General features: G+C 62.7%; 58 protein-coding genes (1 of these 58 cut by a window edge). 20 read left to right on the top strand and 38 right to left on the bottom strand.

The window, feature by feature from the left end; translation table 11 throughout:
• Positions 1–9: 9 nt before the first annotated feature.
• The 4 genes from J3P97_RS25910 to J3P97_RS25895 form a co-directional block, all read right to left on the bottom strand.
• Entirely contained in the window at positions 10–939 is a 930-nt protein-coding gene (locus J3P97_RS25910) for a type III secretion protein (RefSeq protein WP_434673055.1), read from the bottom strand.
• Between the two features lie 59 nt (positions 940–998).
• The gene (locus J3P97_RS25905; protein WP_003206573.1) at positions 999–1,208 is read right to left on the bottom strand and encodes a hypothetical protein; all 210 of its coding nucleotides are present in this window, start codon (positions 1,206–1,208) and stop codon (positions 999–1,001) included.
• A 92-nt stretch (positions 1,209–1,300) separates the two neighbouring features.
• Complete coding sequence (locus tag J3P97_RS25900; protein ID WP_434602147.1) at positions 1,301–2,224, bottom strand: sigma 54-interacting transcriptional regulator; 924 nt, start codon at positions 2,222–2,224, stop codon at positions 1,301–1,303.
• A gap of 406 nt (positions 2,225–2,630) precedes the next feature.
• Positions 2,631–3,206 (bottom strand): DUF6436 domain-containing protein, encoded by a 576-nt coding sequence (locus J3P97_RS25895; RefSeq protein WP_434673054.1) that lies wholly within the window; start codon positions 3,204–3,206, stop codon positions 2,631–2,633.
• 108 nt (positions 3,207–3,314) lie between these two features.
• Between J3P97_RS25895 and J3P97_RS25890 the strand changes: the two genes are divergently transcribed.
• A complete protein-coding gene (locus J3P97_RS25890; RefSeq protein WP_434673053.1) occupies positions 3,315–4,262 on the top strand; it encodes an alpha/beta hydrolase in 948 nt (315 codons plus the stop codon).
• Between the two features lie 110 nt (positions 4,263–4,372).
• Here the strand turns inward: J3P97_RS25890 and J3P97_RS25885 are convergent, their stop codons facing one another.
• Positions 4,373–5,116 (bottom strand): DUF2059 domain-containing protein, encoded by a 744-nt coding sequence (locus J3P97_RS25885; RefSeq protein WP_305498122.1) that lies wholly within the window; start codon positions 5,114–5,116, stop codon positions 4,373–4,375.
• A gap of 140 nt (positions 5,117–5,256) precedes the next feature.
• On the opposite strand from J3P97_RS25885, the gene J3P97_RS25880 reads away from it, so the two are divergent.
• Positions 5,257–5,889, top strand: a complete 633-nt coding sequence (locus tag J3P97_RS25880; protein WP_305498123.1) for a 2OG-Fe(II) oxygenase — start codon at positions 5,257–5,259, stop codon at positions 5,887–5,889.
• A 2-nt stretch (positions 5,890–5,891) separates the two neighbouring features.
• Positions 5,892–6,383, top strand: a complete 492-nt coding sequence (locus J3P97_RS25875; RefSeq protein WP_434673052.1) for a DUF523 domain-containing protein — start codon at positions 5,892–5,894, stop codon at positions 6,381–6,383.
• 171 nt (positions 6,384–6,554) lie between these two features.
• On the opposite strand, the gene J3P97_RS25870 is transcribed toward J3P97_RS25875, so the two are convergent.
• Together J3P97_RS25870 and J3P97_RS25865 are read right to left on the bottom strand one after the other, a co-directional pair.
• The gene (locus J3P97_RS25870) at positions 6,555–7,928 is read right to left on the bottom strand and encodes a GTPase/DUF3482 domain-containing protein (protein ID WP_434602143.1); all 1,374 of its coding nucleotides are present in this window, start codon (positions 7,926–7,928) and stop codon (positions 6,555–6,557) included.
• Positions 7,921–9,288, bottom strand: coding sequence for a DUF2868 domain-containing protein (locus J3P97_RS25865; protein ID WP_434673051.1), 1,368 nt, complete (start codon positions 9,286–9,288; stop codon positions 7,921–7,923). Before J3P97_RS25865 ends, J3P97_RS25870 begins: the two co-directional genes overlap by 8 nt.
• A 77-nt stretch (positions 9,289–9,365) precedes the next feature.
• On the opposite strand from J3P97_RS25865, the gene J3P97_RS25860 reads away from it, so the two are divergent.
• The gene (locus J3P97_RS25860; RefSeq protein ID WP_434673050.1) at positions 9,366–9,878 is read left to right on the top strand and encodes a dihydrofolate reductase; all 513 of its coding nucleotides are present in this window, start codon (positions 9,366–9,368) and stop codon (positions 9,876–9,878) included.
• Positions 9,879–9,986: 108 nt separating this feature from the next.
• On the opposite strand, the gene J3P97_RS25855 is transcribed toward J3P97_RS25860, so the two are convergent.
• A complete protein-coding gene (locus J3P97_RS25855; RefSeq protein ID WP_434673049.1) occupies positions 9,987–11,378 on the bottom strand; it encodes an L-cystine transporter in 1,392 nt (463 codons plus the stop codon).
• A 241-nt stretch (positions 11,379–11,619) separates the two neighbouring features.
• Between J3P97_RS25855 and J3P97_RS25850 the strand changes: the two genes are divergently transcribed.
• Positions 11,620–12,675, top strand: a complete 1,056-nt coding sequence (locus J3P97_RS25850; RefSeq protein WP_434673048.1) for a haloacid dehalogenase-like hydrolase — start codon at positions 11,620–11,622, stop codon at positions 12,673–12,675.
• A 220-nt stretch (positions 12,676–12,895) separates the two neighbouring features.
• On the opposite strand, the gene ilvD is transcribed toward J3P97_RS25850, so the two are convergent.
• The 3 genes from ilvD to J3P97_RS25835 form a co-directional block, all read right to left on the bottom strand.
• Positions 12,896–14,737, bottom strand: a complete 1,842-nt coding sequence (gene ilvD / locus J3P97_RS25845) for a dihydroxy-acid dehydratase (protein WP_434673047.1) — start codon at positions 14,735–14,737, stop codon at positions 12,896–12,898.
• Positions 14,738–15,093: 356 nt separating this feature from the next.
• Positions 15,094–16,290 carry a class I SAM-dependent rRNA methyltransferase gene (locus tag J3P97_RS25840; protein ID WP_434571144.1) on the bottom strand — a complete coding sequence of 399 codons (1,197 nt, stop codon included), beginning with the start codon at positions 16,288–16,290 and terminating at the stop codon, positions 15,094–15,096.
• A gap of 110 nt (positions 16,291–16,400) precedes the next feature.
• Entirely contained in the window at positions 16,401–16,940 is a 540-nt protein-coding gene (locus tag J3P97_RS25835; RefSeq protein ID WP_434673046.1) for a type 1 glutamine amidotransferase domain-containing protein, read from the bottom strand.
• Between the two features lie 231 nt (positions 16,941–17,171).
• On the opposite strand from J3P97_RS25835, the gene J3P97_RS25830 reads away from it, so the two are divergent.
• From J3P97_RS25830 to J3P97_RS25820, 3 genes are read left to right on the top strand one after another with little or no spacing between them, the layout of a single operon-like run.
• Positions 17,172–17,987, top strand: a complete 816-nt coding sequence (locus J3P97_RS25830) for an HDOD domain-containing protein (protein WP_434574069.1) — start codon at positions 17,172–17,174, stop codon at positions 17,985–17,987.
• Positions 17,988–18,017: 30 nt separating this feature from the next.
• Entirely contained in the window at positions 18,018–18,830 is an 813-nt protein-coding gene (gene mutM / locus J3P97_RS25825) for a bifunctional DNA-formamidopyrimidine glycosylase/DNA-(apurinic or apyrimidinic site) lyase (protein WP_434673045.1), read from the top strand.
• Between the two features lie 55 nt (positions 18,831–18,885).
• Positions 18,886–19,206, top strand: a complete 321-nt coding sequence (locus J3P97_RS25820; RefSeq protein WP_305498139.1) for a multidrug transporter — start codon at positions 18,886–18,888, stop codon at positions 19,204–19,206.
• A 149-nt stretch (positions 19,207–19,355) separates the two neighbouring features.
• On the opposite strand, the gene J3P97_RS25815 is transcribed toward J3P97_RS25820, so the two are convergent.
• The 5 genes from J3P97_RS25815 to J3P97_RS25795 all read right to left on the bottom strand — a co-directional run bounded on the left by J3P97_RS25815 (position 19,356) and on the right by J3P97_RS25795 (position 24,084).
• On the bottom strand, positions 19,356–19,607 hold the full coding sequence (locus J3P97_RS25815) for a YfhL family 4Fe-4S dicluster ferredoxin (protein WP_434571149.1): 252 nt from the start codon (positions 19,605–19,607) through the stop codon (positions 19,356–19,358).
• 133 nt (positions 19,608–19,740) lie between these two features.
• Positions 19,741–20,220: a pantetheine-phosphate adenylyltransferase gene (gene coaD / locus J3P97_RS25810; RefSeq protein WP_007897855.1), complete on the bottom strand. Its 480-nt coding sequence runs from the start codon at positions 20,218–20,220 to the stop codon at positions 19,741–19,743.
• Between the two features lie 115 nt (positions 20,221–20,335).
• On the bottom strand, positions 20,336–21,931 hold the full coding sequence (locus J3P97_RS25805; protein ID WP_434673044.1) for a GMC family oxidoreductase N-terminal domain-containing protein: 1,596 nt from the start codon (positions 21,929–21,931) through the stop codon (positions 20,336–20,338).
• A gap of 150 nt (positions 21,932–22,081) precedes the next feature.
• A complete protein-coding gene (locus J3P97_RS25800; RefSeq protein ID WP_434673043.1) occupies positions 22,082–22,627 on the bottom strand; it encodes a twin-arginine translocation pathway signal protein in 546 nt (181 codons plus the stop codon).
• Between the two features lie 26 nt (positions 22,628–22,653).
• Positions 22,654–24,084 (bottom strand): coniferyl aldehyde dehydrogenase, encoded by a 1,431-nt coding sequence (locus tag J3P97_RS25795; protein WP_434673042.1) that lies wholly within the window; start codon positions 24,082–24,084, stop codon positions 22,654–22,656.
• A gap of 149 nt (positions 24,085–24,233) precedes the next feature.
• Here J3P97_RS25795 and J3P97_RS25790 point away from each other — a divergent pair, with 149 nt between their 5' ends.
• Both J3P97_RS25790 and J3P97_RS25785 read left to right on the top strand, forming a co-directional pair.
• Positions 24,234–24,905 carry a TetR/AcrR family transcriptional regulator gene (locus J3P97_RS25790; RefSeq protein ID WP_305498144.1) on the top strand — a complete coding sequence of 224 codons (672 nt, stop codon included), beginning with the start codon at positions 24,234–24,236 and terminating at the stop codon, positions 24,903–24,905.
• A 34-nt stretch (positions 24,906–24,939) separates the two neighbouring features.
• Positions 24,940–25,794 (top strand): sulfurtransferase, encoded by an 855-nt coding sequence (locus J3P97_RS25785; RefSeq protein WP_434673041.1) that lies wholly within the window; start codon positions 24,940–24,942, stop codon positions 25,792–25,794.
• A gap of 139 nt (positions 25,795–25,933) precedes the next feature.
• Here J3P97_RS25785 and J3P97_RS25780 read toward each other — a convergent pair whose 3' ends face one another.
• From J3P97_RS25780 to J3P97_RS25765, 4 genes are read right to left on the bottom strand one after another with little or no spacing between them, the layout of a single operon-like run.
• A complete protein-coding gene (locus tag J3P97_RS25780; RefSeq protein WP_434673040.1) occupies positions 25,934–26,938 on the bottom strand; it encodes a hydrolase in 1,005 nt (334 codons plus the stop codon).
• Positions 26,939–26,959: 21 nt separating this feature from the next.
• The gene (gene rsmD, locus J3P97_RS25775; RefSeq protein WP_434602129.1) at positions 26,960–27,571 is read right to left on the bottom strand and encodes a 16S rRNA (guanine(966)-N(2))-methyltransferase RsmD; all 612 of its coding nucleotides are present in this window, start codon (positions 27,569–27,571) and stop codon (positions 26,960–26,962) included.
• Positions 27,571–29,061, bottom strand: coding sequence for a M16 family metallopeptidase (locus tag J3P97_RS25770; protein ID WP_434673039.1), 1,491 nt, complete (start codon positions 29,059–29,061; stop codon positions 27,571–27,573). Before J3P97_RS25770 ends, rsmD begins: the two co-directional genes overlap by 1 nt.
• Positions 29,054–30,409 (bottom strand): M16 family metallopeptidase, encoded by a 1,356-nt coding sequence (locus tag J3P97_RS25765; RefSeq protein WP_434673038.1) that lies wholly within the window; start codon positions 30,407–30,409, stop codon positions 29,054–29,056. Before J3P97_RS25765 ends, J3P97_RS25770 begins: the two co-directional genes overlap by 8 nt.
• Positions 30,410–30,752: 343 nt before the next feature.
• Here J3P97_RS25765 and ftsY point away from each other — a divergent pair, with 343 nt between their 5' ends.
• The 4 genes from ftsY to rpoH all read left to right on the top strand — a co-directional run bounded on the left by ftsY (position 30,753) and on the right by rpoH (position 34,840).
• Positions 30,753–32,186, top strand: a complete 1,434-nt coding sequence (gene ftsY / locus J3P97_RS25760; RefSeq protein ID WP_434673037.1) for a signal recognition particle-docking protein FtsY — start codon at positions 30,753–30,755, stop codon at positions 32,184–32,186.
• Positions 32,183–32,854: a cell division ATP-binding protein FtsE gene (gene ftsE, locus J3P97_RS25755; protein WP_024778908.1), complete on the top strand. Its 672-nt coding sequence runs from the start codon at positions 32,183–32,185 to the stop codon at positions 32,852–32,854. The genes ftsY and ftsE overlap by 4 nt, the downstream gene beginning before the upstream one ends.
• Positions 32,851–33,873, top strand: a complete 1,023-nt coding sequence (gene ftsX / locus J3P97_RS25750; protein WP_434673036.1) for a permease-like cell division protein FtsX — start codon at positions 32,851–32,853, stop codon at positions 33,871–33,873. Before ftsE ends, ftsX begins: the two co-directional genes overlap by 4 nt.
• 112 nt (positions 33,874–33,985) lie before the next feature.
• Positions 33,986–34,840, top strand: coding sequence for an RNA polymerase sigma factor RpoH (gene rpoH / locus J3P97_RS25745; RefSeq protein WP_305498153.1), 855 nt, complete (start codon positions 33,986–33,988; stop codon positions 34,838–34,840).
• Between the two features lie 195 nt (positions 34,841–35,035).
• Here rpoH and mtgA read toward each other — a convergent pair whose 3' ends face one another.
• Positions 35,036–35,758, bottom strand: coding sequence for a monofunctional biosynthetic peptidoglycan transglycosylase (gene mtgA, locus J3P97_RS25740; RefSeq protein WP_434673035.1), 723 nt, complete (start codon positions 35,756–35,758; stop codon positions 35,036–35,038).
• Positions 35,759–35,831: 73 nt separating this feature from the next.
• Here mtgA and J3P97_RS25735 point away from each other — a divergent pair, with 73 nt between their 5' ends.
• The 4 genes from J3P97_RS25735 (at position 35,832) to trmB (ending at position 38,087) form a co-directional block, all read left to right on the top strand.
• The gene (locus J3P97_RS25735; protein ID WP_434602124.1) at positions 35,832–36,212 is read left to right on the top strand and encodes a DUF423 domain-containing protein; all 381 of its coding nucleotides are present in this window, start codon (positions 35,832–35,834) and stop codon (positions 36,210–36,212) included.
• 91 nt (positions 36,213–36,303) lie between these two features.
• Complete coding sequence (gene thiS, locus J3P97_RS25730; RefSeq protein ID WP_434673034.1) at positions 36,304–36,504, top strand: sulfur carrier protein ThiS; 201 nt, start codon at positions 36,304–36,306, stop codon at positions 36,502–36,504.
• Between the two features lie 53 nt (positions 36,505–36,557).
• Positions 36,558–37,352, top strand: coding sequence for a thiazole synthase (locus J3P97_RS25725; protein ID WP_305498159.1), 795 nt, complete (start codon positions 36,558–36,560; stop codon positions 37,350–37,352).
• A 9-nt stretch (positions 37,353–37,361) separates the two neighbouring features.
• Positions 37,362–38,087 carry a tRNA (guanosine(46)-N7)-methyltransferase TrmB gene (trmB, locus tag J3P97_RS25720; RefSeq protein WP_434673033.1) on the top strand — a complete coding sequence of 242 codons (726 nt, stop codon included), beginning with the start codon at positions 37,362–37,364 and terminating at the stop codon, positions 38,085–38,087.
• Positions 38,088–38,209: 122 nt separating this feature from the next.
• On the opposite strand, the gene J3P97_RS25715 is transcribed toward trmB, so the two are convergent.
• The 9 genes from J3P97_RS25715 to J3P97_RS25675 all read right to left on the bottom strand — a co-directional run bounded on the left by J3P97_RS25715 (position 38,210) and on the right by J3P97_RS25675 (position 44,965).
• Positions 38,210–38,533 (bottom strand): DUF3392 domain-containing protein, encoded by a 324-nt coding sequence (locus tag J3P97_RS25715; RefSeq protein WP_014340681.1) that lies wholly within the window; start codon positions 38,531–38,533, stop codon positions 38,210–38,212.
• Between the two features lie 18 nt (positions 38,534–38,551).
• A complete protein-coding gene (gene hemW / locus J3P97_RS25710) occupies positions 38,552–39,751 on the bottom strand; it encodes a radical SAM family heme chaperone HemW (RefSeq protein ID WP_434673032.1) in 1,200 nt (399 codons plus the stop codon).
• Complete coding sequence (gene rdgB / locus J3P97_RS25705) at positions 39,748–40,344, bottom strand: RdgB/HAM1 family non-canonical purine NTP pyrophosphatase (RefSeq protein ID WP_186612071.1); 597 nt, start codon at positions 40,342–40,344, stop codon at positions 39,748–39,750. The genes hemW and rdgB overlap by 4 nt, the downstream gene beginning before the upstream one ends.
• Positions 40,341–40,775: a DUF4426 domain-containing protein gene (locus J3P97_RS25700; protein ID WP_434673031.1), complete on the bottom strand. Its 435-nt coding sequence runs from the start codon at positions 40,773–40,775 to the stop codon at positions 40,341–40,343. The genes rdgB and J3P97_RS25700 overlap by 4 nt, the downstream gene beginning before the upstream one ends.
• Positions 40,776–40,801: 26 nt before the next feature.
• Positions 40,802–41,422 carry a methionine biosynthesis protein MetW gene (gene metW / locus J3P97_RS25695; RefSeq protein WP_434602118.1) on the bottom strand — a complete coding sequence of 207 codons (621 nt, stop codon included), beginning with the start codon at positions 41,420–41,422 and terminating at the stop codon, positions 40,802–40,804.
• A gap of 7 nt (positions 41,423–41,429) precedes the next feature.
• A complete protein-coding gene (metX, locus tag J3P97_RS25690; protein WP_434673030.1) occupies positions 41,430–42,569 on the bottom strand; it encodes a homoserine O-succinyltransferase MetX in 1,140 nt (379 codons plus the stop codon).
• A gap of 255 nt (positions 42,570–42,824) precedes the next feature.
• Positions 42,825–43,415, bottom strand: coding sequence for a YggT family protein (locus tag J3P97_RS25685; protein WP_434571181.1), 591 nt, complete (start codon positions 43,413–43,415; stop codon positions 42,825–42,827).
• 10 nt (positions 43,416–43,425) lie between these two features.
• Positions 43,426–44,244 carry a pyrroline-5-carboxylate reductase gene (gene proC, locus J3P97_RS25680; protein WP_434673029.1) on the bottom strand — a complete coding sequence of 273 codons (819 nt, stop codon included), beginning with the start codon at positions 44,242–44,244 and terminating at the stop codon, positions 43,426–43,428.
• Positions 44,245–44,272: 28 nt separating this feature from the next.
• Positions 44,273–44,965 (bottom strand): YggS family pyridoxal phosphate-dependent enzyme, encoded by a 693-nt coding sequence (locus J3P97_RS25675; protein WP_434673028.1) that lies wholly within the window; start codon positions 44,963–44,965, stop codon positions 44,273–44,275.
• Positions 44,966–45,020: 55 nt separating this feature from the next.
• Here J3P97_RS25675 and J3P97_RS25670 point away from each other — a divergent pair, with 55 nt between their 5' ends.
• Positions 45,021–46,055 (top strand): type IV pilus twitching motility protein PilT, encoded by a 1,035-nt coding sequence (locus J3P97_RS25670; RefSeq protein ID WP_434571187.1) that lies wholly within the window; start codon positions 45,021–45,023, stop codon positions 46,053–46,055.
• 151 nt (positions 46,056–46,206) lie between these two features.
• On the opposite strand, the gene J3P97_RS25665 is transcribed toward J3P97_RS25670, so the two are convergent.
• Positions 46,207–46,818 (bottom strand): C40 family peptidase, encoded by a 612-nt coding sequence (locus tag J3P97_RS25665; RefSeq protein WP_434571189.1) that lies wholly within the window; start codon positions 46,816–46,818, stop codon positions 46,207–46,209.
• A 249-nt stretch (positions 46,819–47,067) separates the two neighbouring features.
• On the opposite strand from J3P97_RS25665, the gene J3P97_RS25660 reads away from it, so the two are divergent.
• The gene (locus tag J3P97_RS25660) at positions 47,068–47,496 is read left to right on the top strand and encodes an NINE protein (protein ID WP_434602115.1); all 429 of its coding nucleotides are present in this window, start codon (positions 47,068–47,070) and stop codon (positions 47,494–47,496) included.
• Positions 47,497–47,619: 123 nt separating this feature from the next.
• On the opposite strand, the gene J3P97_RS25655 is transcribed toward J3P97_RS25660, so the two are convergent.
• From J3P97_RS25655 to gshB, 7 genes are all read right to left on the bottom strand, one after another.
• Positions 47,620–48,891, bottom strand: coding sequence for a dihydroorotase (locus J3P97_RS25655; protein ID WP_434673027.1), 1,272 nt, complete (start codon positions 48,889–48,891; stop codon positions 47,620–47,622).
• Entirely contained in the window at positions 48,888–49,892 is a 1,005-nt protein-coding gene (locus J3P97_RS25650; protein WP_003177495.1) for an aspartate carbamoyltransferase catalytic subunit, read from the bottom strand. Before J3P97_RS25650 ends, J3P97_RS25655 begins: the two co-directional genes overlap by 4 nt.
• Before the next feature lie 24 nt (positions 49,893–49,916).
• Entirely contained in the window at positions 49,917–50,423 is a 507-nt protein-coding gene (gene pyrR, locus J3P97_RS25645) for a bifunctional pyr operon transcriptional regulator/uracil phosphoribosyltransferase PyrR (RefSeq protein WP_434673026.1), read from the bottom strand.
• A gap of 81 nt (positions 50,424–50,504) precedes the next feature.
• Positions 50,505–50,942 carry a Holliday junction resolvase RuvX gene (gene ruvX, locus J3P97_RS25640; RefSeq protein ID WP_305498182.1) on the bottom strand — a complete coding sequence of 146 codons (438 nt, stop codon included), beginning with the start codon at positions 50,940–50,942 and terminating at the stop codon, positions 50,505–50,507.
• Positions 50,942–51,511 (bottom strand): YqgE/AlgH family protein, encoded by a 570-nt coding sequence (locus J3P97_RS25635; protein WP_305498183.1) that lies wholly within the window; start codon positions 51,509–51,511, stop codon positions 50,942–50,944. Before J3P97_RS25635 ends, ruvX begins: the two co-directional genes overlap by 1 nt.
• 190 nt (positions 51,512–51,701) lie before the next feature.
• The gene (locus tag J3P97_RS25630) at positions 51,702–52,598 is read right to left on the bottom strand and encodes a TonB family protein (RefSeq protein WP_434571196.1); all 897 of its coding nucleotides are present in this window, start codon (positions 52,596–52,598) and stop codon (positions 51,702–51,704) included.
• Positions 52,599–52,694: 96 nt separating this feature from the next.
• Positions 52,695–53,422: the 3' portion of a glutathione synthase gene (gshB, locus tag J3P97_RS25625; RefSeq protein ID WP_434673025.1), read on the bottom strand. The gene runs 244 nt beyond the window's last position; 728 of the gene's 972 nt are visible here — the last part of the coding sequence; its start codon lies beyond the right edge, outside the window — the gene reads right to left on this strand; it ends in the stop codon at positions 52,695–52,697.

Genomic DNA, 53,422 nt, shown 5'->3' with positions numbered 1-53,422 from the left:
GGTGGGCCTTCAGGCGTACATCAGCCTCAAGACGTTGCGAGCGCTACCCGTCACGCTCAGATGAAACTCGATTTCTTCCCGGCTGCGTCGACCGCGCCGTTGCATAGGCGGCTGCTGGCCGGACAGGCGGGCGAGAGCGAGGTCCAGTTCTTCCAGGGCGAGCTGGAACAGCCGTGTCTCTTGAGCCTCCAGCCATGCGCCACAGGCAATCCGTTCGGTCCATGTCCAGTTTTGCCCGTCGAAGCTCGCCGGTGGCGGGTATCGCGACGGGTGCTGGTCCATGAATGCCGCGACCTCGAACAGCAGGTCCAGGTCGTCCTGTTCATAACGCGCCTGGCCTTGCTCTTCGTCGATGTCCAGCAGGGTCAGCAGTTTCCTTCGGCCCAGCACCGCGATGATCTTGAGCAACAACGACAGGCTGGTGTCGTAGCGGTCGCGCCGCGTGGCGCGGTCGCCTTCCAGCTCCCAGGCGCCGAACAGCGCACCGCAGAACGGGTTGTTGGCGTTGCCGAAATCGCTCTGGCTGTCGACGTCGTTATCGCCGATGGGCTGCCGGCGGTGGGCGAGCATCTGCGCCAGGTCGTTGAACAGATCTTCGTTGGAATAGGCATCGTCGCTGTCGACATCGAGGGTGGATCCGGTACCTCCGTTGATCTCCTCGAGAATATCTTCGAGCACCAGATGCAGAGGGGCCTGGGTCTCGGCGGCCAATCTGTCCTGCGGGGTGGATAAACCTGACCGGGGCTGCCCGCCAGTCGAGCCGTGTTCGCTGCTCCATTGGACGAGCGACTCGCGCAGCCGATCGCTCGCACCGTGCAGCGCCAGGTGCTCGACGACCCGATCCGCCAGGCCGTTCGCAGGCGAGGCTTGGCGCAGTGTCGGGTCGTCACCGAGCAAATCTCTGGTGCTACGAAGGTTGTCTGGCGAATGGATCTGCATCGGGTTTCTCCCTCGACGCGCATGGGATTCCCCGCCGGAGCGGGGCTGGAGCGAGAGGGTCAGAAGCGTATGTTCTTGGATGCCTCCCCCATGGCGGTGATGGCCTTGGTCGCGGTGTCCATCGACCCTGCCGCGATTGCGTTCATGGTGTCGGCAACCAGTTTTTTCTGGTCGAATTGGGATTTCATGGTCGTCATCGCCGCCGACGTGGCGTCCATCTGTTGCATGGCTGCCGTGGAGGCGGCGAGAGAAGCTCCACCAAAACTCATAGTCGTATCTCCGGATTGTGGAATGGCGAGACGATCGTGAACGTCTCGACGAATAAGTGGCGACCGCTGCGAAAACGGTTCCACCAATCCACTCAGCTCGTCGATATTTGCAGGCATTTCATCCGGTAATAGAGCGTGCGGCGGGCGATGCCCAACTCGGCGATGACTTTATCGATGCAGTGATGGTGGCGACGCATGCAGTCCTCGATGAGGATCTTTTCGAACTGCTGCAGATGCTCTTTGAGTTTGAGGGTCGAGCTGTTGTGCTCCAGCTGCTCGGCGCGGGGCAGTGCCGGCAAGCCGAGCACGTAGCGCTTGGCGGCCGATTGCAACTCGCGGATGTTCCCAGGCCAGGCGTAGCCGAGCAACTGGCGCAACAGCGCTGGCGAAGGCGCGACGTAGGGCTGGTCGAGTGCCTGGGCTTCCCGGCGTACCAGGGATTGGAACAGCGGCACGATGCGTTCCTTGCGGCTGCGCAACGGTGGCAGCTTGAGGCTGATGATGTTCAAGCGGAAATAGAGATCCCGACGAAACTCGCCACGCTCGACCATTTCCGCCAACGGGCTTTGGGCCGAGGCGATCACCCGCATGTCCACCTGGATGTTCTGGGTCGAGCCCAGCCGCTGCACAGTCCTCGACTCCAGGACACGCAGCAGCTTGGCTTGCAGCCCTAACGGCATGCTGTCGATCTCATCCAGATACAGCGTGCCGTTGTGCGCGGCTTCGACGAAGCCCGCGCGATTCTGGCTGGCACCGGTAAACGCGCCGGTATTGGCTCCGAAGAGTTGGCTCTCCGCAAGGGACTCGGGAATGGCGGCGCAATTGATGGCGACGAACTTGCCGGAGCGGCCGGACATGCGGTGGATTTTTTCCGCCAGCGTGTCCTTGCCAGTGCCGGTCTCGCCGCGCAACAGCACATCGACCCCTAGCGGGGCGACGCACTGGGCAAACGCCTCAAGATTGAGAGCATCCTCTTTCGTGGGAGTGGAAAGTGCAGCGCATAACAACTTTTGCATCACTGACGATTCCATTTTTTGTTTGGTTTAGGAGGGTCGACAAGTAAAACGATGAAAAGGCGTATCCAACTTCCTCGATATATAGCGCCGCCGCGCAATCGCAGAGAAAATCAACATCTTCTGTACGAGGGTTAGAGAAGCGATTAAAGAAAAGTTCACGTAGCGCCGACGGTTGTTAAACGATTCAGCTCGGCAGCCAGAACGCCCCGAAACCCCCTGCGCGACCGGCCTGGTTGGCGTCTGGAGCGAAAATCGGGGGATGTCGGAGGCTTTTCGAAAAATTGGATCCGACAAACGGTTCAGCGCCAGCTCGCTGTTTGAGCAAGTACTCTAGAAAAGAGCAATAGCTCTGATTTTGTAAGGCGCCTACAGACGTTTAAACAATACGCATCGTAGTTGGGTTGGATTAGTTTGAGTTCGACCATGGGCAATAACAGCCGACCGCCAACGTATGAGTCGCATTAACTTCCCGGTCAATATTGAGTGCTTCGAGTATTGGCTCGATAAAGCTGTTGCTCGAGTTGCAAGTCAAGCCTTCGCTGTAAGGCCCGAAGTACGCCAGCTTGCCGCTGCGGTCCCAGATCGCCACGGCGGGGCTGGCGGGAATCTGTGCCGAGCCTGGTAACGTCGTCAGGGGTTTGAGATTGCTCAAAGTGCTGGGCAAGTGGCCTTGGCTGCCAGTCTTTTGTACGGCGTAGAACTCGACGCCTTGCGGCGCATATTTGTCGATCAGTTCGGAGAGGTGCTGCTGATTGCCGACGTTGCATGGGCAGGTCGGATCCCAGAAGTGCACCAGGCGGATTGCGCCCGGACCGGCGAGGTCGGCGGGCAGGCGCAACGGGTCGCCGGAAAACACCGCCGTGTGTTGACTGAACGCCCGGAGGAAACGCCCCTGGAACCAGTCGTAGGCGAACCACAGGATGACGGCGCACGTCAGGGCGAGGAGGCTGGCAAGCAAGGTTGTGCGGTGGGACGGGCGCATGGAGTCGATCCTCTGAAGCCGCGTAGCTTGCCATGGCTGGCGCGACAGATGAATATCGCAGGCGTATAACGCCTGTTTTCGCGCGATGCGCATTTGCCTGGAATATTGATGCCCGCCTCCTTCGACCCCGATCACCTGCGCGCCAGCCTGCAACCCCTGGCGCAGTGGCAACCGCTGTCTGCGCAAGCGCAGGCCTACCAGCAGTTCTATGGGCTGGACTTTCCGGCGCGCACCTTGCGCAGGGGCCTGGGACGTTTCGACATTGCCGGGTATGAACTGGTCGGCCAGGTCTGGTGGCCGGAAAAAGCCGTGGCGACGCTGTTCCTCTTTCATGGCTATTACGACCATATGGGGCTGTACCGGCATTTGGTCGAGTGGGCGCTGGATCAGCAATGGGTGGTGATCAGCTGCGACTTGCCGGGCCACGGCCTGTCCAGTGGCGAGCGCGCCAGCATCGGCGATTTCGCCGAATACCAGGCGACCTTGCGCGGCTTGCTGGCCGAAGCCGAGACCCTGGACCTGCCGCAACCCTGGCACCTGTGCGGCCAGAGTACCGGCGGCGCGATCGTGGTGGACCATGTGCTGCACCACGGCGCGGACAGCCCGGCCCAGGGCCAGGTCATCCTGTTGTCGCCCTTGGTTCGGCCACGGGCCTGGGGCTGGTCGCGCCTCAGTTATTACTTGCTCAAACCTTTTGTGAGCGGCATCGCCCGGCGCTTCAGCGAGAACTCCAGCGACCCGGGTTTCCTGCCGTTCCTGCAGGCCGATCCGTTGCAACCGCTGCGCCTGCCCACTGCTTGGGTCGGGGCGCTGGCGCAGTGGATCCGGCGTATCGAGGCGGCGCCGAGCAGCTCGCGGCAACCTCTGATCGTGCAGGGGCAGGCGGACATGACCGTGGATTGGCGGCATAACCTGCAAGTGTTGCGCGGCAAGTTCGATCGGCCGCAGGTCTTGATGTTGCCCGAGGGGCGGCATCACCTGGCGAACGAGACGTTGGCGATACGGCAGGAGATGTTTGGGTTTTTGAGCAAGCGGATGGGCCGGATTCGGCGGTGACCGGGCTATTGCATTCGCGAGCAGGCTCGCTCCCACAGGGTATTGGGTGTGCTGGGGGACCAGTGTGGGAGCGAGCCTGCTCGCGAAGACGATGCAACAGGCGCTGAAGATTACTGCCCCAGATTCTGCCCCACCGCCAACCCCGCCCGGATCGCCGCCAATGCCGCCTGATAATAAGCCTGGCCCTCGGCCGACTCGGCAAACGTGGCGAATTCTTCCAGTTCGGTATCCGTCAGGTCGCGGTAGACGTACAGCAACGTGTTGTTCAGGTCCGCGCCGATCTGATCCATCAGGCGCTGGCGCTGGCCGTTCAGCATGCCCTGGGCCTGGCCGCCGCCGAGCAGGCCGGGAATCATCGAGCTCAAGCTGTCGGCCGCCACGCCGGCAATCGCCAGGCTGACTTCGGCGCCGGCTTCGCGGGCAGGCAGGGCCTGGGCCAGGTGGCCGATGATCAGCAGGCGATTGTCGCTGGCTTGCATCTTCGGCAGGCCCTTGGCGTTCTTCGCCAATTGGTCGCGGCGGGTGGCGAGCAGTTCGGCGGCGACGACTTTGCGGCCCAGTGGCGACTGGAAAAAAGCCAGGGCCGGGTTCGGGTCGGCAAGATTGCTGCGCAGTTGCGCCTCGGCCCGCTGGTCCATGGCCTGGGGCGCGAAACGCTGGTTGCTGTTGTTCACCAGCGCCTGGAAGACCGCCGGCGGCAAGCTGCTCTGGTAGCGCTGCTGCGCGGCGCTCAAGGCGTCATTGAAATGCGCCCGCTGTTCCGGCCAGCCGGCGACCTTGTACAACTGGTCATAGCTGTCTGCCCAGGCGGGCAATACGCAGAACATCAACAGTGAGAAAAGCAAACGGCGCATAGGGACTCCTGTCAGCAGCCGACTATTCTCCGTGGGGGGCGGGGTCTTGTCGAGAATTCGTATCAAGTTCGTACGACGGTGCTGACAGGCGCAGCCAACCCGCTGCGCGGCGCTGTCGGTTTTGCAGGCACAGGAATACTATGCGCGCCATGCGAATACCTTCTGATCATCCGTTGCTGTTACGTATCGTCGATGACCTGGCCGAGCGCGGCTGGTCGCAGCAGAACATCTTCCTGCCGGATGCGCTCACCCGCGCGCTGGCGGCCGAATGTCGCCAGCGCGCCGCCGAAGGCGAACTGGCTCCAGCCGCCGTGGGGCGCGGGCCGTTTTCGGAAATTCGCGAAGGGGTTCGTGGCGATCGCATCCAGTGGATCGAGCCCGGCCAGGTCGAGGCCTGTGATCGTTACCTGGGGCTGATGGACAGCCTGCGCGAGGCCTTGAACCGGGGGCTGTTCCTGGGCCTGGAGGATTTTGAAAGTCATTTCGCCCTGTACCCGCCGGGCGCGTTCTACCTCAAGCACGTCGATCGCTTTCGCGATGATGACCGGCGCATGGTCTCGGCGGTGCTCTACCTCAATGACGCCTGGCTGCCCGAGCACGGCGGCCAGTTGCGCATGTACCTGGATGAAGGCGTGGAGCATGACGTGGTGCCCACGGGCGGCTGCCTGGTGGTGTTTCTGTCGGGGGATATACCCCATGAGGTCCTGCCGGCCACGCGTGATCGGCTGTCCTTGACCGGTTGGTTCCGGCGCCGTGGCAACGAGTTGTTCTGAACATGCAAAAGATCCTGGTCAGCCGCTGTCTGCTCGGCCATCGCGTGCGCTATGACGGTGGCGCCAGCGGGCCGTTCGACTTGCTCCAGCATTGGCTCGACGAAGGTCGGGTCGTGCCGCTGTGCCCGGAAGTTGCCGGCGGCCTGCCCACGCCCCGGCCGGCGGCGGAGATTCCTGGCGGCCAGGGCGCGCGAGTGCTCGATGGCAACGCGGCGGTGATCACCACCGAGGGCGAGGATGTGAGCGCGCAGTTTCTGTCCGGGGCCTATCAAGCGCTGGCGTTGGTGCGCGAGCACGGCATCCGCATCGCCGTGCTCAAGGCCAACAGCCCCTCGTGTGGCAACCTGCTGACGTATGACGGCACGTTCAGCGGGGTCAAGGTTCGAGGTGAAGGGGTGACGGCGGCATTGCTCAAGCGCAATGGGGTTCGGGTGTTCAGTGAACTGGAGCTGGCGGAAGCGGCGTTGGCCCTTGAAGCGCTGAGCGAGCTGTAGACGCGTGCGCGGTCGCTCTTGTGGCGAGGGAGCTTGCTCCCGCTGGGCCACGCAGTGGCCCCATTGATTTAGCCTGACCTACCGCAGTGTCTGGTTTTGGGGCTGCTGCGCAGCCCAGCGGGAGCAAGCTCCCTCGCCACGGGGGGATGCTTGCCACGGGAGTTTTGGTGTCTAGAGCTGTTCAGCCAACAGCTCGATCTGTTCCTGTCGTTCGGCCTGGCTCAGTCGTGGCTGGGGATTCAACGACGACCACTGCGGATACGCCCTGGCCTTGCCCAGTGCTTCAGGCAGCTTGCCTTCGCGCCAGGTCTTGTCCTGGGGCGTGGCGATATGGATGCTCTCTATCGCCGCATGGCCACGCTGGTCGATGGCTTGCAGCAGTTGCCGTTGGCGCAGGGCCAACAGGCGCAGCACGTTGTCATCGACGCTCAGTTCCCGTTGGCCCTTGAGCTTGCCGATCAACCGGTCGCCATAGTTGCGGACCGTTTGCAGCGCGCCGCCGGCAATCGCCCCGGCGAGGGCGGCGGCGCCCAGGGTCAGGCCACCCACCAGCAGGTCGACACCGGCTCCGGCCGCCGCCCCGGCCGCAATGCCGCCACCGACCCGTACGCCCAATTGCTTGAGTGTGTCGGGGTTGAATAGGTCATCACCCCAGCGGCCATCCAGCAAGGGAAGATCGCTGGCCGCTGCATCCTGAGGGCGGAAAGCGTAGAGCTTGAGCAGGGCCTCGACACAACGCTGTTCGCGCTGACGCACCGCGTTGCGCAGTTCGCTGATGGCCTGGCGTTCCAGTTCGGCGTCGCTGGCGACACTGCGCCGGCAAGCGGCGCAATCGATCAGCAATTCGGCAATCAGCCGTCTGGCGCTCTGCTGGCGTGCCAGACGCTGGGCCTGTTGGTCCGCGATCAGCCGCTCCAATTGCCCGCGAGCGCTTTCCAGCAGCAACGCCAGGCTTTCATACAGACGTCGCTCGCCGTCCTCGGGCGGGGCGACGCTGTCGAAACGGACCAGCGCATGCAGGCCCAGCCGCGCCAGGGCTTCGCGCCAGTCGGCTTCACGGTGCTGGGCGCTGCTGACGAAATTGAGCACCGGCAGCAGCGGTTTGCCGCAACTGGCGAGGACTTCCAGTTCATCGCGGTACTTGGCCAACACCGGTTCGCGGGCATCGATCACATAAAGCCCGGCGTCGCTGGCGAGCAACTGCCGCAGCACCTTGGCTTCTTGCTCGAAGCGTTGTCGCGCCTCGCTGCCTTCGAGGAAGCGGGCCAGGCGTGCCGGGCCATCCAGGCGTTCACCGGGACGCTCGAGGCGTTCGAGATAATCGAGCAGGGCGATGGCGTCTTCCAGCCCAGGCGTGTCGTACAACTCCAGCAGCGCCTCGCCGTCCACCGACAGGCGCGCCCCTTCGACGTGACGGGTGGTGCTCGGGCGGTGGGAGACTTCGCCGAAGCCGACATCCCGGGTCAGGGTACGCAGCAGGGAGGTCTTGCCGACGTTGGTGTGCCCGACCACGGCGAGCTTCAATGGCTTGATGGATTCAGTCATGGCCCGTCTCCAGCCAGTTCAACGGCGCGCAGTCGGCGAACGGCAATTGCAGTTGCTGCAACGCGCTGTGCCAGTCACCCAGGCGCTCGGCATCCAGTGCTTCGCCGGGCGGTGCCTGCAACAGCCAGACGCGGGTGGCGCTGGCGCTGCGAGCCAGTTCGGCGATCAATGCCAGGCTGCCACGATCTGGTGAGCGCCGGGGATCGCAGGCAATCGCCAGGCGCGCGGGCGGGAAGCGCGAAAGTTGTTCAAGCAATTTGTGGCGCGATTCGCGGCTGTCGAGGATGCCCGCGCTTTTCACGGTGCCCGGCAGCTTCGGCGGCCAGGGACGTTCATCCAGCTCGATCGCCACCAGCAGCGCGCCGTCGCTTGCCATGGCGCCCACGGCGCTTTCGACTTGATGCAATTGTGCGGGCGCGGCGTCATTGACGCCCAGGCGTTCGCTGCTTGGCATCAATCGCTCACGCAGCTGAGCGTAGCCGGGCAGGTTCAAGTCCAGGCGCAGGCTGGCGCGGCCACGGCGCCAACGCCACAGGCACAACAGCGCCAGGCCCAGGCGCGGCAGCACGCCGTAGATCAGCAGCACGCCCACCAACCAGGCGGCCCAGGCCTGGCGGGCGCTTTCGATGTCCAGCGCGGCGTCGCCGCTGGCGCGGATCATCTCGACGCTCGGCACGTTGAAGCCCAGCAGGGCGGGCAACGCACCGAGGGCCTGAGTCATGGCGACGAAGGTTTCGCCACCGAGAATGGTGGTTTCCCATACGAAGCCATAGCGCCGGGTCGCCATCAGCAACAAAACGATGACCAGCGCGCTGAGCATCGCCAGCAACCACAAGCCATTGACCAGCACGCCGAGGGCCCAGCGGTTGAGCTTGTGCCGTTGCAGCAACAGCAGCAGCGCCGGCGCGAGTTGCGCGGCCTTGGCGTCGCGGGCGAGCTTTTCGCTGAGCCACAGCCACAGGCGGCCGAGCGTGGCGCCTTGCTCACCGGCGAACAGCAGGCCCAGGGCCCAGCCGATCAGCAGGATCAGGTTCAGCCCCAACAGGCTGCCCAGGGCCCAGAATACGTTGACCGGCGCGCGTCCATCGCCGAGGGCGGCAAAGCCCAGGCCGGCGCCGCTGGCCACGGCGAGCACGGCCAATGTTACCAGCGCCAGCCGTGCGCCTTGCAGCCAGTGACGCAGGGCCTGGACGAGGCCATCGCGCTCGGCCAGCCAGTGGGCGCGATGACGGATGCGCGTGGACAGATCGCCGCCGGCCGCGCGGGCCAGGCGATTGGCTTCCTGGTCTTCGAGCGGGCCGGCATGTTCTTCACGCAGGCGTATCGTCTCGGTCAACCAGAGGTTTTGCAGTTCAGTCACGAGGGCTTCCGTTGCTCGAATGAGCAATCAGCATAACCGCTGTGGCGCCGGTCCGGGCCTCTGGTATCCTCGCCGTCATGAAAAAAACTCTTCCCTTAAGCCTGATCGCAGCCCTCGGTGAAAACCGTGTGATCGGCATCGACAACAGCATGCCCTGGCACTTGCCGGGGGACTTCAAATACTTCAAGGCCACCACCCTGGGCAAGCCGATCATCATGGGGCGCAAGACCTGGGACTCCCTCGGTCGGCCGCTGCCGGGACGCTTGAACATTGTCGTCAGCCGCCAGCCGGGCCTGGTGCTGGAAGGCGCGGAAGTCTTTTCTTCGCTGGAGGCCGCAGTGGAACGGGCCGAAGCCTGGGCGTTGGAACAGGGCGTTGACGAGCTGATGCTGATCGGTGGCGCCCAGCTCTACGCGCAGGCACTGGAGCAGGCGGATCGCTTGTACCTGACCCGCGTGGCGCTGAACCCGGAAGGGGATGCGTGGTTTCCGGAGTTTGCTTCGAGCCAGTGGAAACTGGTGTCGAACCAGCTGAACCCGGCTGAAGGGGACAAGCCGGCCTACAGCTTTGAGGTGTGGGAGAAGCTTTAAAAGCTTCGCGAGCAGGCTCGCTCCCACAGGTAACCGAGTTGGGTCAGGAAAAGCGGTCAACTGTGGGAGCGAGCCTGCTCGCGAAGGCGATCTACCTGGCGCCACCAATCAAGCGTGCACCAACTCCCCATGCTCCTCGGCATCGAGCAAGGCCTTGTCCGTCTGCTGCATCACCTGGCTGGTAATCGCCCCGGCGGTGATCGAGCCACTGACGTTCAACGCGGTACGGCCCATGTCGATCAACGGCTCGACCGAAATCAGCAGCGCCACCAGCGAGACCGGCAAGCCCATGGCCGGCAGCACGATCAACGCGGCGAACGTTGCGCCACCGCCGACACCGGCCACGCCCGCTGAACTCAAGGTCACAATGGCTACCAGCGTCGCGATCCACACCGGGTCCAGTGGATTGATCCCCACCGTAGGCGCGACCATGACCGCCAGCATCGCTGGATACAGCCCGGCGCAACCGTTCTGGCCGATGGTGGCGCCAAACGATGCGCTGAAGCTGGCGATCGCCCTGGGAATGCCGAGGCGGCTGGTCTGGGCTTCGATACTCAGGGGGATGGTCGCCGCGCTGGAGCGGCTGGTGAAAGCGAAGGTCAGCACCGGCCAGATCTTGCGGAAGAAGCGCAACGGATTGATCCCGGCAGCGGACACCAGCAGGCCGTGGACTACGAACATCAGCCCCAGCCCCAAGTACGACACCACCACGAAGCTGCCGAGCTTGATGATGTCTTGCAGATTGGAGCCAGCCACCACTTTTGTCATCAGCGCCAGAACGCCATACGGGGTCAGCTTCATCACCAGGCGCACCAGGCGCGTCACCCAGCTTTGCAGGGTGTCGATGGCGTTGATCACCTTCTGGCCTTTCTCTGCGTCATCCTTGAGCAATTGCAACGCCGCGACACCGAGGAACGCCGCGAAGATCACCACGCTGATGATCGACGTCGGCTTGGCCCTGGCCAGGTCGGCGAAGGGGTTCTGCGGAATGAACGAAAGCAGCAGTTGCGGGATATTCAGGTTGGCGACCTTGCCGGCGTAATCGCTCTGGATCACTTGCAGCCGTGCCTGCTCCTGGGTTCCGGCCACCAGGCCTTCGGCAGTGAGGCCGAACAGGTTGGTCAGAGCGATACCGATCAGGGCGGCGATGGCGGTAGTGAACAGCAGCGTGCCGATGGTCAGGAAGCTGATCTTGCCCAGGGACGAGGCGTTGTGCAGGCGGGCCACGGCGCTGAGGATCGAAGCAAAGACCAGCGGGATCACGATCATCTGCAGCAACTGCACGTAGCCGTTGCCCACCAGGTCGAACCAGCCGATCGAGGCTTTGAGCACCGGGTCGCCTGCGCCGTAGATCGTGTGCAGGGCGATACCGAACACCACGCCCAGGACCAGCGCCAGCAGCACTTTTTTGGCCAGGCTCCAAGTGCTGTGACGGGTTTGCGCCAAGCCGTACAGCAAGGCGATGAACACCAACAGATTGAGGATCAGCGGTAGATTCATGAAAAACTCCGGAAAGACTTTGCCAGCCGCCAAGCGTCGCGACTGTGAGCCGGAAAGCCTAACAGCCTGATATCTAAAGAATTAATACTTAAAAAGAATGTTTACTGTCGCTTTTGGAATAAGGCGTTGACGCCCAGGGGTATGCCGCTGGCGTTATCGAGACGCAAGCGGTCGCGCACAGGCGGGATCTGTCACAGGCATTTGTTAGCGTCGAGCTCCTACAACCTGGGAGTAAATGTCGATGAAGCTCGTACCTCGCTTGCTCGCTGTCGCTATAGGCCTGGGCCTCGCCGGCCAGGCGCTCGCCACTGACCTCAAGCATTGGCCCGCGGAACAGGCCAAGGCGCTGGAAGCGATGATCGCGGCCAACGCCAACAAAGGTAACTACGCGGTGTTCGACATGGACAACACCAGCTATCGCTACGACCTCGAAGAGTCGCTGCTGCCGTTCATGGAGAACAAGGGGCTTATCACCCGGGAAAGCCTGGACCCGTCCTTGAAGCTGATGCCATTCAAGGACACCGCCGACCACAAGGAAAGCCTGTTCAGTTATTACTATCGACTCTGCGAAGTAGACGACATGGTCTGCTACCCGTGGGTGGCCCAGGTGTTTTCCGGCTTCACCCTCAAGGAGCTGAAGGGCTACGTCGATGAGTTGATGGCTTCCGGCAAACCGGTACCGACCACGTATTACGATGGCGACAAAGTGGTCCAGTACAACGTCAACCCACCGAAGATATTCACCGGCCAGGCCGAGCTGTACAACAAGCTGATGGAGAGCGGCATCGAGGTCTATGTCATGACCGCCGCCTCCGAAGAGCTGGTGCGCATGGTTGCCTCGGACCCGAAGTATGGCTACAACCTCAAGCCGCAGAATGTCATTGGCGTAACCACGCTGCTCAAGGACCGCAAGACCGGCGAACTGACCACCGCCCGCAAGCAAATCACCAACGGTAAATATGACGAAAAGGCCAATCTTAGCCTGGAGTACACACCGTACCTGTGGACGCCGGCGACCTGGATGGCCGGCAAGCACGCGGCGATCCTGACCTATATCGATGAATGGAAAAAACCGGTGCTGGTGGCTGGTGACACGCCGAGCAGCGACGGCTACATGCTGTTCCATGATGTAGACGTGGCCAAGGGCGGCATCCACTTGTGGGTCAATCGCAAGGATAAATACATGACCCAGATCAACGGCATGATGGCCAAGCACGCGGCCGCCCAGGCCAAGGAAGGACTGCCCGTGACAGCGGACAAGAACTGGGTGATCGTCAAGCCGGAAGATATCCAGTAAACCGGATCAGTTACGGCTTCCGTGGCGAGGGAGCTTGCTCCCGCTCGGCTGCGAAGCAGTCGTGAAGCGGCGGGTGCGGTGTTTCTGATGCTACGCATGTGGCGGATTTTGGGGCCGCTTTGCGGCCCAGCGGGAGCAAGCTCCCTCGCCACAGGGGACATCTCTGGTCCAATAAAAATGCCCCGCACTTGTGGCGGGGCATTTTATGTGGCTCGGGCGCTTACAACCCGTCAAGCATCGCCTTGTCGCGCACCGCACCCTTGTCGGCACTGGTGGCGAGCAGGGCGTAGGCCTTGAGGGCCGTGGTGACTTTGCGCGGACGCACTTCCACCGGTTTCCAGCCTTTTTTGTCCTGTTCGACGCGGCGCGCAGCCAGTTCCTCATCGCTGATCAACAGATTGATCGAACGGTTCGGAATGTCGATCAGCACCTTGTCGCCATCGCGCACCAGGCCGATGGCACCGCCAGCCGCTGCTTCCGGCGAAGCGTGGCCGATGGACAGGCCCGACGTGCCGCCGGAGAAACGGCCGTCGGTCAGCAGCGCACAGGCTTTGCCCAGCCCCTTGGATTTCAGGTAGGAAGTCGGGTAGAGCATTTCCTGCATGCCCGGGCCGCCCTTCGGACCTTCGTAACGAATGATCACGATGTCGCCGGCTTTCACCTCGTCGGCGAGAATCCCCCGCACGGCGCTGTCCTGGCTTTCGAAAATCTTCGCGTTGCCTTCGAACACATGGATCGACTCGTCGACGCCGGCGGTCTTCACCACGCAGCCGTCCAGGGCGATGTTGCCGTACAGCACGGCCAGGCCGCCTTCCTTGGAGTAGGCGTGCTCGACGCTGCGGATGCAGCCGTTCTCACGGTCGTCGTCCAGGGTTTCCCAACGGGTCGACTGGCTGAACGCGGTTTGTGTCGGGATGCCCGCCGGGCCGGCCTTGAAGAAGTGATGCACGGCTTCGTCGCTGGTCTGGGTAATGTCCCACTTGGCGATGGCCTCGGCCATGGTCTTGCTGTGTACGGTTGGCAGGTCGGTGTGCAGCAAGCCGCCGCGGGCCAGCGAACCGAGGATGCTGAAGATACCCCCGGCGCGGTGCACGTCTTCCATGTGGTACTTCTGGATGTTCGGCGCGACCTTGCACAGTTGCGGCACGTGGCGGGAGAGGCGGTCGATGTCGCGCAGGTCGAAATGGATCTCGGCTTCCTGGGCAGCGGCCAGCAGGTGCAGGATGGTGTTGGTCGAGCCGCCCATGGCGATGTCGAGGGTCATGGCGTTCTCGAACGCCTTGAAGTTGGCGACGTTGCGCGGCAACACCGACTCGTCGTTTTCGCCGTAGTAGCGCTTGCACAGCTCGACGATGGTCCGGCCGGCCTGCAGGAACAGCTGTTCGCGGTCGCTGTGGGTGGCCAGGGTCGAACCGTTGCCAGGCAACGCCAGGCCCAGGGCCTCGGTCAGGCAGTTCATCGAGTTGGCGGTGAACATGCCGGAGCAGGAACCGCAGGTCGGGCAGGCGCTGCGCTCGTACTCGGCGACTTTCTCGTCGGATGCGCTGGAGTCGGCGGCAATCACCATGGCGTCCACCAGGTCCAGGCCATGGCTGGCGAGCTTGGTCTTGCCAGCCTCCATCGGGCCACCGGACACGAAGATCACCGGGATATTCAGGCGCAAGGCAGCCATGAGCATGCCGGGGGTGATCTTGTCGCAGTTGGAAATGCACACGATGGCGTCGGCGCAGTGGGCATTGACCATGTATTCGACCGAGTCGGCGATGATCTCGCGGCTGGGCAGCGAATACAGCATGCCGTCGTGACCCATGGCGATGCCGTCGTCCACGGCGATGGTGTTGAATTCCTTGGCAACCCCGCCGGCGCGTTCGATTTCCCGTGCAACCAGTTGGCCCAGGTCCTTGAGGTGAACATGGCCTGGTACGAATTGCGTGAAGGAGTTGGCAATGGCGATGATCGGCTTCTTGAAGTCGTCATCCTTCATCCCCGTGGCGCGCCACAGGGCACGGGCGCCGGCCATGTTGCGGCCATGGGTGGATGTTTTCGAACGGTAATCAGGCATGGAGCACTCCGGGCGGCTAATCAGGTACTTATCAGGTATCAATGGGGAAGTGAGCTTCTGTCGACGTCTGGAACACTCGGGGTTGGCCGTGAGTCCGGACGTGGCTGATGACTTTGCAGGATCGCTGCGCGCCTCAGCATGAGCTCATAAACCCGCCGGGGATGAATGGCGATGAATGTCGCGATTCTACACCGCTGGCGTCAGGATGAAATGACGCAAAGCGCCGATCGAGACCAATCTCGCGCCTGGAATGACGACTGGCAGCGTTCAGCCGCAAGGTAAGCCGAACGGCATCGGCTGGGGAAGTGCTCGTTATCGATCAGCGGGACAGGGCCGTAGCCCCGCCCCGCCCGGCCTCAGCTATTAGGCAGCAAGCGGCAGGTGATGCTCTTGATGTAGCGCGTCTCGGCGATCGCCGGGTGTACCGGGTGATCGGGGCCCTGGCCGCCGCGTTCGAGCAGTTGGATGTTGCGGTCCAGGTGACGGGCGCTGGTCAGCAGGATGTTCTGCAGATCGTCTTCGGGCAGGTGCATCGAGCATGACGCACTGACCAGGATGCCGTCCTTGCTGAGCAGGCGCATGGCCTGTTCGTTGAGGCGGCGGTAGGCGCCTTCGCCGTTCTTCAGGTCTTTCTTGCGCTTGATGAAGGCCGGCGGGTCGGCAACGATCACGTCGAAACGCTCTTCGCTGGCCTTGAGTTCCTTCAAGGCTTCGAATACATCACCTTCAATGCAGGTCAGCTTCTCGGCGACGCCGTTCAGCGCGGCGTTGCGCTCGACGCCGTCGAGGGCGAAGGCCGAGGCGTCGACGCAGAATACTTCACTGGCACCGAACGCCGCGGCTTGCACGCCCCAGCCGCCGATGTAGCTGAACAGGTCCAGAACGCGCTTGCCCTTGGCGTAGGGTGCCAGGCGCGCACGGTTCATGCGGTGGTCGTAGAACCAGCCGGTTTTCTGGCCCTGCATGACCGGCGCTTCGAATTTCACGCCGTTCTCTTCCAGGGCGACCCACTCCGGGACGAGACCGAAGACGGTCTCGACGTAGCGCTCCAGGCCTTCGGCGTCGCGTGCCGCGGAATCATTCTTGAACAGGATGCCGCTAGGCTTGAGCACCTGGGTGAGGGCGGCGATCACGTCGTCCTTGTGGGCTTCCATGGTGGCGGAGGCGATCTGCACCACCAGAATGTCGCCGAAACGGTCGACCACCAGGCCCGGCAGCAGGTCGGAATCACCGTAGACCAGGCGATAGAACGGCTTGTCGAACAGCCGCTCGCGCAGGGACAACGCCACGTTGAGGCGATGCACCAACAGGGATTTGTCCAGCGCCAGCTTCACGTCGCGGGACAGCAGACGTGCGCAGATCAGGTTGTTCGGGCTCATCGCAACGATGCCCAGCGGCTTGCCGCCGGCGGCTTCGAGGACCGCCTGGTCGCCGGCCTTGAAGCCGTGCAGCGGGGTGGCGGCCACATCGATTTCGTTACTGTAGACCCACAGGTGGCCGGCGCGCAGGCGACGGTCGGCGTTGGCTTTGAGGCGCAGGCTGGGCAGGGACATTGACGTCGCTCCGGAAAAAAGAGCGGGAGTATACCGTGTTGCAACCCTTGCGGGGCCGGCGGTGGACATGTGGCGAGGGAGCCTGCGCTGCTCGCCTCGCCACAAGGGCTTCAGGCCGACAGCGAGTTGATCAGTTCACGGTTGAACGCGGGAATATCATCCGGCTGGCGGCTGCTGATCCAGATGCCGTCCCGGACGACTTCCTGGTCGACCCAGTTCGCGCCGGCATTGACCAGGTCATCCTTGAGCGTCTTGTAGCTGGTCATGGTCTTGCCTTTGACCAGGCCGCTGGACACCAGCAACCAGCCGCCATGGCAAATCACTGCGATAGGTTTGCCAGCCGCCTCGAAGCCCTTGACCAGGTTCTGCGCGTCGGGGTCGATGCGGATGGTGTCGGAATTCTGCACGCCGCCGGGCAGCACCACCGCTTCGTACTGATCGACATTCGCCGCCTTGAAAGTCAGGTCCACCTTGAAGTCGTCGGCCGGCTTGTCATGGTTCCAGCCTTTGACCTGGCCGTCGCTGGTGGAAATGATGTCGACCTTGGCCCCGGCCTGTTCCAGCGCCTCTTTGGGACCGGTCAGTTCGGCCTGTTCAAAACCGTCGGTGACCAGAATGGCGACACGCTTGTTGTTCAGATTAGCGGGCATGAAAATCTCCTAAAGCTGAATGGGTTGGCTGCCGACCTAAGCCTTATTACAAGACTTGGGCATTGGTCCTACAGATTCCGAAGCTCAGGCTTGTACGAAAGTTCCGCCAATTTACCGGTGGTGTGTCGGATCCAGATTTAGGGGTTAGACTCCCGGCCTTACCCAGAGTGTGTACCCATGTCCAAAGAACTTTCCGCTGAACAGATCCAACAGTCCCTGCAGGGCATCAGTGTGCCGCCCCAGCCGCAAATCATGGTGGATTTGCAGATGGAGCAGTACATGCCCGACCCGGACCTGGAAACCATTGCCAAGCTGATTTCCCAGGACCCGGGCCTTTCGGGTGCCTTGCTCAAGATCGTCAATTCGCCGTACTACGGCTTGAGCAACAAGATCACTTCGATCCAGCGCGCAGTGAACCTGCTGGGCAGCCGGTCGATTATCAACCTGATCAACGCGCAGTCGATCAAGGGAGAATTGCACGACGATGCCATCGTCACCTTGAACCGCTTCTGGGACACCGCCCAGGACGTGGCCATGACCTGCCTGACCCTGGCCAAGCGCGTCGGCCTGCAGAACGGCGACGAAGCCTATGCCCTGGGTTTGTTCCATGACTGCGGCGTGCCGCTGATGCTCAAGCAGTTCCCCACTTACATGGGCGTGCTGGAGGAGGCCTATGCCAATGCCAGCGCCGAGATCCGGGTGGTGGACACCGAAAACCGCGTGTTCAACACCAACCATGCGGTGGTCGGTTACTACACCTCCAAGTCCTGGCGCCTGCCGGACCACGTCAGCCAGGCCATCGCCAATCACCACAACGCCCTGGCGATTTTCAGCGACGAATCTTCGCGCAATAACAGTCAGTTGAAAAACCTGTTGGCGATCCTGAAGATGTCCGAGAACATCTGTGCCTCCCATCGCGTGCTGGGCAACCAGGCCGAGGATCACGAGTGGAATTGCGTCGGGCCACTGGTGCTCGATTACATCGGTCTGCCGGAGTACGACTTCGAGACCCAGAAACAGGAAATCCGCGACCTGGCCTCTCGTTGAGTGCCAGCTTTCGCTTGATTCGAGAGCCCTATGCCAGAACTGCCGGAAGTCGAAACCACCCGCCGCGGGATCGCGCCACACCTCGAAGGGCAACGGGTCAGCCGCGTCGTCGTGCGTGACCGCCGCTTGCGCTGGCCGATTCCCGAAGACCTCGATGTGCGTCTTTCGGGGCAGCGCATCGTGCTGGTGGAACGGCGGGCCAAGTACCTGTTGATCAATGCCGAGGTTGGCACGCTGATCAGCCACCTGGGCATGTCTGGCAATCTGCGGCTGGTCGAGATCGGCATGCCCGCCCTCAAGCATGAACATGTCGACATCGAACTGGAGTCCGGCTTGGCCTTGCGCTACACCGATCCGCGTCGCTTCGGGGCGATGCTCTGGAGCCTCGACCCGCTCAATCACGAACTGCTGATTCGCCTCGGGCCGGAACCGCTGACTGACCTGTTCGACGGCGAACGGCTGTTCCAGCTTTCCCGTGGGCGCTCGATGGCGGTCAAGCCGTTTATCATGGACAACGCGGTCGTGGTGGGCGTGGGCAATATCTACGCGACCGAAGCGCTGTTCGCCGCCGGAATCGACCCACGGCGCGCCGCCGGAAGCATTTCTCGGGCGCGTTATCTGAAACTGGCGATCGAGATCAAGCGCATCCTTGCCCATGCCATCGAACGCGGTGGAACCACGCTGCGGGATTTCATCGGTGGAGACGGCCAGCCCGGTTATTTCCAGCAGGAACTGTTCGTGTACGGCCGGGGTGGGGAGTTGTGCAAGGTCTGTGGCACGGGGCTGCGGGAAATCCGCCTGGGGCAGCGCGCCAGCGTCTGGTGTCCGCGCTGCCAGAGGTGATTCGTCTTACGGTCTATAGTCAGTAGTCATACTGTTTCAGCCGAAGGATCGCCTCATGACTCTGCTTCGTACTTTCCTCCTGGCACTCTCGCTGAGTGTCGGCTTGCCTGCCTTGGCGAACACCGAGAGCGGTGACCCGCGCTACACCATCCAGAATCCACCCGCGTACGCCATGCTCGGCGACTTGCTGATTGCTCGTCCGTTGCTGCTCGCCGCCACCGTGATCGGTGCCGGGGCGTTTGTCGTGTCGTTGCCCTTTACGGCGCTGGGTGGCGGGGTTGGCGATGCGGGGAAGGCGTTGGTGGTCGACCCGGCGAAAGCGACGTTTGTGCGGTGCCTGGGGTGTGTTGGGGAGGGGTTTGAGCGGCAGGAGTGAGGTATTGGGTGTGGCTGATGGCGCTATCGCGAGCAAGCTCGCTCCCACAAGGGATTTGCTCAGTACGCAGATGCTGCGATGCCCATAGATCCCCTGTGGGAGCGAGCTTGCTCGCGATGAGGCCAGTAAAGGCGCTACAGATTACCGATTCACTCCTTGCCGGTAATTTTGCGATATTTCGCCATCAACTGTTCCTCAGTCTCCGGATGAGCCTCGTCCAGCGGGATGCAATCCACCGGGCAGACCTGCTGGCATTGAGGCTCGTCATAGTGCCCGACGCACTGGGTGCACAGGTTCGGGTCAATGACATAGATCTCTTCGCCCTGGGAAATGGCGGCGTTCGGGCACTCGGGTTCGCAGACGTCGCAATTGATGCAGTCGTCGGTGATGATCAGGGACATGCAAGCTCCGGCCGGGGCGTTGAGCCCGGGCATTTGAAAAACGTATGAGCGCAATTGTGCCGCATTGGCGAGCGCAGTGCACGCGGGGGCGATGGACTGCGCTGTGCTGCGAGCGAGTCGCAGCGTCGGCGGGTTACTTCTTGAAGCGCAGGGTCAGCGCGTCGGCCACGGCCGGGTGGACGAACTTGGTGATATCGCCGCCCAAGGCCGCAATTTCCCGCACCAGGGTCGACGAGATGAAGGAGTAACGCTCCGATGGCGTCAGGAAGAGACTCTCGACGTCCGGGGCCAACTGGCGGTTCATGTTGGCCAGCTGGAACTCGTATTCGAAATCCGAGACCGCACGCAGGCCGCGCAGGAACACATTGGCGTTCTTTTCCTTGGCGAAATGCGCCAGCAGCGTCGAGAAGCCGACCACTTCCACGTTCGGCAGGTGCTTGGTGACCTCACGGGCCAGCTCCACACGTTGCTCCAGCGGGAACAGCGGGTTTTTCTTCGGGCTGGCGGCGACGGCAATGATCACATGGTCGAACAGGCGCGAGGCGCGTTCGACCAGATCGCCATGGCCCTTGGTAATGGGGTCGAAGGTACCTGGGTACAACACTCGGTTCATCGCGTCGTCCTGGCGGGAGTCCGTTGGGGAGTCGGATGGTATCGCAGCCGACTCGGTCGGCCAAGTCGGCGATGGGATAAGAATGCACTATAGGCGCTGCGAATAGTCGGTTTTTTCATGTGTTTTGCAGACGTTCGGCCAGCAGGGTCGCCAGTTTGGCAGTCAGGCCGTACACCGACAGTTGCGGGTTGGCGCCGATGCTGGTGGGGAACAGCGAGCCGTCGTGGATGGAAAGATTACGCAGTTGGTGGTGGCGGCCGAGGCTGTCGGTCACCGCCTGTTTCGGCTCTTCGCCCATGGCGCAACCCCCCATGACATGAGCGCTGCCCAGGCGGGTGCGGAAAAGGGCCAGGTCCAGCCCGTCGATCAGCGCGCGGGCCTTGGCCAGGGTTTTAACGTGCCGGGCATCGCTGTGCATCGGCATGACCGACCTGGCCCCTGCGGCGAACTGGATCTCGGCCATGCTGTGAAATGCCCGGCGCAAACCGTCCCAAGTGTAGGGGGAGACCTGATAGTCGAGCACGGGCGTGCCGTCACTGCGCAATTGCACGGTACCGCCGGGGCTGTCCGGGTGAAAGCCGTCGCGCAGTAACGCCAGCATGGCGTGAGTGTGGGGCAACTTTGCCATGTGCGCTGCGTTCTGCGCACCAAAGCCGCCCAACAGCGTGGCGGCGAGGGCCGGGTGCAAAGGCGGGACTTCCAGCTTGTAGGACATTTTGCCGGTGACGCCATCCTGCCATTGGAAATGATCTGAATAAATCGACTGTGGAGCCCCATAAAAAGGGTTGATGACTTCATCGAACAGTCCGGCTGACATGTTCACCAAGTGCAGGAAGGTGCGCTCGCCCAGGCATCGATGCGGATCCGGCGCGTCGGAGCGCAGCAGCAAGGCGGGGCTGTTGATGCCGCCACCGGCCAGCACGTAATGCCGCGCCTTGACTCTGATGCGCCGTCCGGTCGGCGCCACGCAGCGTTCGTCCATGGCCTGGCATTGCAATTCCACTACCGCATCGTTGCTGATGATCAGGCGTTCGGCCCGCGCCAGATAAAGCAGGGCGCCGCCCTGGTCCAGTGTGGCGGGTATGGTGGTGACCAGCATCGATTGCTTGGCATTGGTCGGGCAGCCCATCCCGCAATAGCCCAGGTTCCAGCAGCCGCGCACGTTGCGCGGGATCACATGCCAGCTGTAGCCCAATTGCTCGCAGCCCTTGCGAATGACGTCGTTGTTGGCATTGGGCGGAATCAGCCATGGCGCCACCCCCAGGCGCTGCTCCATGCGTTCGAACCAGGGCGCCATCTCGGCGGGGCCGTGGCCCCGGACGGCATGCTCGGTCGCCCAGTGTTCGAGAGTCTGGTCAGGCGTACGAAAGCTCGAGGTCCAGTTGATCAACGTGGTGCCCCCCACGGCCCGGCCCTGGAAAATGGTGATGGCGCCGTCCTTGCTCATTCGCCCGAGACCTTCCTGATACAGGCTGGTGTAAGCCTGATCCTCAAGCAGCTTGAAGTCCTGGCTGGTCTTGAGCGGGCCTTCCTCAATGAGCAATACCTTGTAGCCGGCGGCACTGAGAATTTCCGCCGTGGTGCCACCGCCGGCGCCGCTGCCGATGATCGCCACGTCGGCTTCCAGGGTGAGGTCCTGGGTCAGTTGCGCGCCGTTGTAGGTGGTCCAGCCACGGGCCAGGCCTTCGCGGAACGGATCGGGTACGGGCATGTTCGGGGTTCTCTTGTTGTTATGAGAAGACGACAAAGCCCCTGTGGGAGCGAGCCTGCTCGCGATGGCGTCGTATCAGCAGCACACTTGATGACCGAACTACCGCCTTCGCGAGCAGGCTCGCTCCCACAAGGGGGCTGGCTCTGGCTTTCAAACGGTTGGCGGGCCCGGATACCCGCAGTGCGCCCAGGCCTCGGGCCGGCTGTACCAGGCCATCATCACCATTTGCAGCAAAGAGCTGTGGCCTTGGCGCAACAAGCTAAGCGAGCTGTTTTCCCAGCGTGTCAGGAATTGTTTGATGTCATCGGCGCTGGCGTTTTCCCACCCGCCCCAGATTCCGGTCAGCGGCCCGCGGGTCACACCCAACGTGAGCACGTCGAACAGTTGATGCGTGAGCTTGAGCATCGCCGCAGACAAGTGCGCCAGGCCGCGATCCAGGCTTTGCAGCGTGGCATCGGTGGCGGCCTGGATCGTTCCTGCCGTCACTGCGCCGTCGAGCATCACCGGAATGACGGCGTGTAGAAATGCCAGGTCGCTGTCGCGCAGGGCCTTCAGGCCGTCCGCCGGTTGGCTGGACGAACAGCCGCTGAGGCTGGCGCCCAGGCCGACGGTGGCGAGGAAAACGCTGGCGCCAAGGCTCAGTTGCAGCAAACCACGCCGTGACAGGGCGGGCGTATCGGTCAGGTTTGGGCTCATTATTGTTATTACCCGGGAGACGCTTGTTAGCGGATGAACAGCTTCTGGATCAGCTTCTGCAACGGCTTGCCATAGGGCGGATAAATCAGTCTGGCGGCGTTGAAGCGCTGCTTGATCAGGACGCCCTTGGCCTTGCTGAAGGTCAGGAATCCCTCGTGACCGTGATAGTGGCCCATCCCCGAGGCGCCAATGCCGCCGAACGGCATGTCGTCCTGGGCCACATGCAGCAGCGTGTCGTTCAGGCAGACGCCGCCGGAATGGGTTTCATTGAGTACTCGCTGCTGTTCGGCCTTGTTGTAGCCGAAGTAGTAGAGCGCCAGCGGACGAGGCCGCCGATTGATGTAGGCAAAAGCCTGGTCCAGGCCTTCGTACGGCACGATGGGCAGCAGCGGGCCGAAGATCTCATCCTGCATCACCGTCATGTCATCCGTGACATTGAGCAACAGGCTGTGGGCCATGCGGCGACCCTGGCCCTGGTCGAACAGCTCGATCAGCAGCGCGCCTTTGCTGGTGGCGTCGCCGATGTAGCCGTTGAGCCGCGCCAGTTGGCGATCGTTGATGATGGCGGTGTAGTCCGGGTTGTCCGCCAGCGTCGGATAAAACCCGCGGACCGCTTCGCGATACGCCTCGACGAACGCTCCGACGCGGCTCTGCGGTACCAGCACGTAATCCGGCGCGACGCAGGTCTGCCCGGCATTCAGGGTCTTGCCGAAGGCTATGCGTTCGGCGGCGTCCTTGAGCGGTACGTCGTCGGACACGATGGCGGGTGATTTGCCACCCAGTTCGAGGGTGACGGGGGTCAGGTTTTCCGCGGCGGCACGCATCACATGCTTGCCGATGCTGGTGGCGCCAGTGAACAACAGGTGATCGAACGGCAACCTGGAGAACGCAATGCCGACGTCAGCCTCGCCCAGCACCACCGACACCAGGTCCTGGGGAAAGATACGGGCTAACAATCGCTTGAGCAGCAATCCGGTGGCCGGGGTCGCCTCGCTGAGCTTCAGCATGACCCGGTTACCCGCCGACAAGGCCCCGACCAATGGGCCTACGGCCAGGAAGAGCGGGTAATTCCACGGGACGATGACCCCGACCACGCCCAATGGCTGGTAGATCACCTTGGCCGATGCCGGTTGGAAGGCCATGCCGACCTTGCGCCGGGAAGGTTTCATCCAGCCCTTGAGGTTGCGGCTCGCGTAATGGATACCGTGCAGGCTCGGCATCAGCTCAGCCAGCAAGGTTTCGTCGGCGCTGCGGTGACTGAAGTCCTGGCTGATCGCGTCGATCAGGGCTTGCCGTTCATTGCTCAACAGTTCGCGCAATGCCTTGAGCCACTGCCGGCGCTGCTCGGCCGTTGGCATGGGATGCGCGGCGAAAGCAAGGCGCTGGGCCTCGAAGATCGTCCGAATTTCATCCAGCTGCTGTTGAGACTGGTGCAGGTAAGCAACGTCGGCTGGCATGTCGGCACCGGATTATTATAGGAATGGTTGATTTCTAGAGCTTGTGCTCTAAAAAGTCAAATGCCGCCTCCGCGATGGCGTGGGTTTTCTCCCGTGACCGATAGGTCGTAAGATGCCCATCACATGATTTTTCGAATTAAGCCCAAGCCATGGCCCCACGAATAAAAACCAGCGAGCGCATCGTGCAGAACAGCCTGGAGTTGTTCAACCGGCAGGGTGAGCGCAGTGTCAGCACCAATCACATTGCCGCCCACATGGACATGTCCCCGGGCAATCTTTATTACCACTTCCCCAACAAGCAGGCGATCATCGCCGTGCTGTTCAGCGAATACGAAAACCTGGTGGACAGCTTCCTGCGGCCACCCCAGGGGCGGGCGGCCACGGTGGACGACAAACGCTTCTACCTGCAGGAGCTGCTCTCGGCGATGTGGCGCTATCGGTTCCTGCACCGGGACCTGGAGCACCTGCTCGACAGCGACCCGGAACTGGCGGCTCGCTACCGACGCTTTTCCCAACGCTGCCTGATCCATGGCACGGCTATCTACGAAGGCTTCGTCGACGCCGGCATCCTGGCAATGGACCGCGTCCAGATCGAGTCCCTGACCCTCAATGCCTGGATTGTCCTCACGTCCTGGGTCCGGTTCCTCTGCACCACGCGCGAAAACTCCAACCACCTGAGCGAACAGGCGATCAAGCGCGGCGTGTATCAGGTGCTGGTGCTCGAGGCGGGGTTTGTGACCGAGCAGGCCCGCGAAGCGGTAGATGCCCTGTTCAAAGAATTTTATGTCCCGCTGGCCCAGACCCTGGAGGAAGGGCAGTAGATCGGACCCCTTGATTCAGCCACAGGAGCTCACCATGCCCATCGCGCAACTCATCAGCCCTCAGGCCCTGGAACAGCGGAGATCACAGCCCGGGCTGGTGATCCTCGATTGTCGTTTTGCCCTGGAGGACCCGGACTATGGCCAGCGCAGTTACGCCGAGGGCCATATCGCCGGTGCGTCGTTCGCCGACCTTGAACGGGATCTGAGCGGACCGGTCTTCAAGGGCGTCACCGGACGTCATCCGCTGCCGGAGCCCGAGGCGCTGGTTGAGCGTCTCCGGGGCTGGGGGATCAACAATGACAGCGAGGTCGTGCTGTATGACGACGGCCCCGGCGCCTATGCCGCCCGGGCCTGGTGGCTGCTGGCCTGGTTGGGCAAGCGCGATGGCGTACATATTCTCGACGGCGGGCTCAAGGCCTGGCATGCGGCCGGCCTGCCCCTGAGCCTGGATCCGCCGCAGGCTGCTCGCGGGACTTTCAGCGGCGCGCCGGACGCGAGCTTGCTGCTCAGTGCGCAGGCGTTGCAACAGCGCCTCGGTGATGCGGACATGACCCTGCTGGATGCCAGGGCGCTGCCGCGTTTCAAGGGCGAAGTCGAGCCGATCGACCCGGTGGCGGGGCATATCCCGGGCGCGTCATGCGCAGCATTCACCGACAACCTGGGGACCGATGGACGATTCTTGCCGGCCGATCAACTCAAGCTGCGTTTCGCTGGAAAACTGGGCGAGCGTCCGCCCACCGAGCTGGTGGCTTACTGTGGCTCCGGCGTGACGGCGTGCCATAACCTGTTTGCCTTGTGCCTGGCGGGGTATCCCCTGGGAAGGTTGTATGCCGGCTCGTGGAGCGAGTGGATCAATGATCCCCAGCGGGGCGTGGCGAAGGGCGAATAACGATAACACTTACACCCCAGATCAATGTGGGAGCGAGCCTGCTCGCGATGGCGGTGGGTCAGTCAAACCTTATGTTGCTGATCCAGCGCTATCGCGAGCAGGCTCGCTCCCACAGGGGATCTCCTTTGCCTGCGAATTGTCACGAGTGGCCCAGGCTGGCCAGCCAACCGGGAATCCGCCGTTCCAGGTAATACCCCGGGCGGCGCAGGGTTCCGTCGACAAATCCCACATGCCCGCCCCGCAGGTGCAGTTCCAGGTGGGTCGAGGCCGATAACTCGCCGGGTTCGGGCAGGCTGTGGGGGAATACAAAAGGGTCGTCGGCGGCCTGGATGACCAGCGTCGGTGTACTGATTCCCGCCATGAAATAGCGGCTGGACGCGCGCCGGTAGTAATCCGCTGCGTCGGAAAAGCCGTGCAGCGGCGCTGTCACCCGGCCGTCGAAATCCCAGAAGGTGCGCATGTTGTCCAGCGAGCCCAGGGCTGCCAGGGCCGCGAGCCCTTCGTCGCGTCCGTCATGCTGGAACTGGCGTTGCTTGTTGCGCACGTAGGCGACCATTTCCCGCATGAAGTGCGCCTGATAGAACCTGGAAAAGCCCTGTCCGATGCGGTCGGCGCACTGGTCCAGGCGAAACGGTACCGAGACCGCCACTGCGCCTTGCAACTGGCTGTCGCTGCCGGCTTCCCCCAAATGCTTGAGCAGCACATTTCCGCCCAGCGAATAGCCCACCGCAAATAGCGGCGCCAAGGGGCGTCGGGCCCGCAGATGGGCGATAGCCGCGGCGAGATCTTCGCTGGCGCCGGAATGATAACTGCGGGCCAGCAGGTTCGGCTCGCCAGAGCAACCACGCCAGTTCAGGGCGACGCTGGCCCAGCCTTGAGCATTGAGCGCGCGTTGCAGGCCGGCAACGTAGGGTGAGTTGGAGGAACCGGTCAGCCCATGAAGCACCAGCACCAGCGGTGCTTCGGCGCTATGCGGGCCATGCCAGTCGAGGTCGAGGAAATCACCATCGTCCAGCCAGAGGCGCTCACGTTCGCGATCGATGTGAACGGTTTTACGCCACAATGGGCCCCACAAGGTCTGCAGGTGTGGATTGCCAAGGCCCGGGGCGGGTATGAAGCGTTCAGGTGCGCAGGACACGATCATTCTCGGTGCACGGTCAGCGGTTCAGCCAACGGCCTCTGCCGTACGTTGCCACAATGCGTAATACACCCGCCCGGATTTCTGCTCGCGATGCAGGCGCCAATTCGCCGGCAAGCCCAGGGTCGAAGGGGCGGTCTCGCTTTCAGTGTAGACCCAGGCATCGTCGGCCAGCCATTGCCGTTCCTCGAGCAACGCGCAGACGGCCGGCAACAGGTTCTGGTTGAACGGCGGGTCGAGGAACACCAGGTCGAAAGGTGTCGCGGGCTGGCCGTCGAGGTAGCGCAGCGCATCCGCCGTCTGCACCTGGCCGACGGTGCAACGCAACGTGCCCAGGTGCTCTTTCAGGCTCGAGACCGCCAGGCTGCTGGCGTCCAGCGCCTGACCCATGGCGGCGCCACGGGACAAGGCCTCGAGAAACAGCGCGCCACTGCCGGCGAACGGGTCGAGCACCCGGGCACCCGCCACATACGGCGCGAGCCAGTTGAACAGGGTTTCGCGCACCCGGTCCGGCGTCGGCCGCAGGCCCGGGGCATCGGGAAAGCTCAAGCGCCGGCTGCGCCACTCGCCGCCGATGATGCGCAACTGGTTAACCCCGTTGTGCGCGGGTTTCTTGCTGGAATTGGATGGACGGGCCATTAATGCTCCGGAACCCCGAGCGGCTGCTCGGCAGGTTTGTCAGTGGGGGCCGGCAACGGCTTTTGCGGCACGGTCGGGCCAGCGGTGACGATGACCATCTTGTCCGTGCTCAGGTGTTTGTTCAGCGCGGTCCTGACCTGCTCGACCGTCAGCGCCTGGGACTGGCGCATGAAATCCTCCAGGTAGCTCAGCGGCAAGTCATAAAAGCCCATGGCGCCGAGCTGACCGACGATGTCGGCGTTACTCGCGGTCGACAGCGGGAAGCTGCCGGCCAGCTCGCGCTTGGCGTCGTCGAGCTCCTTCTGGGTCGGGCCGTTCTTGAGATAATCGGCGAACACATCCTGTACCAGCTTCAACGTGCCTTCGCTCATCTCGGCACGGGTCTGCAGACTGATCATGAACGGGCCGCGAGCCTGCATCGCCGTGAAGCCGGAATAGACGCCATAGGTCAGGCCGCGCTTTTCCCGTACCTCGGTCATCAGCCGCGTGCCGAAGCCACCGCCGCCGAGGATCTGGTTGCCCATGGACACGGCGGCATAGTCCGGATCGTCGCGGCCGACGCCCAGTTGCGCGAGCATCAGATTGGTCTGCTTGGACGGGAACTCGATATGGTGGACGCTCGCTTTCGGCTCCGTCGGTGGCGGCGTTTTCGCCAGGGCCGGGCCCTTGGGCAGTGCGGCGGATATCTGGTTGGCAATGGCTTCGGCCTCGGCACGGGACAGGTCCCCCACCAGGGCGATCACCGCGTTGCCGGCGGCATAGGCCTTGACATGAAAGGCCCGGGCCTGGGCCAGGGTAATCGGCGGGATGCTCTGTGCGGTGCCGTCGCTGGAGTGCGCATACGGATGGTCGCCGTACAGGCGCTTCATCAGTTCCAGGCCTGCCAGTTTGCCGGGGTTCTGCTTCTGGTACTCGAAACCGGCGAGCATCTGGTTCTTGATGCGCGCGAAGGAGTCGGCGGGGAAGGTCGGCTGGCCGACAACTTCGGCAAACAGCTTCAGCGCCGGCTCGCGCTTGTCGGCTGTGCTGAGACTGCGCAGCGAAGCCACGGCCATGTCCCGGAAGGCGCCGTTGCCAAAATCGGCGCCGAGGCTTTCAAAGCCTTCGGCAATGGCACTGACGTCCTTGCCGGCCACGCCTTCATTGAGCATGGCGTTGGTCAACTGCGCCAGGCCCGGTGCGTCGCCGTCCTGGCTGCTGCCGGCGGCGAAGGTCAGGCGCAGGTCGAACATCGGTAATTCGCGAGCTTCGACGAACAGCACCTTGGCGCCGTCGGCGGTTTTCCAGGTCTGCACGTCGAGCTGGCGATGGCTGGGCGCCTTGCCGTCCAGTTCAGCCAGCGATTGCAGCTTGTTGCCGGACTGGGCCTTGTCCAGTGCCTGGCTGGCGTTGGAGCTGGTCGATGGCGACAGGTAAAAGGCCAGCGCGCCGACCACGGCGATCAATACCAGGCCGATCAGCACCAGGCGCGGTGATTTGCGCTCACTCATGAGCTTTCTCCTCGGGCAGGATGTGCGCGACGCTCAGGCGCGAGCGGGTGAAATACAACTGGGCTGCCTTCTGGATATCCTGCGGGGTCACGCTTTGCAGTTCGGCCAGCTCGGTGTCCATCAGCTTCCAGGACAGGCCGACCGTTTCCAGCTGGCCGATGGCCGTGGCCTGGCTGGTGATGGAGTCGCGCTCATACACCAGGCCGGCGATCACCTGGGCGCGGACGCGCTCCAGTTCCTCGGCGGTGGGGGCGGTGGTCTTCAGTTGTTCGAGCAAGCGCCACAGCCCGGCTTCAGCCTCGGCGAGGGTCTTGTTTTTCTGCGTGTTGGGTGTCGCCGACAGGGTGAACAGGGTATCGCCACGGGTGTAGGCGTCGTAGTTCGACGAGCCGCCGGACACCAATTCTTCGCCGCGCTCCAGCTGGGCCGGGATCCGGCCGCTGTAACCGCCGTCCAGCAGCGCGGAAATCAGCCGCAAGGCGTTGACCGGGACTTTATCGGTGGCCGTGGCGATGCTCGGCACGTTGAATGCCAGCATGACGCTCGGCAGTTGGGTCTGTACATGCAGGGTAATCTTGCGCTCACCGGGTTCGGCCAGCTCCAGCGGGATTTTCGCCGCCGGCACGGCGCGCCGGGCAATCGGGCCGAAATGGCGCTGGGCCAGGGTCTTGACCTCGTCTGGTGTCACGTCGCCAACCACTACCAGGGTCGCATTGTTAGGTGCATACCAGGATTCGTACCAGTGGCGCAGCTCCTCGACCTTCATCCGGTCCAGGTCGGCCATCCAGCCGATGGTCGGCGTGTGGTAGCCGCTGGCCGGGTACGCCATGGCCTTGAATCGCTCGTAGGCCTTGGACATGGGCTTGTCATCGGTGCGCATGCGGCGCTCTTCCTTGATGACCTCGATCTCGCGGCTGAACTCCTCCGGCGGCAAGCGCAGGCTAGCCATGCGGTCGGCTTCGAGCTCGAAAGCCACGCCCAGGCGATCCCGGGCCAGTACCTGGTAATAGGCGGTGAAGTCATCGCTGGTGAAAGCGTTCTCCTCGGCGCCAAGGTCGCGCAGGATCAACGACGCTTCGCCGGGACCGACTTTTTCGCTGCCCTTGAACATCATGTGTTCCAGGGCGTGAGACAGGCCGGTCTGGCCCGGCGTTTCATAGCTGGAGCCCACCTTGTACCAGACCTGGGACACGACCACCGGAGCCCGGTGATCCTCGCGCACGACGACCTTCAAACCGTTGTCGAGGGTAAATTCATGGGTGGGTTGCGGGTCGGCAGCAAGGGCGGAAAAGGGCAGACAAACTGTGCTGAGCAGCAGGCCAGCGGCGCGGCGGGCAAGAGCATTCATTCGTGTTTAAACCTGTTGGACTGCCCGCTTGGCCTTAGCCTCGGCGGGCGAGGAGGTGCTAGGATACTGATCCGTTTTACTGGCGGCCACGCCTATCGGGCCTTTTATCGGCTCGTGGCTGTTTGGATTTGCGGAAGAAGCCTCGGGTTTATCTGCTGTTCCCGATGTTTTCGCCGAAAATGTCCCACCAGTCCTTCGAAAAAAGCGACTTGAGTTGTCCGCGAGACAACTCTACAAAATGTTGCGCGTGAACAAGCTGGATGAAACGCAGTCTGTTCAGCATCGAATATTTATCACCGAGGCGCCTGCCTGGCGCGTCGCTACCGTGAGATAGCCGTCCTCCATGTTTGGTTCCAACGACGACAAGAAGACCCCAGCTGCGGCTGGCGAGAAAAAAGGCCTGTTCGGATGGCTGCGCAAGAAGCCGCAGGAAACCGTCGTCGAGCAGCCGCAACTGCCGCCAGAGCCGGCCGCCGAGACTGTGGCCGAGACCGCGGTAGAAGAGACTGCGCCGATCGTCCTGCCGATTGCCGAACCGGTGCTGCAGCCGGTCGAGCCTGAGGTTACCGTCGAGCCGGTTGCCGAGCAGCCACTGACCCCGCCCGCCGGGCAAACGCCCTGGCTGACCTTGCCCGTGGCCGAAGAACCGGTCGCGCTGGTCGAAGATGAGCAGGCTGCGCATGTCACCCCACCGATTCCGGCATCGACGCAACCGGTCGAGGCGCCCATTGCCGAGACACCGGTTGTCGTTGCGCCTGCCACTCCCGAGCCCGCCCCTGAGCCAGAGCCTGTAACGGTTGAGGTTCCGGCTTTGGTCGAGCCGCCGCGCAGCGCCGAAGAAAACAAAGTCGGCTTCTTCGCCCGCCTCAAGCAGGGCCTGTCCAAGACCAGCGCCAGCATTGGCGAAGGCATGGCCAGCCTGTTCCTCGGCAAGAAGGTCATCGATGACGAATTGCTGGAAGACATCGAGACCCGCCTGCTGACCGCCGATGTCGGCGTCGAGGCCACTTCCGTCATCATCCAGAGCCTGACCCAGAAGGTCGCCCGCAAGCAGCTCACCGATGCCGACGCGTTGTACAAATCCCTGCAAGGCGAACTGACCAGCCTGCTCAAGCCGGTAGAAAAACCGCTGGTGATTGCTTCGCAGAACAAGCCGTTCGTGATCCTGGTCGTCGGCGTCAACGGCGCCGGCAAGACCACCACCATCGGCAAACTGGCGAAGAAGCTTCAGCTCGAAGGCAAAAAAGTCATGCTCGCCGCTGGCGACACCTTCCGCGCCGCCGCGGTAGAACAGTTGCAGGTATGGGGTGAGCGCAACAAGATCCCGGTCATTGCCCAGCACACGGGTGCGGACTCCGCCTCGGTGATTTTCGACGCCGTGCAGGCCGCCAAGGCCCGTGGCATCGACGTGTTGATCGCCGACACGGCCGGTCGCCTGCACACCAAAGACAACCTGATGGAAGAATTGAAGAAGGTCCGCCGGGTCATCGGCAAGCTCGACGCCGAGGCGCCTCACGAGGTGCTGCTGGTGCTGGATGCTGGCACCGGCCAGAACGCCATCAACCAGGCCAAACAGTTCAACCAGACCGTCGAACTGACCGGGCTGGCCCTGACCAAGCTGGACGGCACCGCCAAGGGCGGGGTGATCTTCGCCCTGGCCAAGCAATTCGGCTTGCCGATTCGTTACATCGGCGTGGGCGAAGGCATCGACGACTTGCGCACCTTTGAAGCCGAGCCTTTTGTCCAGGCACTGTTTGCCGAGCGGGAGCATTCATGATTCGTTTCGAACAGGTCGGTAAACGCTATCCGAACGGTCACGTCGGCCTGCATGAGCTGAGCTTTCGGGTCCGTCGGGGTGAGTTTCTGTTTGTCACCGGCCATTCCGGCGCCGGTAAAAGTACCTTGCTGCGCCTGCTGCTGGCGATGGAACGGCCCACCACCGGCAAGCTGCTGCTGGCCGGCCAGGACCTGAGCACCATCAGCAATGCCCAGATTCCCTACCTGCGACGGCAGATCGGTGTGGTGTTCCAGAACCACCAATTGCTGTTCGATCGCACAGTGTTCAACAACGTGGCGCTGCCGTTGCAGATCCTCGGGCTGTCCAAGGCCGAGATCAACAAGCGCGTGGACTCGGCACTGGAGCGTGTAGCGCTGTCGGACAAGACCGACCTGTATCCGGGCGACCTGTCCACCGGCCAGCAACAGCGTGTCGGTATCGCCCGCGCGATCGTCCACCGCCCGGCCTTGCTGCTGGCGGATGAACCCACCGGTAACCTCGACCCGCGACTGGCGGCGGAAATCATGGGCGTATTCGAAGATATCAACCGTTTGGGCACCAGCGTGCTGATCGCCAGTCACGACCTGGCGCTGATCGCACGTATGCGTCATCGCATGCTCACCTTGCAGCGCGGTCGACTGATCGGCGACGGGGAGGCGGGTGTATGAGCGCAACCCGTAGCCCGAAAGTGGCCGAGCGCGTGGCTCCCAAGGCCTCCGACCCGCAGCCGCAGAAAAAGAAACGCGACGATGACGACGGCCCGGATTTCGCCACGCTGCTGCACGCCTGGGTCGAAAGCCATCGCGCCAGCCTGGTCGACAGCCTGCGGCGCCTGGGCAAGCAGCCCATCGGCAGCTTCTTCACCTGCATGGTGATGGCCGTGGCCCTGAGCCTGCCCATGGGCCTGTCATTACTGCTTAATAATGTCGAGCGCCTGGGCGGCTCCTGGCAGCGCGCGGCGCAGATCTCCCTCTATCTGCAATTGGACGCGACACCGGGCGAAGGGCAGGCGTTGCGTGAGCAGATCAAGGCCATGCCGGGCGTAGCCGACGCCGAATACGTCGGGCGCGAGCAGGCGCTCGAAGAGTTCCAGCAGCAGTCCGGCCTGGGCGAGGCCCTCAAGGAACTCCCGGAAAACCCGCTGCCGGGTGTGGTGCTGGTGACCCCGAACGAGGTCGACAAGCCCACCCTTGAAGCATTAAGACAAAGACTTTCGGAATTGCCCAAGGTACAACAGGCCCAACTTGATCTAGTCTGGGTCGAGCGCCTTGCGGCGATACTCAAGCTCGGCGACCGGTTTGTCTTTGGTCTGACGGTGCTTCTGGTTTCTGCATTACTTTTGGTGATAGGCAATACCATTCGTCTTCATATTGAAAACCGCCGCACAGAGATAGAAGTGATTAAACTCGTCGGCGGTACGGACAGTTATGTTCGCAGGCCCTTCCTCTACATGGGGGCGCTGTATGGCTTCGGTGCCGGGATCCTGTCCTGGGGGGTATTGGCGTTCGGCCTGGATTGGCTGAACGATGCGGTAGTGGGATTGGCCGGTTTGTACGGCAGTGATTTTTCACTGGCCGGTGTGCCAGTCGCCGACGGCGTGTCGCTCTTGCTTGGCGCGGTGCTGTTGGGTTATATCGGTGCATGGATTGCGGTAGCACGCCACCTGCGTGAGCTTGCTCCAAAATAGTATTTTTTGCGCGTATTGACCTTTCAGTTTTTGTGGGAACTTGTCCTACGGTTCCCGGTCAATTTTCGCAGTGCTGAACTGCACGAGTTATGTGAGTCGGAGGTTTTTTCGTATGACCACTTCTTTGCAACCTGCTTATGCTCTAGTCCCGGGTGCGAACCTTGAGGCCTATGTGCACACGGTGAACAGCATTCCATTGCTGACGCCCGAGCAGGAGCGTGAACTGGCCGAGAGTCTCTATTATGAGCAGGATCTTGAGGCGGCTCGGCAGATGGTGCTCGCCCACCTGCGTTTTGTCGTACATATCGCCCGCAGCTATTCCGGCTACGGGCTGGCCCAGGCCGACCTGATCCAGGAAGGCAACGTCGGCCTGATGAAGGCGGTCAAGCGGTTCAACCCTGAAATGGGCGTGCGGCTGGTGTCGTTCGCCGTGCACTGGATCAAGGCGGAAATCCACGAATTCATCCTGCGCAACTGGCGCATCGTGAAAGTCGCGACCACCAAGGCCCAGCGCAAGCTGTTTTTCAACCTGCGCAGCCAGAAGAAACGTCTGGCCTGGCTGAACAACGAAGAAGTCAATCGCGTGGCTGAAAGCCTGGGCGTAGAGCCCCGGGAAGTGCGCGAGATGGAAAGCCGTCTGACCGGCCATGACATGGCCTTCGACCCGGCCGCCGAGGCCGACGACGACAGCGCTTTCCAATCGCCGGCCAACTACCTGGAAGACCACCGGTACGACCCGGCGCGTCAACTGGAAGACGCCGATTGGAGCGACAACTCCAACACCAACCTGCACGAAGCGCTGGAAGTGCTGGACGCGCGCAGCCGTGACATTCTTTATCAGCGCTGGCTGGCTGAAGAGAAGGCCACGCTGCACGACCTGGCGCAGAAGTACAACGTGTCGGCCGAGCGAATTCGCCAGCTTGAGAAAAGTGCGATGAACAAGCTCAAGGTGTCGATCGCGGCTTGACCCCGCGTTACCGGCATGAAAAACGCCCCGATCAGTGATGATCGGGGCGTTTTTGTTTGTGTGATGCTGGCCTCGATGCGGCCTATTGTGGGAGCGAGCCTGCTCGAGAATGCGGTGTGTCAGCCTACATTTTTGTTCTGATACCCAGCATTCGCGAGCAGGCTCGCTCCCACAGTGGATCTTCAGCGTTCTTGACTACTGAGCCCACGGCGCGCGGCGCGCGCGGTCAAGTTCCAGCAGATAACCATCACCGCCCAATTGGCTCATCTGCTGCCGGATCCAGCTGGCGCGTCGCAGTATGTAGGGGCTCGGCCGGCTGGCGCTCCAGACCCGCGGGTTGGGCAGTACCGCCGCCAGCAGGCTGGCCTGTTGCCGGGACAAGGCCCCGGCGCTTACACGAAAATGATGCCGCGCGGCCGCTTCAGCCCCGAACACGCCGTCGTCCCACTCGACACTGTTGAGGTACACCTCGAGAATCCGTTGCTTGGGCCAGAACACTTCGATCAGCGCGGTGAACCACGCCTCCAGCCCTTTGCGCAGCCAGCTGCGGCCCGACCACAGGAACAGGTTCTTGGAGACTTGCTGGCTGAGGGTACTGGCGCCGCGAATCGAGCCGCCGCGCCCATTATGGGCAAACGCCGCCTGGATCGCGCCGATGTCAAAGCCCCAGTGCTCGGGAAACTTCTGATCCTCGCCGGCAATCACCGCGATCTTGAGGTTATTGGAGATCTGGTCCCAGGGCTGCCAGTCGCGCTGCAGGTCGATCGGCTCGCCGCCGAACCAGGATTCGACCTTGCGCTCGATCATCAGCGCGGTGAACGGTGGCGGTACCACGCGAAACAGCAGCACCAGCGCAACGCTGCCGACGGCGAACCAGAGCAGGGCTTTAACGAATCGTCGAAACAATGTACGCAGCATAGAGATGGCTTGGCCGAACCCGTCGAGCGGGCCATTATACAGACCCTGTCCCCCGAGTCTGACTGGAGTTCCCATGTTGCGTAGCTTTCTGATGCTGGCGGCTTTTTTCGGTTTCACCGGCGTAGCGCTGGGAGCATTCGCCGCCCATGGTCTGAAAAGCCGTCTGAGCGCTGATTACCTGGCGATTTTCCACACCGGCGTCACCTACCAACTGGTGCACACCCTGGCGCTGTTCGGCGTCGCATTGCTGGCCACGCACATTCCCGGGCGTATCGTCACCTGGGCCGGTATTTCCTTTGTCATCGGTATCCTGTTGTTCTCTGGCAGCCTGTATCTGTTGACCCTTACAGGTGTCACCAAACTGGGAATGATCACGCCCTTGGGCGGTATGGCCTTCCTGATAGGCTGGCTTTGCCTGGGCATTGCGGCTTGGCGTCTACAACTTGCCGCTTGAAGCTTGCGGCTCGTAGCTGACCAAGGGGCTTGGGTCGTCCAGACTGATCGGGCTAGAATGCCAGCCCCTAAAAATGATGGCGGCATCCGGCATGCGCATTCAGTTGAACGGCGAACCCCTTGAACTGCCCGACGGCGAAACCGTCGCGGCCCTGCTGACCCGTCTGGAACTCACCGGACGCCGCGTCGCGGTGGAGCTCAACCTGGATATCGTCCCGCGCAGCCAGCACGCCGACACCACGTTGAAGGATGGCGACAACGTCGAAGTGGTCCACGCCATCGGCGGCGGTTAGTCGCCGCGATTTCGCAGCATTCGCAAGAACCTCACCCCAACAGAGGATTTCCCATGAGCATCGTTCGTAGCGACAAGCCCTTCGTCCTGGCCGGTCGTACTTACCAGTCGCGTCTGCTGGTAGGCACCGGCAAGTACCGCGACATGGAAGAGACCCGCCAGGCCATTGAAGCTTCGGGTGCCGAGATTGTAACCGTCGCCGTGCGTCGGACCAACATTGGCCAGAATCCGGGCGAACCGAACCTGCTGGATATCCTGCCGCCGGATCGCTACACCATCCTGCCGAACACCGCCGGTTGCTTCGACGCCATCGAGGCTGTGCGCACCTGCCGCCTGGCCCGTGAGCTGCTCGACGGTCACAACCTGGTGAAGCTGGAAGTGCTAGCGGACCAGAAAACCCTGTTCCCCAACGTGATCGAAACCCTCAAGGCCGCAGAAACCCTGGTCAAGGAAGGTTTCGACGTGATGGTCTACACCAGCGATGACCCGATCATCGCTCGTCAGCTGGCGGAAATCGGCTGCATCGCGGTCATGCCGCTGGCCGGGCTGATCGGTACGGGCCTGGGGATCTGCAACCCGTACAACCTGCAGATCATCCTTGAAGAAGCGAAGATCCCGGTGCTGGTGGATGCCGGTGTCGGCACCGCCTCCGATGCCACCATCGCCATGGAACTGGGTTGTGAAGCGGTGCTGATGAACTCCGCCATCGCCCACGCCCAGCAGCCAGTCCTGATGGCCGAAGCCATGAAACACGCCATTGTTGCCGGTCGCCTGGCCTACCTGGCCGGGCGCATGCCGAAAAAACTCTATGCCAGCGCATCCTCGCCGCTGGATGGTCTGATCAAGTAAGAGCCATTGATGACTGAATCGAACGACACGCCGGTCCTCCCGGAAGAAGGCGAAGAGCGCCAGCACCGCCGCATCAAGAGTTTCGTGATGCGCGCCGGGCGCATGACTGAAGGCCAGCAACGCGGCCTGGAGCAGGGTGCGCCGTTGTATGTCCTGCCGCTGGTCGACGCGCCGGTGGACTTCGACCAGGTGTTCGGCCGCTCGGCGCCACGCTCGCTGGAAATCGGCTTCGGCATGGGCCATTCGCTGCTGGAAATGGCCGCGGCCGCGCCGGACCAGGATTTCATCGGCGTGGAAGTGCACCGTCCGGGTGTCGGTGCGTTGCTCAACGGCGTACTGACTCAAGGGCTGACCAACCTGCGGGTCTACGATTGCGACGCCATCGAAGTGCTCAACCGCTGCGTGGCCGACAACAGTCTCGACCGGCTGATGCTGTTTTTCCCGGACCCGTGGCACAAGAGTCGCCACCACAAGCGCCGGATCGTCCAGGCATCGTTCGCTGAACTGGTGCGCAGCAAGTTGAAGGTCGGCGGTGTGCTGCACATGGCCACCGACTGGGAGCCGTACGCCGAATACATGCTGGAAGTGATGAACGTCGCGCCGGGCTACCGCAACCTGGCCGAAGATGGCCGCTACGTCCCGCGTCCGGCGGAACGGCCGATTACCAAGTTCGAACGCCGTGGCGAACGGCTCGGGCATGGGGTCTGGGATTTGAAGTTCGAGAAGTTGGCGTAAGCCAATAATGTGGGAGCGAGCTTGCTCGCGATGGCGGCCTGACAGTCAACATGGGTGTTGGATGTGAGGGCCTCATCGCGAGCAGGCTCGCTCCCACAGTTCGTTTTGCGGTGTATTGGAGTTCAGCGCCGATCCGCCACGACGCCGATCAGCACCAAAACCACCAGCAACACCGGCGCGAGGCTGTAGTTGTTGAACTGGCTCAAGCCCCGGACGATCCACGGCGTGGCGTAGATCAGCGCGGCGCCGCTGCCGATCATGCACAGCAGGGCGATCAGCGGGACGCGCAAGGCGCCGGCGATGCTGCCCAGGCGTTGTTCGACCCAGCCCTTGATGTCAGCGCCAAACAACACCAGCAGGCAGCCTACCAGTGCCAGGGAGATTTCCGACAGGTTGCTGCGGCTCCAGCGGGACACGGTGGCGAGCAGGTCGAGTACCAGATCCATTCGATTTCCTTGTTTTGATCAGCTCAGAAATTTTTGCAGCAGGTCGTTGAGAAACAGCTGTCCGCGCTCGGTCGCCGCCAGACGTGACGGTTCGACCTGTAACAACCCGCTTTGTTCGGCTTCGCGCCGGCCTTCGGCCAGGCTTTCCAGGGTCAGCCCGGTGCGCTGCGGATACAGCCGCGACGGCACGCCTTCGGTGAGGCGCAGCGCGTTCATCAGGAACTCGAAAGGCAGCTCTTCGTTGGCGAGGCTCTTTTCCCCGGCCAGGAAGCGCTTGGCCGGGTTGAGATAATCCTTCGGCAAGCGGGTCTTCCAGGTGCGTACGATGCGCCCGTCCGGATGGCTGAGCTTGCCGTGGGCGCCGGCACCGATACCGATGAAGTCGCCGAAGCTCCAATAGTTGAGATTATGTCGCGCCGCCCGTCCGTGCTGGGCATAGGCCGAGACTTCGTACTGGGCGTAGCCATGCTCGGCAAGCAGCGCTTGCCCGGCTTCCTGGATGTCCCACAGCGTATCGTCTTCCGGCAAGGTCGGCGGCTGGTTCCAGAACACCGTGTTCGGCTCCAGCGTCAGTTGGTACCAGGACAGGTGGGTTGGCTTCAAGGCGATGGCCTGGCGCAGGTCGCTCAAAGCGTCGTCGAGAGACTGGTCGGGCAGGCCATGCATCAGGTCCAGGTTGAAGTTGTCGAAGCCGGCCTGGCGAGCCATATCGGCGGCGCGCACCGCCTCGTCACCGTTATGGATCCGCCCCAGGGCCTCAAGCTTGGCCTGTTGGAAACTCTGGATACCGATGGACAGGCGATTGATGCCCAACGCCCGGTAGGCGATGAATTTTTCCTGCTCGAACGTGCCGGGGTTGGCTTCCAGGGTGATTTCAATGTCGTGGGCGAACGCTATCCGCGCCTCGACGCCCTTGAGCAATCGGCCCAGGGCCCGGGCGCTGAACAAGCTCGGGGTACCGCCACCAAAAAAGATCGAGCTCAACGGCCGACCATGAACTGCGTGCAGATCCTGGTCGAGGTCGGCCAGCAGAGCGTCGACATACTCCTCTTCCGGCAACTGCGGGCTGGCGGTGTGGGAGTTGAAATCGCAATACGGGCATTTGCGCACGCACCACGGGATGTGGATATACAGCGCCAGGGGCGGCAGCTCCGGTAGCGGCGCCCGGGGCGTTTGTACACCGCCATGAATCAGCGGTGCGGGAGCGTCGTCGATCATTGCAGGCCCAGGCGTTGACGCAGCAGGGCCATGGCGCGGGCGCGGTGGCTCAATTGATTTTTCTCCACCGGCCCCAGCTCGGCGCTGGAACAGTTGCGCTCGGGTACCCAGAACAATGGGTCATAGCCAAAGCCGTGCTCGCCGCTGGCCTCGGTAAGGATGCGCCCATGCCACAAGCCTTCGCAGAGGATCGGCAACGGGTCGTCGGCGTGGCGCACCAGGGCCAGCACACAGACGAACTGCGCGCCGCGTTCGGCCTCGGGCACATCCTTGAGGGCTTCAAGCAGCTTGGCGTTGTTTGCCGCATCACCTTTGCCATCGGCGTAACGGGCCGAGTAGATGCCCGGCGCGCCGCCGAGGAAATCAACCGCCAGACCGGAGTCATCGGCCAGCGCCGGCAGCCCGGAAATGCGCGCGGCATTGCGGGCCTTGAGGATGGCATTCTCGACGAACGACAGGCCGGTTTCTTCCGGCTCGACCTGGCTGAATTCCCCGATCGAGCGCAGTTGCACCGATCCGCCGAGCATGGCCTGGAGTTCCTTGAGTTTGCCGGCGTTGTGGCTGGCCAGCACGAGTTGGGTGAGGTTCATCATTGGCCCGGGAACAGTTCCTGGTTGAAGTTGATGGTGTTGATCTTGTCGCCGGTCTGCACCTTGATCTCGAAAGTCCGGGTTTCCTGCTGGTCCACCGGATACTGGGCAATGTAATAAATCGCGCCTGGTTCAGTGACCTGGCGGAAGGTGAGGGTGACTGTCTTGCTGGTCAGGTCCTTCACCGTGCCGCTGACCTGGGCGATCAGTGGCTTGCCACCCTTGAGCACCGAGACATTGATCACGCCCTTGTTCTTGCTGCGGATCAGCTCGGCGGCCTTGGCGATGTCGGGTGTCAGGAAGGTGGAATTGAACGTGTTGTAGTGCACGGTCACGTCACCGAACACTTCCTTGCGCTCGGCCTTGATGACGTCGGCAGCCATGGCGCCCACGCTCAGGCAGGTGGTGATTAAGAACAACGCTAGACGCTTCATGTCGTGCTCCTGAAAAAGGCCGGTGCTCACACCGCGACCTTGTGGTCGGCGAGGCCCGGGCTGCTGACCCGATAGATGCCTATTTCACCTAACAGATTAGGCCATAGCTTGCTGGCCCACCCGTGGCGGTGCTGCTGGTCCACCGCCAGGCGATCGATGACCTTGGCCTTGCGTTCGCGGCACAGTTCTTCGAAATCCTCGAAGGTGCAGAAATGGATGTTCGGCGTGTTGTACCAGGTGTACGGCAGGAATTCCGAGACCGGCATCCGCCCCTTGCTCGCCAGGTACCAGCGGCAGCGCCAATGGCCGAAATTGGGGAAGGTGATGATGCACTGGCGGCCGACACGGAGCATTTCGTCGAGAATCCTGTCCGGATAATGCACGGCTTGCAGGGCCTGGGTCATGACCACGATGTCGAAGCTGTTGCTGGCGAAGTTGCCCAGGCCCTTGTCCAGGTCCTGCTCGATGACATTGATGCCCTTGGCCACGCATTCGGCGATGTTGTCCGGGTCGTTTTCCAGGCCGTAGCCGGTGACTTGCTTGTTGTCGCGCAGCCAGGTCAGCAGTTCGCCGTTGCCGCAGCCCAGGTCGAGCACGCGGCTGCCGGCGGGGATCCATTCCTGGATGATGTCCAGATCGGCTCTCATGGCGTCCTCACAGCGTAATACGGTTCATGTAGTTGCCGAACGCCTGCAGGTAGCGCGGGATCGGAATCAGAAAGGCGTCGTGGCCCTGGGGCGCGTCGATTTCCAGGTAGCAGACGTCCTTGCGCGCGGCCATCAGCGCATCCACCAGTTCCCGGGAGCGGGCCGGGGAGAAACGCCAGTCAGTGGTGAACGACATCACGCAGAAACTGGCGGTGGCGTTGGCGAAGGTTTTCGCCAGGTTATCGTCGAAGTTCGCCGCCGGATCGAAGTAGTCCAGCGCCTTGGTCATCAGCAGGTAGGTGTTGGCGTCGAAGCGCCCGGAGAACTCCTCGCCCTGGTAGCGCAGGTAGCTTTCCACCTGGAACTCGACGCTGTGGAAATCGTAGTTGAGCTTCTCGCTCTTGAGCCCACGGCCGAATTTTTCGCCCATGGAATCGTCGGACAGGTAGGTGATGTGTCCGACCATCCGCGCCAGCATCAGCCCGCGCTTGGGAATCACGCCGTGCTCCTGGAACGAACCGCCGTGGAACTCCGGGTCGGTGAGGATGGCCTGGCGCGCCACTTCATTGAACGCGATGTTCTGGGCCGACAGCTTGGGCGCCGAGGCGATCGCCAGGCAGTGGCGTACGCGGTCCGGGTAGGTAATGGTCCATTGCAGCGCCTGCATGCCGCCGAGGCTGCCGCCGATCACCGCCGCCCATTGTGCGATACCGAGGCGGTCGGCCAGGCGTGCCTGGCTGTGGACCCAATCTTCCACGGTCAGCACCGGGAAATCGGCGCCGAACGGCTTACCGGTGTCCGGGTTGATGCTGCTGGGACCGGTGGAGCCGTTGCAACCACCGAGGTTGTTCAGGCTGACCACGAAGAACCGGTTGGTGTCGATGGGCTTGCCGGGGCCGATGCAACTGTCCCACCAGCCTGGTTTGCGGTCGTCGACGCTGTGGTAGCCGGCGGCGTGGTGGTGCCCCGACAGGGCGTGGCAGATCAGCACGGCATTGCTCGCCGTGGCATTGAGGGTGCCATAGGTTTCGTAGATCAGGTCATAGGCTGGCAACGAACGACCGCAGGCCAGGGCCAGGGGCTCGCTGAAATGCGCCATTTGCGGCGTCACCAGACCAACGGAATCGGGGGGAAAGGCAGCTGGCATCGACCCTGCTCTCGTTGAAATGAGGCGTAAGTCTAAAGACCGCTGGGGTTAGCGGCAAGCAAAGGGTGGGGTAGATTACCGCCGATTAATCCCGTGGCGAAGGCGCTTGCTCTCGCTGGGCCGGGCTGGCGCTCCAGCGCGAAGCGGCCCTGAAACCTGCTGCCCGGGACTGTCTGGCAGACGGTGGCGCCTGGTTTGGGGCTGCTTCACGCAGCCCAGCGGGAGCAAGCTCCCTCGCCACGGATACGGTGCCAGTCAGATCAACACCCGCAAGATCTCCGGCATCATGGTCATTGCCGCCAGGTTGTTGATTACCAGCATGTCGATCAGCTTGATCACCATGAATGCCAGTATCGGCGAGATATCCAGGCCGCCGAGGTTCGGCACGATGCGGCGGAACGGCGCCAGGGCCGGCTCGCAGATCTGGTTCACCAGCTCGGCGCCCGGGTTGTGGCTGCCCGGCGCGACCCAGGACAGGATCACACTGATGATCATGGCAAAGAAGAAGATGTTCAAAAACAGCGCGGCGACGCCAATGAGCGACCAGATCAGCAGTTGCAGCGGGTTGCCGGTGGTGCCGTAGGTCAGCAGCAGAGTCAGGGCCATCAGCGCCAGTTGCACGAGGATCGCCAGCACCAGCGACGACATGTCCAGGCCGAACAGGCTCGGGATGATCCGGCGCAGGGGCTTGAGCAGCGGTTGGGTCGCCTTGACGACGAACTGGCACAGCGGGTTGTAGAAGTTGGCGCGCACCAGTTGCAGCACGAAGCGCATCAGCACGATCAGCAGGTACAGGCTGCCGAGGGTTTGCAGGACGTAGACCGCTGCAGTGTTCAATCCAATCATGAATGGCTCCTTATTGGCCCAGTTGTTCGGCCATTTCGGCCGAGCGGTGCGCGGCGGCGCCGAGTGCTTTTTCCACCAGGGCTTCGAAGCCCCCGGCCTGGAAAGATTTGATGGCCGCTTCGGTGGTGCCGGCCGGCGAGGTCACGCGGCGACGCAATTCCGCTGCATCGACATCGCTGGACACCGCCATGTGAGCGGCGCCGAGAGCAGTCTGCAAGGTCAGTTGGACAGCGATCTCGCGGCTCAGGCCGAGTTTTTCTCCGGCGGCGGTCATGGCTTCGATCAGCAGGAAAAAATACGCCGGGCCCGAGCCGGAGACAGCGGTGACCGCGTCCAGTTGCTGCTCGGTGTCCAGCCACAGCGCCAGGCCCACGGCTGACAGCAGCTGTTCAGCCTGCTGGCGTTGCTCGGCGCTCACCTGTGCGGTGGCGAACAGGCCGCTGACGCCCTGGCGCAGCAGTGCCGGGGTGTTGGGCATGCAGCGCACGATCGGCTGGGCGCCGAGCCAGTTATTCATGCTGGCGCAGGTAATGCCGGCGGCGATCGACACCACCAATTGATGAGGCTTGAGATGCGGGCGAAGTGCCTCGCACACGGACTTCATTGCTTGCGGCTTGACGGCCAGCACGATGACGTCCACACCCTCGATGGCCTGGGCGTTGTCGGCGAAGGTTTCGACGCCGTGCTCGGCGCTCACCCGCTTGCGGGTCTCTTCACCCGGATCGCTGGCGCGGATCATGGATGCGTCCAGGCCCTTGGCCCGCAGGCCGCCGATCAGGCTGGCGGCCATGTTGCCGGCGCCGATGAAGGCAATACGCGTGTTACTCATGACAGGTCCTTATAAAGAGATAAGTGAGTCAGCTGGGCGCTTGGCCGTAGTCACGCGCCCCAAACAGCGCTGTGCCGATGCGCACCCAGGTGGCGCCTTGGGCAATGGCGGATTCAAGGTCATGGCTCATGCCCATGGACAACGTGTCCAGCGGCAGGCCCAGGCTGGCTTGCAGCTGTTGAACGGTTGCGAAGGCCGCGTCCTGTTCGGCGCGATCGTCGGTCGGTTCGGGAATCGCCATCAACCCACGCAACTTGAGATGAGGCAGCGTGCTGATGGCATTGGCGAGGGCGGGCAGGTCCGCTGGCGTGCAGCCGGACTTGCTGGCTTCACCGCTGACGTTGACCTGGATGCAGATGTTCAGCGGCGGCCGGTCGGCCGGGCGCTGCTCGGACAGGCGTTGGGCAATTTTCAGGCGATCCACGGAGTGCACCCAGTCGAAATGTTCGGCGATAGCGCGCGTCTTGTTCGATTGAATGGGGCCGATGAAGTGCCAGATCAAGGGCAGGTCGGTCAGTTCGGCCTGCTTGCCCAGCGCTTCCTGCAGGTAGTTCTCGCCGAAGTCCCGCAGGCCTGCGGCGTGGGCTTCGCGCAGGGCCTGGGCCGGCTTGGTCTTGCTCACCGCCAGCAGCTGGACGCTGTGTCCTGGGCGCTGGGCGGCCTGCTCCGCGGCATGGATGCGCGATCTAACCTGAGCAATGTTGTCTGCTATGGTGGTCATAAAGAGAGGCCAGCGGTCTGAGGTTCGCGGCATTCTACTGGAATTGAGGAGCGCTATGGATATCACTGAATTGCTGGCGTTCAGCGCCAAACAGGGGGCGTCGGACCTGCACCTGTCTGCCGGGCTGCCGCCGATGATCCGCGTGGACGGCGATGTAAGGCGGATCAACCTGCCGGCGCTGGACCACAAGCAGGTTCATGAACTGATCTACGACATCATGAACGACCGCCAACGAGTGGATTACGAGAAGTTTCTGGAAACCGATTTTTCCTTCGATGTACCCGGCGTGGCGCGATTTCGGGTCAATGCCTTCAACCAGAATCGGGGCGCGGGGGCAGTGTTCCGGACTATTCCCTCAAAAGTCCTGACCATGGAAGACCTGGGGATGGGCGAGGTGTTTCGCAAGATCACCGAGGTTCCTCGCGGGCTGGTGCTGGTAACCGGGCCGACCGGCTCGGGCAAGTCCACCACCCTGGCGGCCATGATCGACTATCTGAACAGCCACAAGCACCATCACATCCTCACCATCGAAGACCCCATCGAATTCGTGCATGAACCGCGCAAGTGTCTGATCAACCAGCGTGAGGTGCATCGCGATACCCAGGGTTTCTCCACGGCGCTGCGTTCGGCCCTGCGGGAAGACCCGGACGTGATCCTGGTGGGGGAGATGCGCGACCTGGAGACGATTCGCCTGGCGCTGACCGCCGCCGAAACCGGGCACCTGGTGTTCGGCACGCTGCATACCACGTCGGCGGCCAAGACCATTGACCGGGTAGTGGACGTGTTTCCTGGCGACGAGAAGTCGATGGTCCGCTCGATGCTGTCGGAGTCGCTTCAGGCGGTGATTTCCCAGACGCTGGTCAAGAAGATTGGCGGCGGCCGCATCGCGGCGCACGAGATCATGCTGGGCACTTCGGCGATCCGCAACCTGATCCGCGAAGACAAGATCGCCCAGATGTATTCATCGATCCAGACCGGCGGCTCGCTGGGGATGCAGACGCTGGACATGTGCCTGAAGGATCTGGTGAGCAAGGGCCTGATCAGCCGCGAGCACGCGCGAGAGCGGGCGCGTACGCCGGATAATTTCTAAACAGGAATGTGCCGCTTCTGTGGCGAGGGAGCTTGCTCCCGCTGGGCCGCGAAGCGGACCCAAAATGATTGGACCCACACAAATCATCGGTCTGTTTGGGGCGGCTGCGCCACCCAGCGGGAGCAAGCTCCCTCGCCACAAAGGTCGGTAATCAGCGCTGAACGACCCGCATCGCCCCCGGCTCTTTCGGCAGCACGCGCTTGGCAACCACGTAATGGGTGTCCCAGTACGGCTTGTTCAGGGTGTCGATGGTCACCGACTTGCCTCGGCGCGGGGCGTGGATGAAGCGGTCGTTGCCCAGGTAGATGGCCACGTGGTTGACCCGACGGCTCTTGAGCTTGAAGAAAATCAGGTCGCCGGGCTTGAGGTCCTTGCGCTCGACTTTCTCGCCATGGCCGGCAGCCATCGCATTGGAGGTACGCGGCAGGTCGAACGTGGCGTCATTGAACGCATATTTCACCAGACCACTGCAATCGAAACCTTTACTTGGGCTGCTGCCGCCCCAACGGTAAGGTGTGCCCAGTACATTCACGGCGCGGCTCAGCACATTGCTGGTGGTCTTGGTCGCCATGGGTGGCACCAGCCGGCTGTGAGCGTTACTCACACGCTGGACGCTTTGCCTGTTTTTGCTCGTTGGAGCAGAAACGTGGGATTTGGGCGTATAGCCGTTGATGTTCGGAAGACGTTGCTCACGGTTGGTGGCGTGGGCGGCCAGTGGCAATAATAGGCAAATGGTCAGCCATGTCTTGAAAAATGGACGCATTAGGCAGGGCTCATAAAGGTTAGCGCGCAACTTTATAACAGCTTTTTTCGCCTTTCCGAGGCCGTTTGTCGATCCGGAACCCAGCGTGAACGCCGCATAATTGCGACAATTTGACCCGATTGTCCGACAAGGTCCCCGTAATCCGGGCGTTTCCCCGACGCGAGTCGCTCATGACCGCTTGTCGGCGAGACATGTAAAAGTCACAAAAGATCCGAACAAATTTTTCTATCGAGGCAAAAGAGGCCATTCATGAACAGCTATCAGCAGGGCGCAATCCGCGATACCCACAGCAAAGTCATCGGGTATCTGCTGTGGATTCTCGGTTTTACCGGCGCCCACCGTTTCTATTACGGCAAGCCGGTCACCGGCACGATCTGGTTCTTCACCTTCGGGCTGCTGGGCATCGGTTGGTTGATCGACCTGTTCCTGATCCCGGCCATGGACCGCGAAGCCGACCTGCGCTTCACCCCGGGGCCGATCGAGTACAGCGTGGCGTGGATTCTGCTGACGTTTCTCGGCGTGTTGGGCGTGCACCGCATGTACCAAGGGAAGTGGCTCAGCGGGATTATCTACCTGCTGACTGGCGGGGTGTTTTTCCTTGGGGTGCTGTATGACTTCTGGACGCTGAACGATCAGGTCTCGATTCGTAATGCGCAGAAGCGTGGGGCTTTCCATTAAGACCGAGTCGCCTGCATCGCGAGCAAGCTCGCTCCCACATTGGCTCGGAGGTGTTCACATATCCTGTGTTCACCGAAGATCCCCTGTGAGAGCGAGCTTGCTCGCGATAGGCGCGACGCGGTATCAGGCCTGGTGGGTAATCCGCCCATCCATCAAGGTGTAGCGCACCACGCCCGGCAGGCTGTGGCCGAGGAATGGGCAATTGTCGCCCTTGGAACGCCAGGCTTCGCCGGCTACGGTGGAGGCGGCCGGGTCGAACAGCACCAGGTCCGCCGGCGCGCCCACCGCCAGTTTCCCGGCTGGCAGCTGCAGCGCCTGGGCCGGGCCGGCGCTCAGGCGTGCGAGCAGAGTCGGCAGGTCCAGCAAACCGTCCTCCACCAGCGTCATGGCCAGCGGCAACAGCAGTTCGACGCTGCTGATGCCCGGCTCGGTGGCGCCGAACGGTGCCAGCTTGGCATCGCGCTCGTGGGGTTGGTGATGGCTGGAAATGGCCGAGATCACCCCGGACTTCACCGCCTCGCGCAAGCCCTCGCGGTCGGCGCGGGTGCGCAGCGGCGGCTGGACGTGATAGACGCTGTTGAAATCGATCAGTGCTTCGTCGGTCAGGATCAGCTGATACAGCGCCACATCGGCGGTCACCGGCAAGCCTCGGGCCTGGGCCTGGGCGATCAGCGCGGCGCCACGGGCACTGGTCAGCTGGCTGAAGTGCGCGCGGACGCCGCTCTGCTCGACTAACAGCAGGTCCCGAGCCAGGGCTACGGTCTCGGCGGTTTCCGGGATGCCCGGCAAGCCGAGGAAACTGGCGGTCGGGCCTTCATGGGCCAGGCCACCTTCGGCCAGGTCATGGTCCTGGGAGTTGAAGATCACCGTCAGGCCGAAAGTCGCCGCGTATTCGAGGGCGCGGCACAGGGTCCGGGTATTGCGGAAGCTGTTGAGGCCGTTGCCGAACGCCACGCAACCGGCATCACGCAGGGCGATGAGTTCGGCCAGTTGTTCGCCTTCCAGGCCTTTGCTCAGTGCGCCAATCGGGAAGACCTTGGTGTTGCCGGCCTCGCGGGCGCGGTCGAGGATCAGTTCGGCCACGGCCGAGGTGTCCAGCACCGGCTTGGTTTGCGGCGGGCAGCACAGGCTGGTCACGCCACCAGCGGCGGCGGCGTGGGTTTCGCTGACGATGCTGCCTTTGCGGCTGTAGCCCGGCTCGCGCAGGGCAACGTTCAGGTCCACCAGGCCGGGCGCGGCCACCAGGCCTTGGGCGTCGAGGACCTCGGCCGCCACGAAGCCTGTCGGTGCGGCGCCGAGGGCGACGATCTTGCAGGCATCGATATGGATGTCAGTCACTTGATCCAGGCCGCTGGCCGGATCAATCACGCGTGCGCCGAGAATGCTGAGCTTCACTGGGCGTTCTCCTGGTCGAATTGGCGCTGGGCCGTTTGCCCGCTCATGGCCATGGACAGCACGGCCATGCGGATGGCGATGCCGTAGGTCACCTGGTTGAGGATCACCGAGTGCGGCCCGTCGGCCACCGCCGACTCGATCTCCACGCCGCGATTGATCGGCCCCGGGTGCATGACGATGGCGTCCGGCTTGGCGCCGGCCAGGCGCGCGGTGGTCAGGCCGAACAGGCGGTAGAACTCGCCTTCGCTGGGCAACAGGCCGCCAGTCATGCGCTCGCGTTGCAGGCGCAGCATGATCACCACGTCCACATCCTTCAGGCCTTCGGTCATGTCGGTGTAGACCTTCACGCCGTATTGCTCGACGCCGATGGGCAGCAGGGTTTTCGGCGCGATCACGCGGATGTCCGGACAGCCGAGGGTCTTGAGCGCGAGCATGTTCGAGCGGGCTACCCGCGAGTGCAGGATGTCGCCGACGATGGCCACCGACAGGTTCTCGAAGCTGCCCTTGTGCCGACGGATGGTCAGCATGTCCAGCATGCCCTGGGTCGGATGAGCGTGACGGCCGTCGCCACCGTTGATGATCGCCACTTGCGGGCACACGTGCTCGGCAATGAAATGCGCCGCGCCGGAGTCGCCGTGGCGCACGACGAACATGTCGGCGGCCATGGCTTCGAGGTTGCGCAGCGTGTCGAGCAGGGTTTCGCCCTTGCTCGCCGAGGATGTCGACACGTTCAGGGTGATCACGTCCGCCGACAGCCGCTGGGCCGCCAGTTCGAAGGTGGTGCGGGTGCGGGTGGAGTTTTCGAAGAACACGTTGCACACGGTCTTGCCGCGCAGCAACGGGACTTTTTTCACCGCCCGGGCGCCGACTTCGAGGAACGAGTCGGCGGTGTCGAGGATTTCTGTCAGCAGCTCGCGGCGCAGGCCGTCGAGGGACAGGAAGTGCCGCAGCTGGCCCTGATCGTTGAGCTGCAGCGGGCGCTTGGTTTCGAGAGGCGTCATCGCGATGGACTCTGGCAAGGGCAGTTAAAGGGCGAGGTCTTGCAGTTCGAGTTGCAGCGGCGCCGGGCCGGAAAGCTTGACCCGTTCATGGGCCGCCAGCGAAAGCGTCGCGCCGACCACGTTAGGGCGGATCGGCAGTTCGGCGGCGTCCAGGTCGAGCAGGCAGACGAGCGTAACGCTGGCCGGGCGACCGTAGTCGAACAACTCATTCATGGCAGCGCGGATGGTCCGCCCGCTCATCAGCACGTCGTCGATCAGCACCAGGTGCTGGCCTTCGATCTCGAACGGCAGCGCCGAAGGGCGCACTTGCGGGTGCAGGCCGTTCTGGCTGAAGTCGTCGCGGTAGAAGGACACGTCCAGGGTGCCCAGCGGCGAGTCGCTGCCCAGTTCATCGAGCAAGGCCTGGGCAACCCAGACGCCGCCGGTGCGAATGCCGATGTAGCGCGGTTCGCTGATGCCACGTTGTTCCAGGTGCGTCGTGAGACGGATCGCCATCTGGCTGATCAGTTCGGCAGGATTGGGCAGGCTCATGCTGGCTCCTTCAGGTTTGCGGGTCGGTGCTCATGACTCGGCTTGTCGTAGAAGAAAGCGCCTTGGCGGCGCTTTCAAAAATCAGGTTTCGAACAGGGCGGCGTTGGCATCAAGCCAGCCTTGCAGGAGCAGGGCGGCGGCGATGGCGTCCACCGGGTTGTCGCGGTAACTGCCTTTCTGCCCGCCGCGCATCAGGCGCTCGCCCTTGGCCTCGAAGGTGGTCAGGCGTTCGTCATGGGTATAGAAGGGCAGATTGAAGCGGCCATTGAGCCGGCGAGCGAATTTTTCCGCGCGCAGGCACATGTCGCTGGGCGTGCCGTCCATGTTCAATGGCAGGCCGACCACCACGGCGTCGGGTTTCCATTCCTTGATCAGCGCTTCGACCTGGTTCCAGTCCGGAACGCCGTTCTGCGCTTTTAATGTGCACAGCTCGCGGGCCTGGCCGGTAATGACCTGGCCGACCGCGACGCCGATCTGTTTGGTGCCGTAATCAAAGCCCAGCAGCAGGCGCAGGGCCATCAGGCGTGGCCCGCCTGGCTGGTAAGCAGGCCCAGGTTCACACCCAATCGGCTGGCCGCCGCTTCCAGGCGCAACTCGCTGCTGGTGTTGAACAGGATGTCGGCATCGAACGGGCACGTCAGCCAGGCGTTGTCGGCCAGCTCGGCTTCCAGCTGCCCGGGTTCCCAACCGGCATAGCCCAGGGCGATCAGGCTTTTTTCCGGGCCGACGCCGTCGGCGATGGCAAACAGCACGTCCTGGGAAGTGGACAGCGACACGCCGTTCAGATCAACGGTGGCCTGGAATTTGGGACCCGACGGATGGAGCACGAAGCCGCGATCGGTTTGCACCGGGCCGCCGATGAAAATCGGTACGTGCTGACACAGGAGTGGCGGCTCGACCTCGGGACGCAGTTGCTCAAGGATATCCGCCAGGTTCAGCTCCTGCGGGCGGTTTACCACCAATCCCATGGCCCCATTGGCCGTGTGCTCGACGATGTAGGTCAAGGTATGGGCAAAGTTCGGATCGGCCATGTGCGGCATGGCAATCAGGAAGTGATGCTTGAGGTACGTGGGGCTGACGTTTTTCATAGGCGCTAGTGTGGCGGCGCATGGCCGAACTGACAAGCCGGGGATGTGCTGCAAATGGTCCGGCGCACGCAGATTCCCTTGTGGGAGCGAGCCTGCTCGCGATGCGGTGTACCAGCCGCCATCCATGCCGAGAGACCAATGGCTTTCGCGAGCAGGCTCGCTCCCACAGGGTATTGTTACTGCCTGAAGATCAGTTACTGGACAGCCGATCACCCCGGGCAAATTTCCAGGTGCGGATGATTTCCAGGCGGTCGATGTCCGACAGGTCCCCAGTGAACGGCGCGAACGGCGCGGCCAGGCGCACGATCCGTTGGGCGGCCTGGTCCAGCAGCGGCTGGCCGGAGGACTCAAGCACCAGCACTTCATACAGCGAGCCGTCGCGGTTGATCGAAACCATCAGCCGCAAATTGCCGTAGATCTGTTTGCGCCGGGCTTCCTCGGGGTAGTTCAGGTTGCCGATACGCTCGACCTTCTTGCGCCATTCATCCTTGTACCAGGCACCCTTGTCGCGCATGGTCGACGCGGCGCTCAGGCGGTGGATGCGCGGGCGCTTGGCGTACAGCTGCTGTTCCTGGGCCAGTTCGGCCTCCAGGCTGGCGATGTCGCTGGACAGCTGGGAGCTGTCGAAGGTCGGTTCCGGCGCCTTGGGCTTGGGATCGGGCTTGACCTCTTCCTTGACCGGGGCCTTTTTCGGCTTCGGCGCGGTAGTGGTCACGGCGGCCTTGGGCGCGGTTTCCTGGACTTCCGGCTTGGCGGCCGGCGGTGGGGTGATCTTCTGGACCTTGTTGTCCTGGAACGGCGCGATTTCGGTCGTCTTGGGAATCGCTTTCTTTTCCAGGGTGCCGCTGCCCTGCTGGTTTTCCTGAGCAAGGAAATCGGCCTTCTGGGGCTTGGTTTCGCTCTTGAAGGTCGCCAGGGTGATCTCCAGGGTCTGGCTGATCTGCTTGGGTTCGACTGTGGCAAACCCGACGCCCAGCAGCACCGCCAGGTGGATCAGTGCCGCCAGGAACAGCGTAAAACCGAGGCGATCAGCCGGGCGCACGCCACGATGGGCGAGCTCTTGGGGCAGATCGGACGGGAGTGTCATGACAAAAAAACCAACATCGCGGGTTTCACAGGCCGGGCATGATAACGCAATGTTGGTTTTTAGCTTCAAGCCTCAAGCTGCAAGCGACAAGCTGCATCAGACTTGCCGCTTGTGGCTTGCCGCTTGCAACTGCTTCTCGATGGCATCCATCAGCATCCCGCCGATGTCGGTGCCAAAGGCATTGTCGATCTCGCGGATGCAGGTCGGGCTGGTGACGTTGATCTCCGTCAGGTGCTCGCCGATCACGTCCAGGCCGACGAACAGCAGGCCTTTCTCGCGTAGCGTCGGGCCGACCTGGGCGGCGATCCAGCGGTCCTTGTCGGTCAACGGGCGGGCTTCGCCACGGCCGCCAGCCGCCAGGTTGCCACGGGTTTCACCGGCCGCCGGGATGCGGGCCAGGCAATAGTCCACCGGCTCGCCGTCGATCATCAGGATGCGCTTGTCGCCGTCGACGATGGCCGGCAGGTAACCCTGGATCATGATCTGCTGCTTGCCATGCAAGGTCAGGGTTTCGAGGATCACCGACAGGTTCGGATGGCCGGCGGTGTGACGGAAGATCGACGAGCCGCCCATGCCGTCCAGCGGCTTGAGGATCACATCGCCGTGGTGATCGGCGAATTCGCGCAGCACGTCCGGGCGACGGCTGACGATGGTCGGCGGCGTGCACTGCGGGAACAGCGTGGCGAACAGCTTCTCGTTGCAGTCGCGCAGGCTCTGGGGCTTGTTGACCACCAGCACACCGGCGCTTTCGGCCTGCTCCAGCAGGTAGGTGGAGTAGACGAACTCCATGTCGAACGGCGGATCCTTGCGCATCAGGATCACGT

Source organism: Pseudomonas sp. R1-15 (genome assembly GCF_051132085.1).
Taxonomy (GTDB): Bacteria; Pseudomonadota; Gammaproteobacteria; order Pseudomonadales; family Pseudomonadaceae; genus Aquipseudomonas.
This window is presented reverse-complemented; position numbering and strand designations above follow the sequence as displayed.

What these genes read in the sequence shown, in the direction of transcription:
- J3P97_RS25815 (WP_434571149.1), bottom strand. Translation starts at nt 19,607, where the DNA reads ATGTCCCTGATCATCACCGACGACTGCATCAATTGCGACGTCTGCGAA.
- J3P97_RS25670 (WP_434571187.1), top strand. Translation starts at nt 45,021, where the DNA reads ATGGATATCACTGAATTGCTGGCGTTCAGCGCCAAACAGGGGGCGTCG.
- J3P97_RS25855 (WP_434673049.1), bottom strand. Translation starts at nt 11,378, where the DNA reads ATGAATCTACCGCTGATCCTCAATCTGTTGGTGTTCATCGCCTTGCTG.
- J3P97_RS25675 (WP_434673028.1), bottom strand. Translation starts at nt 44,965, where the DNA reads ATGACCACCATAGCAGACAACATTGCTCAGGTTAGATCGCGCATCCAT.
- J3P97_RS25685 (WP_434571181.1), bottom strand. Translation starts at nt 43,415, where the DNA reads ATGATTGGATTGAACACTGCAGCGGTCTACGTCCTGCAAACCCTCGGC.
- proC (WP_434673029.1), bottom strand. Translation starts at nt 44,244, where the DNA reads ATGAGTAACACGCGTATTGCCTTCATCGGCGCCGGCAACATGGCCGCC.
- J3P97_RS25725 (WP_305498159.1), top strand. Translation starts at nt 36,558, where the DNA reads ATGAGCATCGTTCGTAGCGACAAGCCCTTCGTCCTGGCCGGTCGTACT.
- J3P97_RS25635 (WP_305498183.1), bottom strand. Translation starts at nt 51,511, where the DNA reads ATGAAAAACGTCAGCCCCACGTACCTCAAGCATCACTTCCTGATTGCC.
- hemW (WP_434673032.1), bottom strand. Translation starts at nt 39,751, where the DNA reads ATGATCGACGACGCTCCCGCACCGCTGATTCATGGCGGTGTACAAACG.
- rpoH (WP_305498153.1), top strand. Translation starts at nt 33,986, where the DNA reads ATGACCACTTCTTTGCAACCTGCTTATGCTCTAGTCCCGGGTGCGAAC.
- mtgA (WP_434673035.1), bottom strand. Translation starts at nt 35,758, where the DNA reads ATGCTGCGTACATTGTTTCGACGATTCGTTAAAGCCCTGCTCTGGTTC.
- J3P97_RS25890 (WP_434673053.1), top strand. Translation starts at nt 3,315, where the DNA reads ATGCCCGCCTCCTTCGACCCCGATCACCTGCGCGCCAGCCTGCAACCC.
- rsmD (WP_434602129.1), bottom strand. Translation starts at nt 27,571, where the DNA reads ATGGCCCGTCCATCCAATTCCAGCAAGAAACCCGCGCACAACGGGGTT.
- J3P97_RS25840 (WP_434571144.1), bottom strand. Translation starts at nt 16,290, where the DNA reads ATGTCCCTGCCCAGCCTGCGCCTCAAAGCCAACGCCGACCGTCGCCTG.
- J3P97_RS25700 (WP_434673031.1), bottom strand. Translation starts at nt 40,775, where the DNA reads ATGAAGCGTCTAGCGTTGTTCTTAATCACCACCTGCCTGAGCGTGGGC.
- J3P97_RS25805 (WP_434673044.1), bottom strand. Translation starts at nt 21,931, where the DNA reads ATGCCCGTACCCGATCCGTTCCGCGAAGGCCTGGCCCGTGGCTGGACC.
- J3P97_RS25850 (WP_434673048.1), top strand. Translation starts at nt 11,620, where the DNA reads ATGAAGCTCGTACCTCGCTTGCTCGCTGTCGCTATAGGCCTGGGCCTC.
- trmB (WP_434673033.1), top strand. Translation starts at nt 37,362, where the DNA reads ATGACTGAATCGAACGACACGCCGGTCCTCCCGGAAGAAGGCGAAGAG.
- ilvD (WP_434673047.1), bottom strand. Translation starts at nt 14,737, where the DNA reads ATGCCTGATTACCGTTCGAAAACATCCACCCATGGCCGCAACATGGCC.
- J3P97_RS25895 (WP_434673054.1), bottom strand. Translation starts at nt 3,206, where the DNA reads ATGCGCCCGTCCCACCGCACAACCTTGCTTGCCAGCCTCCTCGCCCTG.
- rdgB (WP_186612071.1), bottom strand. Translation starts at nt 40,344, where the DNA reads ATGATGAACCTCACCCAACTCGTGCTGGCCAGCCACAACGCCGGCAAA.
- metX (WP_434673030.1), bottom strand. Translation starts at nt 42,569, where the DNA reads ATGCCAGCTGCCTTTCCCCCCGATTCCGTTGGTCTGGTGACGCCGCAA.
- J3P97_RS25880 (WP_305498123.1), top strand. Translation starts at nt 5,257, where the DNA reads ATGCGCGCCATGCGAATACCTTCTGATCATCCGTTGCTGTTACGTATC.
- J3P97_RS25820 (WP_305498139.1), top strand. Translation starts at nt 18,886, where the DNA reads ATGACTCTGCTTCGTACTTTCCTCCTGGCACTCTCGCTGAGTGTCGGC.
- J3P97_RS25650 (WP_003177495.1), bottom strand. Translation starts at nt 49,892, where the DNA reads ATGACGCCTCTCGAAACCAAGCGCCCGCTGCAGCTCAACGATCAGGGC.
- J3P97_RS25835 (WP_434673046.1), bottom strand. Translation starts at nt 16,940, where the DNA reads ATGCCCGCTAATCTGAACAACAAGCGTGTCGCCATTCTGGTCACCGAC.
- J3P97_RS25910 (WP_434673055.1), bottom strand. Translation starts at nt 939, where the DNA reads ATGCAGATCCATTCGCCAGACAACCTTCGTAGCACCAGAGATTTGCTC.
- J3P97_RS25780 (WP_434673040.1), bottom strand. Translation starts at nt 26,938, where the DNA reads ATGATCGTGTCCTGCGCACCTGAACGCTTCATACCCGCCCCGGGCCTT.
- J3P97_RS25870 (WP_434602143.1), bottom strand. Translation starts at nt 7,928, where the DNA reads ATGACTGAATCCATCAAGCCATTGAAGCTCGCCGTGGTCGGGCACACC.
- J3P97_RS25800 (WP_434673043.1), bottom strand. Translation starts at nt 22,627, where the DNA reads ATGAGCCCAAACCTGACCGATACGCCCGCCCTGTCACGGCGTGGTTTG.
- J3P97_RS25630 (WP_434571196.1), bottom strand. Translation starts at nt 52,598, where the DNA reads ATGACACTCCCGTCCGATCTGCCCCAAGAGCTCGCCCATCGTGGCGTG.
- metW (WP_434602118.1), bottom strand. Translation starts at nt 41,422, where the DNA reads ATGAGAGCCGATCTGGACATCATCCAGGAATGGATCCCCGCCGGCAGC.
- J3P97_RS25785 (WP_434673041.1), top strand. Translation starts at nt 24,940, where the DNA reads ATGCCCATCGCGCAACTCATCAGCCCTCAGGCCCTGGAACAGCGGAGA.
- coaD (WP_007897855.1), bottom strand. Translation starts at nt 20,220, where the DNA reads ATGAACCGAGTGTTGTACCCAGGTACCTTCGACCCCATTACCAAGGGC.
- J3P97_RS25790 (WP_305498144.1), top strand. Translation starts at nt 24,234, where the DNA reads ATGGCCCCACGAATAAAAACCAGCGAGCGCATCGTGCAGAACAGCCTG.
- J3P97_RS25905 (WP_003206573.1), bottom strand. Translation starts at nt 1,208, where the DNA reads ATGAGTTTTGGTGGAGCTTCTCTCGCCGCCTCCACGGCAGCCATGCAA.
- J3P97_RS25885 (WP_305498122.1), bottom strand. Translation starts at nt 5,116, where the DNA reads ATGCGCCGTTTGCTTTTCTCACTGTTGATGTTCTGCGTATTGCCCGCC.
- ftsY (WP_434673037.1), top strand. Translation starts at nt 30,753, where the DNA reads ATGTTTGGTTCCAACGACGACAAGAAGACCCCAGCTGCGGCTGGCGAG.
- J3P97_RS25735 (WP_434602124.1), top strand. Translation starts at nt 35,832, where the DNA reads ATGTTGCGTAGCTTTCTGATGCTGGCGGCTTTTTTCGGTTTCACCGGC.
- J3P97_RS25715 (WP_014340681.1), bottom strand. Translation starts at nt 38,533, where the DNA reads ATGGATCTGGTACTCGACCTGCTCGCCACCGTGTCCCGCTGGAGCCGC.
- J3P97_RS25860 (WP_434673050.1), top strand. Translation starts at nt 9,366, where the DNA reads ATGAAAAAAACTCTTCCCTTAAGCCTGATCGCAGCCCTCGGTGAAAAC.
- J3P97_RS25770 (WP_434673039.1), bottom strand. Translation starts at nt 29,061, where the DNA reads ATGAGTGAGCGCAAATCACCGCGCCTGGTGCTGATCGGCCTGGTATTG.
- J3P97_RS25665 (WP_434571189.1), bottom strand. Translation starts at nt 46,818, where the DNA reads ATGCGTCCATTTTTCAAGACATGGCTGACCATTTGCCTATTATTGCCA.
- thiS (WP_434673034.1), top strand. Translation starts at nt 36,304, where the DNA reads ATGCGCATTCAGTTGAACGGCGAACCCCTTGAACTGCCCGACGGCGAA.
- pyrR (WP_434673026.1), bottom strand. Translation starts at nt 50,423, where the DNA reads ATGAGCCTGCCCAATCCTGCCGAACTGATCAGCCAGATGGCGATCCGT.
- mutM (WP_434673045.1), top strand. Translation starts at nt 18,018, where the DNA reads ATGCCAGAACTGCCGGAAGTCGAAACCACCCGCCGCGGGATCGCGCCA.
- ruvX (WP_305498182.1), bottom strand. Translation starts at nt 50,942, where the DNA reads ATGGCCCTGCGCCTGCTGCTGGGCTTTGATTACGGCACCAAACAGATC.
- J3P97_RS25795 (WP_434673042.1), bottom strand. Translation starts at nt 24,084, where the DNA reads ATGCCAGCCGACGTTGCTTACCTGCACCAGTCTCAACAGCAGCTGGAT.
- J3P97_RS25765 (WP_434673038.1), bottom strand. Translation starts at nt 30,409, where the DNA reads ATGAATGCTCTTGCCCGCCGCGCCGCTGGCCTGCTGCTCAGCACAGTT.
- ftsX (WP_434673036.1), top strand. Translation starts at nt 32,851, where the DNA reads ATGAGCGCAACCCGTAGCCCGAAAGTGGCCGAGCGCGTGGCTCCCAAG.
- J3P97_RS25900 (WP_434602147.1), bottom strand. Translation starts at nt 2,224, where the DNA reads ATGCAAAAGTTGTTATGCGCTGCACTTTCCACTCCCACGAAAGAGGAT.
- ftsE (WP_024778908.1), top strand. Translation starts at nt 32,183, where the DNA reads ATGATTCGTTTCGAACAGGTCGGTAAACGCTATCCGAACGGTCACGTC.
- J3P97_RS25875 (WP_434673052.1), top strand. Translation starts at nt 5,892, where the DNA reads ATGCAAAAGATCCTGGTCAGCCGCTGTCTGCTCGGCCATCGCGTGCGC.
- J3P97_RS25660 (WP_434602115.1), top strand. Translation starts at nt 47,068, where the DNA reads ATGAACAGCTATCAGCAGGGCGCAATCCGCGATACCCACAGCAAAGTC.